The 44,744-nt window shown below is 68.5% G+C and carries 45 protein-coding genes and 1 tRNA gene; 24 read left to right on the forward strand and 22 right to left on the reverse strand.

From position 1 onward, the window contains the following. Positions 1 to 930, reverse strand: a 930-nt coding sequence (locus tag I55_RS11075) for a TonB-dependent receptor plug domain-containing protein (RefSeq protein WP_252181108.1), incomplete at its 3' end; no start/stop codon positions are given. A gap of 200 nt (positions 931 to 1,130) precedes the next feature. On the opposite strand from I55_RS11075, the gene I55_RS11080 reads away from it, so the two are divergent. Both I55_RS11080 and I55_RS11085 read left to right on the forward strand, forming a co-directional pair. Continuing rightward, the gene (locus I55_RS11080; protein WP_083901016.1) at positions 1,131 to 1,748 is read left to right on the forward strand and encodes a winged helix-turn-helix domain-containing protein; all 618 of its coding nucleotides are present in this window, start codon (positions 1,131 to 1,133) and stop codon (positions 1,746 to 1,748) included. A 369-nt stretch (positions 1,749 to 2,117) separates the two neighbouring features. After that, positions 2,118 to 2,744: a winged helix-turn-helix domain-containing protein gene (locus I55_RS11085; protein WP_148293676.1), complete on the forward strand. Its 627-nt coding sequence runs from the start codon at positions 2,118 to 2,120 to the stop codon at positions 2,742 to 2,744. On the opposite strand, the gene I55_RS11090 is transcribed toward I55_RS11085, so the two are convergent. From I55_RS11090 to I55_RS11100, 3 genes are all read right to left on the reverse strand, one after another. Then, complete coding sequence (locus I55_RS11090; RefSeq protein WP_044560612.1) at positions 2,702 to 3,376, reverse strand: response regulator transcription factor; 675 nt, start codon at positions 3,374 to 3,376, stop codon at positions 2,702 to 2,704. The two genes, I55_RS11085 and I55_RS11090, sit on opposite strands and share 43 nt — an antisense overlap. Then, a complete protein-coding gene (locus tag I55_RS32960; protein ID WP_049974024.1) occupies positions 3,363 to 5,384 on the reverse strand; it encodes an ATP-binding protein in 2,022 nt (673 codons plus the stop codon). The genes I55_RS11090 and I55_RS32960 overlap by 14 nt, the downstream gene beginning before the upstream one ends. Positions 5,385 to 5,520: 136 nt before the next feature. Further along, positions 5,521 to 6,075: a thioredoxin family protein gene (locus I55_RS11100; protein WP_044560613.1), complete on the reverse strand. Its 555-nt coding sequence runs from the start codon at positions 6,073 to 6,075 to the stop codon at positions 5,521 to 5,523. 198 nt (positions 6,076 to 6,273) lie between these two features. Here I55_RS11100 and I55_RS11105 point away from each other — a divergent pair, with 198 nt between their 5' ends. Beyond that, positions 6,274 to 7,383: a winged helix DNA-binding domain-containing protein gene (locus tag I55_RS11105; RefSeq protein ID WP_044560614.1), complete on the forward strand. Its 1,110-nt coding sequence runs from the start codon at positions 6,274 to 6,276 to the stop codon at positions 7,381 to 7,383. 4 nt (positions 7,384 to 7,387) lie between these two features. Here the strand turns inward: I55_RS11105 and I55_RS11110 are convergent, their stop codons facing one another. Beyond that, positions 7,388 to 8,665, reverse strand: a complete 1,278-nt coding sequence (locus tag I55_RS11110; protein ID WP_044560615.1) for a serine hydrolase — start codon at positions 8,663 to 8,665, stop codon at positions 7,388 to 7,390. Continuing rightward, positions 8,665 to 9,201, reverse strand: coding sequence for a MarR family winged helix-turn-helix transcriptional regulator (locus I55_RS33855; protein ID WP_064742487.1), 537 nt, complete (start codon positions 9,199 to 9,201; stop codon positions 8,665 to 8,667). Before I55_RS33855 ends, I55_RS11110 begins: the two co-directional genes overlap by 1 nt. Before the next feature lie 449 nt (positions 9,202 to 9,650). On the opposite strand from I55_RS33855, the gene I55_RS32965 reads away from it, so the two are divergent. Further along, a complete protein-coding gene (locus tag I55_RS32965; protein WP_159107164.1) occupies positions 9,651 to 10,424 on the forward strand; it encodes a class I SAM-dependent methyltransferase in 774 nt (257 codons plus the stop codon). Here the strand turns inward: I55_RS32965 and I55_RS37725 are convergent. Both I55_RS37725 and I55_RS37730 read right to left on the reverse strand, forming a co-directional pair. Then, positions 10,399 to 10,734 (reverse strand): YafY family protein, encoded by a 336-nt coding sequence (locus I55_RS37725; RefSeq protein WP_199902551.1) that lies wholly within the window; start codon positions 10,732 to 10,734, stop codon positions 10,399 to 10,401. The two genes, I55_RS32965 and I55_RS37725, sit on opposite strands and share 26 nt — an antisense overlap. Next, positions 10,673 to 11,146, reverse strand: coding sequence for a YafY family protein (locus I55_RS37730; protein ID WP_199902552.1), 474 nt, complete (start codon positions 11,144 to 11,146; stop codon positions 10,673 to 10,675). Before I55_RS37730 ends, I55_RS37725 begins: the two co-directional genes overlap by 62 nt. Positions 11,147 to 11,272: 126 nt before the next feature. Here I55_RS37730 and I55_RS11130 point away from each other — a divergent pair, with 126 nt between their 5' ends. Next, the gene (locus I55_RS11130; RefSeq protein ID WP_044560616.1) at positions 11,273 to 12,031 is read left to right on the forward strand and encodes a glutathione S-transferase family protein; all 759 of its coding nucleotides are present in this window, start codon (positions 11,273 to 11,275) and stop codon (positions 12,029 to 12,031) included. Positions 12,032 to 12,086: 55 nt separating this feature from the next. Here I55_RS11130 and I55_RS11135 read toward each other — a convergent pair whose 3' ends face one another. The 3 genes from I55_RS11135 to I55_RS11145 are packed head-to-tail and all read right to left on the reverse strand — an operon-like array spanning position 12,087 to position 14,072. Then, positions 12,087 to 12,467 carry a glyoxalase gene (locus tag I55_RS11135; RefSeq protein ID WP_044560617.1) on the reverse strand — a complete coding sequence of 127 codons (381 nt, stop codon included), beginning with the start codon at positions 12,465 to 12,467 and terminating at the stop codon, positions 12,087 to 12,089. Between the two features lie 13 nt (positions 12,468 to 12,480). Continuing rightward, positions 12,481 to 13,488, reverse strand: a complete 1,008-nt coding sequence (locus I55_RS11140) for a polysaccharide deacetylase family protein (RefSeq protein WP_044560618.1) — start codon at positions 13,486 to 13,488, stop codon at positions 12,481 to 12,483. Between the two features lie 14 nt (positions 13,489 to 13,502). Continuing rightward, complete coding sequence (locus I55_RS11145; RefSeq protein WP_044560619.1) at positions 13,503 to 14,072, reverse strand: ester cyclase; 570 nt, start codon at positions 14,070 to 14,072, stop codon at positions 13,503 to 13,505. Positions 14,073 to 14,178: 106 nt separating this feature from the next. On the opposite strand from I55_RS11145, the gene I55_RS11150 reads away from it, so the two are divergent. The 3 genes from I55_RS11150 (at position 14,179) to I55_RS11160 (ending at position 17,436) form a co-directional block, all read left to right on the forward strand. Beyond that, entirely contained in the window at positions 14,179 to 15,075 is an 897-nt protein-coding gene (locus I55_RS11150; RefSeq protein ID WP_044560649.1) for a LysR family transcriptional regulator, read from the forward strand. Between the two features lie 137 nt (positions 15,076 to 15,212). Next, positions 15,213 to 15,962, forward strand: a complete 750-nt coding sequence (locus I55_RS11155) for an SDR family oxidoreductase (RefSeq protein WP_044560650.1) — start codon at positions 15,213 to 15,215, stop codon at positions 15,960 to 15,962. Positions 15,963 to 16,167: 205 nt separating this feature from the next. Then, positions 16,168 to 17,436, forward strand: coding sequence for an MFS transporter (locus I55_RS11160; RefSeq protein ID WP_252181109.1), 1,269 nt, complete (start codon positions 16,168 to 16,170; stop codon positions 17,434 to 17,436). Between the two features lie 5 nt (positions 17,437 to 17,441). Here the strand turns inward: I55_RS11160 and I55_RS11165 are convergent, their stop codons facing one another. Then, positions 17,442 to 20,291 carry a winged helix-turn-helix domain-containing protein gene (locus tag I55_RS11165; protein WP_044560621.1) on the reverse strand — a complete coding sequence of 950 codons (2,850 nt, stop codon included), beginning with the start codon at positions 20,289 to 20,291 and terminating at the stop codon, positions 17,442 to 17,444. A 292-nt stretch (positions 20,292 to 20,583) separates the two neighbouring features. Between I55_RS11165 and I55_RS11170 the strand changes: the two genes are divergently transcribed. From I55_RS11170 to I55_RS11190, 5 genes are read left to right on the forward strand one after another with little or no spacing between them, the layout of a single operon-like run. Further along, complete coding sequence (locus tag I55_RS11170) at positions 20,584 to 21,015, forward strand: heme-binding protein (RefSeq protein WP_044560623.1); 432 nt, start codon at positions 20,584 to 20,586, stop codon at positions 21,013 to 21,015. Positions 21,016 to 21,027: 12 nt separating this feature from the next. Continuing rightward, entirely contained in the window at positions 21,028 to 22,083 is a 1,056-nt protein-coding gene (locus I55_RS11175; RefSeq protein ID WP_044560624.1) for an NAD(P)-dependent alcohol dehydrogenase, read from the forward strand. Positions 22,084 to 22,131: 48 nt separating this feature from the next. Next, entirely contained in the window at positions 22,132 to 22,815 is a 684-nt protein-coding gene (locus I55_RS11180) for a type 1 glutamine amidotransferase domain-containing protein (protein ID WP_044560651.1), read from the forward strand. 30 nt (positions 22,816 to 22,845) lie between these two features. Further along, positions 22,846 to 23,145: a putative quinol monooxygenase gene (locus I55_RS11185; protein WP_044560625.1), complete on the forward strand. Its 300-nt coding sequence runs from the start codon at positions 22,846 to 22,848 to the stop codon at positions 23,143 to 23,145. Between the two features lie 24 nt (positions 23,146 to 23,169). Continuing rightward, on the forward strand, positions 23,170 to 24,546 hold the full coding sequence (locus I55_RS11190) for an aldehyde dehydrogenase family protein (protein WP_044560626.1): 1,377 nt from the start codon (positions 23,170 to 23,172) through the stop codon (positions 24,544 to 24,546). A 215-nt stretch (positions 24,547 to 24,761) separates the two neighbouring features. On the opposite strand, the gene I55_RS11195 is transcribed toward I55_RS11190, so the two are convergent. Then, a tRNA-Arg gene (locus tag I55_RS11195) sits at positions 24,762 to 24,838 on the reverse strand. A gap of 234 nt (positions 24,839 to 25,072) precedes the next feature. Here I55_RS11195 and gpt point away from each other — a divergent pair. Beyond that, on the forward strand, positions 25,073 to 25,561 hold the full coding sequence (gpt, locus tag I55_RS11200) for a xanthine phosphoribosyltransferase (RefSeq protein WP_044560627.1): 489 nt from the start codon (positions 25,073 to 25,075) through the stop codon (positions 25,559 to 25,561). A 93-nt stretch (positions 25,562 to 25,654) separates the two neighbouring features. Here the strand turns inward: gpt and I55_RS35375 are convergent, their stop codons facing one another. Together I55_RS35375 and I55_RS11210 are read right to left on the reverse strand one after the other, a co-directional pair. Continuing rightward, positions 25,655 to 26,095, reverse strand: a complete 441-nt coding sequence (locus I55_RS35375) for a hypothetical protein (protein ID WP_044560628.1) — start codon at positions 26,093 to 26,095, stop codon at positions 25,655 to 25,657. Positions 26,096 to 26,272: 177 nt separating this feature from the next. Further along, a complete protein-coding gene (locus I55_RS11210) occupies positions 26,273 to 26,875 on the reverse strand; it encodes a TrmH family RNA methyltransferase (protein WP_307718704.1) in 603 nt (200 codons plus the stop codon). A gap of 100 nt (positions 26,876 to 26,975) precedes the next feature. Between I55_RS11210 and I55_RS11215 the strand changes: the two genes are divergently transcribed. The 3 genes from I55_RS11215 to I55_RS39510 all read left to right on the forward strand — a co-directional run bounded on the left by I55_RS11215 (position 26,976) and on the right by I55_RS39510 (position 28,725). Beyond that, the gene (locus I55_RS11215; RefSeq protein ID WP_083901018.1) at positions 26,976 to 28,091 is read left to right on the forward strand and encodes an asparaginase; all 1,116 of its coding nucleotides are present in this window, start codon (positions 26,976 to 26,978) and stop codon (positions 28,089 to 28,091) included. A gap of 80 nt (positions 28,092 to 28,171) precedes the next feature. After that, positions 28,172 to 28,408 carry a hypothetical protein gene (locus I55_RS35855; protein WP_148293678.1) on the forward strand — a complete coding sequence of 79 codons (237 nt, stop codon included), beginning with the start codon at positions 28,172 to 28,174 and terminating at the stop codon, positions 28,406 to 28,408. Next, positions 28,408 to 28,725 (forward strand): type II toxin-antitoxin system RelE/ParE family toxin, encoded by a 318-nt coding sequence (locus tag I55_RS39510; RefSeq protein WP_083901019.1) that lies wholly within the window; start codon positions 28,408 to 28,410, stop codon positions 28,723 to 28,725. The genes I55_RS35855 and I55_RS39510 overlap by 1 nt, the downstream gene beginning before the upstream one ends. A gap of 68 nt (positions 28,726 to 28,793) precedes the next feature. On the opposite strand, the gene I55_RS11220 is transcribed toward I55_RS39510, so the two are convergent. Together I55_RS11220 and I55_RS11225 are read right to left on the reverse strand one after the other, a co-directional pair. Next, a complete protein-coding gene (locus I55_RS11220; protein WP_044560629.1) occupies positions 28,794 to 30,206 on the reverse strand; it encodes an ammonium transporter in 1,413 nt (470 codons plus the stop codon). Positions 30,207 to 30,677: 471 nt separating this feature from the next. Beyond that, entirely contained in the window at positions 30,678 to 30,917 is a 240-nt protein-coding gene (locus I55_RS11225; protein ID WP_040843696.1) for a hypothetical protein, read from the reverse strand. Positions 30,918 to 31,074: 157 nt separating this feature from the next. Here I55_RS11225 and I55_RS11230 point away from each other — a divergent pair, with 157 nt between their 5' ends. The 3 genes from I55_RS11230 to I55_RS11240 all read left to right on the forward strand — a co-directional run bounded on the left by I55_RS11230 (position 31,075) and on the right by I55_RS11240 (position 33,264). Beyond that, positions 31,075 to 31,554 (forward strand): thioesterase family protein, encoded by a 480-nt coding sequence (locus I55_RS11230; protein ID WP_252181110.1) that lies wholly within the window; start codon positions 31,075 to 31,077, stop codon positions 31,552 to 31,554. Next, positions 31,551 to 32,936, forward strand: coding sequence for a class I SAM-dependent RNA methyltransferase (locus I55_RS11235; RefSeq protein WP_083901020.1), 1,386 nt, complete (start codon positions 31,551 to 31,553; stop codon positions 32,934 to 32,936). The genes I55_RS11230 and I55_RS11235 overlap by 4 nt, the downstream gene beginning before the upstream one ends. Before the next feature lie 136 nt (positions 32,937 to 33,072). Then, positions 33,073 to 33,264 (forward strand): hypothetical protein, encoded by a 192-nt coding sequence (locus I55_RS11240; protein WP_044560632.1) that lies wholly within the window; start codon positions 33,073 to 33,075, stop codon positions 33,262 to 33,264. A 209-nt stretch (positions 33,265 to 33,473) separates the two neighbouring features. On the opposite strand, the gene I55_RS11245 is transcribed toward I55_RS11240, so the two are convergent. Further along, positions 33,474 to 34,559: a hypothetical protein gene (locus I55_RS11245; RefSeq protein ID WP_049974026.1), complete on the reverse strand. Its 1,086-nt coding sequence runs from the start codon at positions 34,557 to 34,559 to the stop codon at positions 33,474 to 33,476. 265 nt (positions 34,560 to 34,824) lie between these two features. On the opposite strand from I55_RS11245, the gene I55_RS11250 reads away from it, so the two are divergent. Next, complete coding sequence (locus I55_RS11250) at positions 34,825 to 39,684, forward strand: NAD-glutamate dehydrogenase (RefSeq protein ID WP_044560633.1); 4,860 nt, start codon at positions 34,825 to 34,827, stop codon at positions 39,682 to 39,684. 183 nt (positions 39,685 to 39,867) lie between these two features. Here I55_RS11250 and I55_RS11255 read toward each other — a convergent pair whose 3' ends face one another. Together I55_RS11255 and I55_RS11260 are read right to left on the reverse strand one after the other, a co-directional pair. After that, complete coding sequence (locus tag I55_RS11255) at positions 39,868 to 40,767, reverse strand: DMT family transporter (protein WP_044560634.1); 900 nt, start codon at positions 40,765 to 40,767, stop codon at positions 39,868 to 39,870. A gap of 77 nt (positions 40,768 to 40,844) precedes the next feature. Continuing rightward, positions 40,845 to 41,777, reverse strand: a complete 933-nt coding sequence (locus I55_RS11260; protein WP_252181111.1) for a LysR family transcriptional regulator — start codon at positions 41,775 to 41,777, stop codon at positions 40,845 to 40,847. 127 nt (positions 41,778 to 41,904) lie between these two features. On the opposite strand from I55_RS11260, the gene I55_RS11265 reads away from it, so the two are divergent. From I55_RS11265 to I55_RS11275, 3 genes are all read left to right on the forward strand, one after another. Then, complete coding sequence (locus I55_RS11265; RefSeq protein WP_044560637.1) at positions 41,905 to 42,660, forward strand: SDR family oxidoreductase; 756 nt, start codon at positions 41,905 to 41,907, stop codon at positions 42,658 to 42,660. A gap of 137 nt (positions 42,661 to 42,797) precedes the next feature. Further along, complete coding sequence (locus tag I55_RS11270; protein WP_044560638.1) at positions 42,798 to 43,217, forward strand: CopD family protein; 420 nt, start codon at positions 42,798 to 42,800, stop codon at positions 43,215 to 43,217. 152 nt (positions 43,218 to 43,369) lie between these two features. Then, positions 43,370 to 44,371: a transporter gene (locus I55_RS11275; RefSeq protein WP_044560640.1), complete on the forward strand. Its 1,002-nt coding sequence runs from the start codon at positions 43,370 to 43,372 to the stop codon at positions 44,369 to 44,371. Here the strand turns inward: I55_RS11275 and I55_RS11280 are convergent. Further along, positions 44,368 to 44,634, reverse strand: coding sequence for a hypothetical protein (locus I55_RS11280; RefSeq protein ID WP_044560641.1), 267 nt, complete (start codon positions 44,632 to 44,634; stop codon positions 44,368 to 44,370). The genes I55_RS11275 and I55_RS11280 overlap by 4 nt on opposite strands. Continuing rightward, the gene (locus I55_RS39300) at positions 44,621 to 44,713 is read right to left on the reverse strand and encodes a DUF6726 family protein (RefSeq protein ID WP_307718705.1); all 93 of its coding nucleotides are present in this window, start codon (positions 44,711 to 44,713) and stop codon (positions 44,621 to 44,623) included. Before I55_RS39300 ends, I55_RS11280 begins: the two co-directional genes overlap by 14 nt. Positions 44,714 to 44,744: the final 31 nt, after the last annotated feature.

A 44,744-nucleotide genomic window follows, 5' to 3' on the forward strand; every position in this document is an offset into this window, starting at 1 on the left:
CCGGATGTATTCGAAGTCTGAGCTGTAGCGGCTGGGCTGGTACTTGTAATAGGACTGCAGCTTCGGATTGTTCCCCAGGCCATAATTGTCGCCGTACTTGGCGATGTCGGCCAGGGTGGCGCCCTGCGTCGTGTATTCGAAGGAATGGTTCTTGCTGGCCGCCAGCGTCACCACCGTCTTCTCGCCGATGTCCAGCTGGTCCTGNAAGAAGTAGTTGGTGCGCTCTTCCGACGCGTGGGTCAGATAGCCGTCGGAGGTGGTGCGCTGCACGTCGAAGAACATGCGGCCCAGCACGGTGCGGCCGGCGTCCAGCTCCCCGCCCACGCCCTTGGTGTTCCAACTGCCGTAGGTGCCGTAGGCGGTGACGCCGGGGTCTTCCGACGGGGTCTTGGAACGGAAGCCCAAGGTGCCGCCGAAGGTGGCCTTGCCGATGGTGGAGGCCGTGCCTGGGCCGCGGTCCACTTCCGCCTGGCCCATGTCATGGGCGACGAACAGGGCGGAGCTGGTGTGGTGCAGGTCGGTGGCGTCGCCGAAGGGAATGCCGTCGAAGGTGATGTTGAACTGGCTGTCCTGGAAGCCGCGCAGGCTCAGCGTTTCCGCCTTGCCCAGGCCGGGGCCGTTGGGGCTTTGGGCGTAGACGCTGGGCTGGAACTTCACCATGTCGTCGAAGCTGGACAGCGGGACGATGTTGTCGCGTAGGAAGCCTTCCGGAACGATGGAGGTGGGCTCCAGCGCGTCCAGCGGCACGTTGGACGGCGACACGCGCATGACCTGGGCGACCACGTCGATCTCGGTGATGGCGTCGGCATCGGTGGCGGGCGCATCCGCGGCGCGGGCCGCGTGGGCGCCCAGGGCCAGGGCGGTGGCGGCCGCTCCCACCATCAGCCATGTCGGTGTCGGATGGGCTTGGCCCGGCTTCCTCTTCATCATGTCCCCCTTCGTGATCGTCGCGGGCGCCTTGGACGGCGCTTTGCAATGGTGCGTGCCGCGCTGGTACAGTCGGGGTGGGATGCGGATCTTGACGGCAGCCTGACGGGAATTTCAGGTATCGCCGATCACGGCGGCGGCATAAGGCCTTATGCGGCGTCATTTTTCTTGTGAATTTCATTTGACCTTTACATGACGGGACGATGACAGGCCGCCTTGCCTTGACCGCGCCGGACGGGACTACCGGCGACCTGATACGGGAGCTGGCGGCCCAGGGGTGGGAGGTCACGACGGCCGCCCCGCCCGACGCGCATCTGCCCGACGCGCATCTGCTGGTCACCCCGGATGCCGCCGCCCTGGTGGTGACTGGCGGGATCCCCACCCTTTGCCTGACCGATGTGGACCCGGCGGGAGAGCGCGCCCTGCTGCGCGCCGGCGCCCACATGGTGCTGCCCCTGCATACGGGCGCGGAGGCGGTGGCCGCCGCCCTGTCGGCCCTGGCGCGCCTGGCGGCGCCAACGGACCGGGCCGTGCGGGTGGGCGACCTGGCCCTGCATGTCGGCCAGCGGGTGGCGCTGTGCCGGGGCCGGCCGCTTGCCCTGGCGCCCCTGGACTTCGACCTGCTGCTGCTGTTGGCCGAACGGGCGGGCCAGGTGGTGCCGGCGGCGGAGCTGCGCGCCCAGCTGTGGCCGGGGGCGGCCCCGGAGGATCCTGGTGTGGCCGACCGCCTGACGGCCCACATCCACAGCCTGCGCCGGGCCCTGGGCGCCGCCGTGCCGCTGCACACCCGGGGGCGGCGGGGCTATGTGCTCGGGGGGTGACCAAGGGCATGAGTTGTTGGCTCATGCCGTTGTAGGACGCGACCGCGTCCGCCGGAAGTTTTCGGGGAACGCAGTGGACTGAAAACTGAGGAAGCCTAGCCGCCGGATGGCGGCGCCCGGCGATTGAGGGGGCCTTAGAGCGGGATGCGATCACGTGTGATCGCATCCCGCTCGTAACCTGTTCATGATAGAGCGGATCTACACGATCAGGTGATTCCACCTGATCGCGTTCCGCTCTAAAGGCCACGTGCGTTAGGTATTAAACCGGATACCGGCGCTGGCGGATGGTGCCTAGGGTGGCCACCATGGTTCTTCCACCCGGGTGATCCCCATGCTCGCGTTTCTCATCGGCTAGGCCCGCCTGGTATCGTGCGGCTGTCTCGGCTGTTGCGGGAACGCGGCTGGCAGGTCGATTCCCTGGCGGCGCTGCCGGGCACGCCCCGCATGGCCGACGTGGTGGTGCTGCCCGATGACGCGCGCCAGGTGCGCGACCGTGTCGCCCGGGCGCGCCAGGGTTTCCCCGGCGCGCTGGTGGTGACCCTGGCGGCCGGGACGGGGGACCGGACGGGCGCCCTGGCCCTGGGCGCCGACGACCAGGTGGACGCCGGCCTGCCCGGCGACCTGGTGGTGGACCGCCTGCTGGCCCTGCTGCGGCTGAAGCGCCAGGGGCCGCGCCTGGCCTATGCCCTGGACGACCTGGCGGTGGACCTGCGCCAGCGCCGCGTGCGCCGCGCCGGCCGCGACATCCTGCTGTCGTCGCGCGAATTCCAGCTGCTGGTCCTGCTGCTGCAGGCGGAGGGGGCGGTGGTGCCGCGCAGCGCCATCCTGGACCGGCTGTGGGCCGGTGACCTGGACGTGGCCGACAACGCCGTGGACGCCCTGGCCTCCCGCCTGCGCCGCCGCCTGGACGGGGCGGGCCAGCCCCGCCTGCTGCACACCCTGCGCGGGGTGGGCTATTGCCTGCTGTCGGCCGCGCCGGAAACCCTTGCAGCCTGAGAGACGGCCTGAGGGGCTGCCAGGGACAGGTGGATCAGGGCGGGGACGTTGGCGCAGCCGGTCTTCTCCATGATCCGGGCACGGTGGTTCTCCACCGTGCGGGCGCTGATGCCCAGCTTCCAGGCGATGACCTTGTTGGGATGGCCGGCCACCAGCAGATCCATGACCTCCCGCTCGCGTGTGCTCAAGCTGTTCAGCCGGCCTTGCGCCGCCTGGGATTCGGCCCGGTGGCGCAGGGTGTGGCCGCTGCGGTCCATGGCCGTTTCCACCGCGTGCACCAGGGCGTCGACGGCGAAGGGCTTCTCGATGAAGTCCACCGCCCCGGCCTTCAGCGCCGTCACCGCCTTGGGCACGTCGCCCTGGCCAGTCAGGATGATCATGGGCAGGGGACAGCCCCGGCGCGCCAGTTCCGCCTGCAACTCCAGCCCGGTCATGCCCGGCATGTTGATGTCGGCGATGACGCAGCCGGGCACGCCGTCGCCGCCGGCGTCCAGGAAGCCGATGGCGGAAGCGTATGTGGCCACCGGATAGCCCTCGGCCTGGAACAGGGCGCTCAACGCGTCGCGCACCGCCTCGTCGTCATCGACGATGGCCACCGTCAATCCGGGGGGCGTCAGCTCAGGCCGCTTCATTCGGCGTCTCCTGCGACGATGGGGATGTTCCGGCGGCCAGGGGAAGGGTAAAGGAGAAGGCGGCGCCACCCAGGGCGCCGTCGCCGGCCCGCAGGCGACCGCCGTGGGCCTCGACGATGCCGCGGCTGATGCTGAGGCCCAGGCCCATGCCGGTGCGCCGGGTGGTGGTGAAGGGGGCGAAAAGGCGGGGCGCCACCTCCGCCGCGATGCCGGGGCCGGTGTCGGCCACGCGGATTTCGGCCCGGGTCCCGTCGTCGGCGGCCCGCATCTCGATCAGGATACGGCGCTCCCCGGCCGCGCCCGCCAGGGCGTCCAGGGCGTTGCGCACCAGGTTGATCAGCACCTGCTCCACCTGCACCCGGTCGATGGTCAGCACCAGGCCGTCGTCCACCGCCTGGTCCAGCCGGGCGCCCGCGTTGGCCACCTCATCCGCCAGCAGGCGGGCGACCCCGGCCACCAGCTCCTCCGCCCGGACGGGGGCGCTGGCCACCAGGCCGGTGCGATAGAATTCCCGCAGGTGGCGGATGATGGCGCCCGCCCGCTCGGCCTGCGCCGCCGCCTTGCCCATCAGCTCCAGGGCGCGGGCGTTGCCCTCATTTTCCAGGATGCGGCGACAGGCGCCGGTGTAGCTGACGATGGCCGACAGCGGCTGGTTCAGCTCATGCGCCAGGGCCGCCGCCAGCTCTTCCGTCAGATGGCTGCGGCTGGCCTGTTCGGCGGCGGCGCGGTGCTGGCCCAGGGCGGCGGCGGCCTGCTTGCGGGCGGAGATGTCGCGTATGGTCAGCACGCCCAGGGGGCCCAGGGGGGGCCCGCCGCCCTCCGCCGCGCCCGCCACCATCGCCCCTTCGACCATGGAAAGGGAGGATTCCACCGGCACCAGCCGGCCGCTACGCCCGACCAGCCATTCCTCACCGCCCTGGCGGCGCAGCAGCTGCGCCAGGGGGCGGCCGCGCAGCGCCTCGGCGCTGTCGCCCGTCAGGTTGGCCACCAGGCGGTTCACCTGGTCCACCCGGCCGTCGGCGGCCAGGATGATGATGCCGTCCGGCGCCAGCTCGATCAGGGTCTTCAGCCGCGCCTCCCCTTGGGCGGCGGCGGCCCGCACCCGCTCGCGCTCGGAAATGACGGCGCCCAGCAGCAAGCCGGTCATGGCCAGCGACAGCATCAGGATTTGCAGTTTCAGGGCCTGGTAGGGCTGGATGTCGCACAGAGCGATGCCCAGGCTGAGGCCCGTTTCCAGGGCGGCCAGCGCCAGCACCGCGCCGGGCAGGCCGCTGCCGGCCGCCACCCATACCAGCGGGATGAACACGGGGTAGAAGCGCGACCCCACCACCCGGGGGAAGATCACCGCCACCGACAGGCAGATGCCGGCCACCTGGCCCAGGATCTGGGGACGCCACAGCAGGCGGCCATCCAGGCGGCGCCACAGGCGTGGCGCCATCAGGGCCAACGGGGCCGCCACGGCCACACCCGCCATGTCGCCCACCCAGTGCTGCAGGGCCACGGTCAGCGGGTCGGCCAGCATGGCGCGCCCGTCCCATCCGGTCAGCGTCCACCCCGCCAGCGGCCAGGCCGGCAGCCCCCGGGCCAGGGCCAGCAACAGCAGGCTCTGCCCTAGCGCCCCACCCATGGCCAGGACCAGCAGCCGCATGACGCCGTCTGCGTCCTCCAGCACATATCCCTCTCCATCGCGGCGCAGGTGGCGGGCCAGCAGCAGGGCCGGCACGGCGAAGATCAGCGGCTCCGCCAGGGTGGGGATCAGGGTCTGGGGGGTAAACGGGTGTCCGCCCAAGGCCGCGCGCAGGGCCAGGCCGGCGGCGGCCGCCAGCAAAAGCCAGGGCAGGCGCCGCCCACCCCATAGCATGACCAGCGCCAAGCCGACGCCGGCGCGCACGTTCCACGGCGCCCAGCCGGGCGCGGCCGAGACCAGCAGCGGGTCCAGCAGGCCCGCCAGCGGGTACAGCGCCAGCAGCACCCAAGGCCAGCGGCTAAAGGGAAGGGTGGACAGCAAAAGGCCCCATCACGGGTGGTACGAAGGCGGCTCCTTCATCCCCTGTGATAGGGCCCTTGCGTTACGGTCTTGTGACGGCGCCCAGCGCGTCGGCGCCAAGGCAGCCTTTACTTGGACGCCGTCTTCGCCGTCATCCTTACCGAGACGCCGTCTTCGCCGGCTTGGCCCACTTGGCCAGCCAGTCGACCACGGCCTGCGGCTCCATGTGGCGGGCGTCGGTCAGGTCGAAGCTGGCGTCGCCGTTCACCAGGGTTCCGTCGCCCTCCACCACCAGCACGGTGGGGACGCCCTTGAACTTGGGCACGCCGAACCGGGCGGGCACGTCCATGTTCTTGGTGTAGCGGCCCACATCCACCGTCACCATGACGAAGTTCTTGTCCAGGAAGCTGTGCACCTCCGGCAGTTCGACCAGGCCGGCCAGCACGCGGCAGTCGCCGCACCAGTTGCCGCCGAAGTCCAACAGCACACGCTTGTGCTCCTTCTTCGCCTTGGCCAGGGCGGCGTCCACCTGGGCGTTCACGGCGGCGTTGTCGATCTGCTCATCATAGGGGTAGGGCAGGGGCTGCTTCAGCTCCACATTGCCCACCTGCGGGGCGGTCACCTGGGCCAGAACCGGGGTGGCGGCCAGGGCGGCGGGCAGGGCCATCAGGGCGGCGACGCCCAGGGCGGAGAAGGTGGCGCGGAAGGTCATCGCAGGCTCCTGGGCATATCGGATGGTCGCGTTTTTCCAAGCATGTACTGGACGCGCATGTACTGGACGCGGATTGGGATCATTATGCCTGATATGGGGCTTGGGGAAAGCCCCGCCAGGGACCTATTCCCATCATTCGCCGCATGACGGATCGGCATTTACAGAATAATGAATGACGCGGCCGGGAGAATTACCACAATGACCAATGTAGATAACAAGGTCATGAGCCGCGCGGCCCTGAACCGCGCCCTGCTGGCCCGGCAGATGCTGCTGTCACGCCATGCCGCCGGCGTGGTGGCGGCGGTGGAGGCGCTGGCCGGCATGCAGGCCCAGGAACCCCGCCCGCCCTTCATCGGCTTGTGGAGCCGCCTGCTGGGGTTCGGGCGGGAGGAATTGCTGGCCGCCCTGCGCGATCGCCACCTGGTGCGGGCTACCCTGCTGCGCGGGACCCAGCATCTGGTCAGCGCCCGCGACTACACCGCCTGGCGCGGGCTGGTGCAGCCCATGCTGACGGCGGCCTTTTTCGGCCTGGGAGAGCGCACCCGGCACATGGACCCGCTGCCCATCACCGCCGTGGCCCGGCCCTTCATGTCACTGCCGCACACCTTCACCGACCTGCGCGCCCACCTGGCGAAAGCCTTCCCGGACGAGGCGGACGACCGCGCCATGGGCCACGCCGTGCGCTGCCACCTGCCGCTGGTGACGGCGCCGGACGACAGCCCCTGGGGGGTGGCCAACGATCCGGAATATGTGGCGGCGGAGGAATGGCTGGAGGCGCCGGTGGACCTGCAGGGTGACCTGCAGGACCTGGCGCGCCGCTACCTGGCCGCCTTCGGCCCCGCCACCGCCGCCGACATGCAGGCCTGGTGCGGGCTGAAGGGCCTGAAGCCGGTGCTCGACTCCATGGCGCCGGAACTGGTGGTGTTGCGGGATGAGGGCGGCAAGGCGCTGTGGGACCTGCCGGACGCCCCGCGCCCACCGCCGGAAACGCCGGCCCCGGTGCGGTACATCCCCGCCTTCGACAACCTGGTCCTGGCCCACGCCGACCGCACCCGCATCGTGGACGAGGCCTGGCGTCCCCGCATCGTCGCCAAGAACCTGCACGTCGCCGCCACCTTCCTGGTGGACGGCATGGTCGCCGGCATCTGGAAGACGACGCGCAAGGCCAAGCTGGCCACCCTGGCGCTGGAGCCCTTCATCCCCCTGGCCAAGGCGGACGAGGCGGCCCTGCGGGAGGAGGGTGAGGCGCTGCTGCGCTTCCTGGAGCCGGACGCGCCGACGGTGGCGGTCATCTTCGCCGCCTCATAACTCCCTATTTGTCCCACTCGCGGATGACGGCCAGCCACAGGGCCAGGGTTTCGGAATGCGGGCTGGTCAGGGGCACGCCGTCGGCTTTGACGGAGGTCTGGACCATGACCAGCTTGGTCTTGGGATCGACAAAGATGAACTGTCCCCCGGCCCCTTGCAGCGCGAACAGCCGGCGGCCGTCGGGGCTGACCTTGGGCGGCAGGATCCAGACCTGGTAGCCGTAGCCATAGAGGCGGGAGGCGGTGCCCGCCGCCACCTGGGCGTCGGCCGGGTCCAGGGTCGTGGCGGCCAGCAGCCAGTCCTTGGGCAGAAGCTGCTTGCCCTCCCACGCGCCATCGTGGGCCAGCAGGCGGCCCAGCCGGCCATAATCGCGCAGCGTGGCGTTGAAGCCCGAACAGCCGATCTCCTGGCCGCTGGCGTCCACCTCCCACTTGGCCTCGGCCTCCGCCCCCATGGGCTGCCAGACCTTAGCGGCCAGGTAGTCGGACAGGGACTGGCCCGTGGCCCGGCGCACCACGGTGGCCAGTGTCTCGCTGTCACCGCAGGAATATTGGAAATGGCTGCCGGCGGGGGCCGTGCGCTGGGTGTACTTGGCCAGGGCGGTGCCCTCGTCCACGCCGCTGTGGATGTCGTGGAACAGGTCCCCGGGGGCAGCCGCGTCCTCGAACGCCACCCCGGACGACATCTGCAGCAAGGCCTTCAGCGGCGTCTGGCCATAGGGGCTGCCTTTCAGGGTGGGTACGTAGGTTTCCGCCGCGTCGGCGATGCCCTTGACGCGGCCGTCGGCGATGGCGGCGCCCAGCAGCAGGCTGACCAGGGTCTTGGCCATGGACTGGGAGACGAAGCGGTCCTTGTCCGTGCGGCCGTACTGGTAGCGCTCCACCAGGATGGTGTCGTCCTTCAGGATCAGCAGGCCGGTGGCGGGCACCCGTGCCATATAGTCCGCCAGCCCCAGCACCGGCCCCTCCTTCACGTGGGTGATGTCGGGGACGTAGTGGATGGCCGGCTCCGCCGCCGCCCGCTTGAAGGCCCAGGGCCGGGCGGCAGGCGGCAGGGTGTGGGTCTTGACCATGCTGTCGTAGTGGCTGTAGCCCCAGACCATGTGGGGTTTCTCATACCAATTGTCCCAGGTGCCGGCGGGATAGCCCTCCGCCTGGCCATAGGCGGCGGCGTCGGGGCCGCCGGGCTCGAAGATCTGGGCGCCGGCCATGCCCGTCAGCAGGGGGGCCGCCGCCAGCAGCGATGCCACCAGGGTGGCGGCGATGAATCCGGTACGGTGCATCAGGCATCCCCTTCTTTGGGTGGCTGGTCGGGATTGGGACCCAGGTTGGGCGGATCCAGGTTGGAGGGGCCCAAGTTGGACGGGCTCAAGTCGGCGTCGGCCAGTCTGTCCATCAGCCCGGCGGCCAGGCGCAGCAATTCCCGCTCCGTTGGCGTCAGGGTGGCCAGCATGGCGCGGGCCAGGGCCGTGCGGCGGCCGTGCACGTCGCCGAACAGGGCGTGGCGACCGGCGTCGGTGATCTCGATACGCACCTGGCGACGGTCCTGGGCGTCGGGCCCGCGGGTGATGTGGCCGTGTTCTTCCAGGTCGGCCAGCAGGCGGGTCAGCGACTGTGGCTGGACGCGCAGATAGGCGGCCAGCGCCGTGGCGGTGGCCGTCCCCTCGCGGTGCAGCTTGCCCAGCACGCCCAGCTTGGTCGTGCTCATGCCCTCCACCGGCCGCTCGGTCAGCAGGCGCCGGGACAGGGCCGTGGTGCTGCGGTGCAGACGCCGCGCCGTTTCCAGCGCCGCCGTGAAGGTGTCGTCTTGGTCGCTCATATACCAAGCTATGGCTTAGCATCTTGCCAGGGTCAACGCCGGTTTTCGCCGAGATCAGCGATATTTGTGGTAAGGCACCCTTCTCAACTACCGGGATGATCGTCTCCAAACGACGAAAGGCCCTGCCTGGAAGCGGTCAAGTAAAACAAAAGATTGGGATTTGTTGCGGTGCGGCGAATTTTTGGACAAATCGGAGACGGGAAGGGAGTGTCGCCGTGGCAATTGGTCGCGATCGCGCATCGCTGTTGATTGGCCGGGAGAAATATGTCCTTTTGCATACAACATAAGCGCAAGGATGTCGGGTGCGCGGCATCGCATCGCATACCCTGGTATTTTAATCCCAAGACTTAGCTTGGGATTTGCTGCCGGCCATCATCCGGGCCCGTTGTAGGCCTTTCCAATTCAAGATGGCGACCGGCTTTCCTTCTGGCCGCCTGGGAGAAACGACCATGGTGGCCCTTCCCGAAACCGCCAACGGCGCCGCTAGCGGAAGGGTGGCTTCGCAGCCGGTGGAACGTGGGTTGCGCGCCCGGTGGCGCCGCGCCCGCTTCATGGCGCCGGCCGACATCGGCCTGTTCCTGCGCAGCGCCAAGGCGGATGGCGCCATCGGCCGCTGGCGGGGTGAGGTCGGCCAGCGCGCCGCGTTCGAAAACGCCTACGGCACCTTCGACGACCCGTGGGCATCGGGCAGTGGACGCTACCGGTACCAGGGCTGGAAGTATGACCGCATCGTCGACTGTCTGCCTCCGGGCCGCCGGTTCGGCCGCGCGCTGGATCTGGGCTGCGGCCTGGGGTTGCTCAGCACCAGGCTGGCGGCCCGCGCCGACGCCGTGGTCGGGATGGATATCGCCCAGGCGGCGGTGGACCGGGCGGCCGCGCGTGCCGCCGCCCACGCCAACGTCAGTTTCCGCCAGGGCGACGTCCTGGACCTGCCACGCGACCTGGATGGCCGGTTCGACCTGGTGGTGATCGCGGACACGCTCTACTACCTGCCGCCACCCATCACGCCCGCCCTGTTGAAGGGGGTGGCGGCGCGGGTGGCTGACTTGCTGGCGCCCGGGGGTGTTTGCCTGCTGGCCAACCATTACTTCTTCGCCGCCGATCCGGAGTCGCGGCTGTCGCGGCGCATCCATGAGGCCTTCGCCTGGTCCCCGCGCTTCCACCTGGTGCGGGAAAGCCGCCGCCCCTTCTATCTGGTCAGCCTGCTGGACCATCAGCCCTGAGCGGTGGTCCGGCGGCACCTTCGGCCTGCCGCCGCTGGATGTGGGCCTCCATTCCCCGCAGCCAACGGTCACGCAGGATGGCGGGACGGTCGGGATAGCGCTCATCCAGGAAGTCGGCCGCCGTCACCCGGTCGGCGCGGAAATGGCGGAAGTCCTGGCGCAACTCGCACCAGGCCACCAGCAGTCGCACGGTCTGGAAATAGGCGATGGTGACGGGCCAGACGATGCGGTCGCTGGGGCCGGCCAGCTCATCGGCATAACTCAGGCGGATCTTGCGGCCGGTGTGAATCCAGGCGCCGGTGCGGGCCATGTTCAGGCCCGTCCGCGTGGCGGCCGGCAAACGGGGGCGCATGCGCGTCGCCGGCTCCAGCACATAGGGGCCCAGGCGTCGGGCCACGCGGCGGCGATTTTGGCGACCAGATCCTGGGCGGCACGCGCCAGGGTGGGTCCCCCTGAGTGCTGACCCATTGCGCGCCCAGCACGGCGGCCTCGATCTCATCCGGGGTCAGCATCAGGGGTGGCAGGTCGTACCCCTCATCCAGCACATAACCGATGCCGGCCTCCCCCCGGATGGGCACCCGCTGGGCCATCAGGTCGGCGATGTCGCGATAGACGGTACGCCTGGACGTCTCCAGCTCCGCCGCGATGGCGTCGGCCGTCAGGGGACGGCGCGTGCGGCGCAGGATCTGGATGATCTGGAACAGGCGGTCGGCGCGTCTCACGGGGGCATCCTGGGTTCACGCTGCTGACAGCATGTTGGCAGCAGGATGGCAGTAGAACGGGGCCATCGACAAGCCGTCACCCCCCAGGCCATCACCCCCAGGCCGCCGCCCCCGAGGAAAACCGCCATGACCGCCACCCAGAGCAACCCCAGCCAGCCCATCACCCTCTACACCGGCGGCGCCCTGTTCGGCCTGCCCGACGCCAGTCCCTTCTGCATCAAGGCGGAGGTGCAGCTGAAGATGGCCGGCGTGCCCTATGTGAAGGCGCAGGGCATGCCCGACCAGGGCCCCAAGGGGCAGATCCCGTATATCGAGGATGACGGCACCCGCCTGGGCGACAGCACCTTCATCCGCAGCCATATCGAGAAGACCTACGGCGTGGACCTGGACGCCGGCCTCACGCCCCAGCAGCGGGCCCTGTCCTGGACCATCGAGCGCCTGCTGGAAAACCAGCTGTACTGGACCGTGGTCTACAGCCGCTGGCTGATCCCGGAGAATTTCGCCAAGGGCCCCGCCCAGTTCTTCGAGCGGGTGCCGGAAGCGATGCGGGACACCCTGCGCCAGCAGGTGCTGGAACGGGTGACCAACAATGTGCGCGCCGCCGGCCCCGGGCGTCATTCGGATGCGGAGATCGCGGATCTCTGCGACCGCTCCCTGTCCGCCCTGTCCCTGCTGCTGGGTGACCAGCCCTATCTCATGGGGAACAAGGCCACGGCGGTGGACGCCACGGCGCTGGGCGTTCTGGCCAGCCTGCTGACGCCCCACTTCGATACGGAGGTGCGCCGGCGGGTGCTGAAGTATCCCAACCTGCTGGCCTACACCGCCCGACTGATGGCGCAGTTCTATCCGGACTTCGCGTGGGCGCCGGCGGTCGCGGCGGCGTGAGGATGACGGAAACGGGCGCCCCCCAATTTGAGGGGAAGGGGCGCCCGCCGTTCGCCTATCCTTCCCGGAACACCAGTTCCAGGAGGATGGCGCCGCCGCCCGCGCTGGGGGGCGTGCGCACGAACAGCCGCCGCTCACCCAGGTCGGGCAGGTCCATGGTGGAGTAGGCGATGGCCATCCGCTCCAGCCTGGCCCGCATGGCGGCATGGTCCGACAGGCGGAAGGCGACGTGGTCCAGCACCTCTCCCGCCCGGTCCAACGCCGCGCCCGATCCGGGGATCAGGTGGACGATGGGCCCCTCCTCCGCATACAGCCAATAGCCGGGGAAGCCGAAGGGCGGGCGGTAACCGGGTTTCAGGTCCAGCACCGCTTCCAGGAAGGCGCGCGTGCCCTCCAGGTCGGCGGTGCGCAGGGTGGCGTGGTCCAGCCGGGTCATGGCGGCGCCCCCCTCAGATGGTCTCGGCTTCGCGCACGGTCAGCGGGCTGCTGGCGGCGAAACGGGCGATCTCATCCTTGCGCATGAAGGTCACGCCGGGATGGCTCCTGGCGTAGGTCAGGAATTTGTCCCACGCCCGTACCATCTGCGGCGTGCCGCTGATGCGGTCGTGGGCGCTGATGGACATCATGCGGCGGCGGTGGCCCGCCTCCTCATACAGCTGGTCGAAATCCAGGGTGACCTGTTCCAGGAACTGGGTCGGGGTGTAATTGCGGCCCTCGATCAGCACGATGTCGTTGTTGCGCAGGGTGTAGGGCACGACCACGAAGTCATGGCCGTTCACCTGTTCGATGAAGGGCTCATCCCGGCTGAGGTCGTCGATGTGGTAGAGGTAGCCCAGCTCCTGCAGCAGCGGCAGGGTGTTGGGTCCCCGGCGCAGCCAGTTGGCGTTGTAGCCGACGGGCGGCTGGCCCGTGACCTCCGCCACCATGCTGCGGGCGTCCGTCAGGAACCGCCGTTCCTCCTCCTGGCTCATGGCGTACTGGGAACTCCAGCGCGGCCCGTGGCCAGCGGCCTCATGGCCACGCTTCACGATCTCCCGCGCCAATTCCGGGTTCTTGCGCGCCGCCTCGCCGATCATGTGCGAGGTGACCTTGACGCCGTGCTTGTCCCACAGGTCCAGCATGCGGGGAATGCCCTCGCGGTAGCCATAGGCGAACCAGGTGTTGGTGGTGACGTCACTGGGCACGCTGTCGGGAAAGTCCACCTTGGGGAAGGGGCTGTCCGTGCCCTTCGGCGGCTGGCCCCCGGCCTCGAACTGCATGGAGACGCTGATGACCAGGCGGGTGTCGCCGGGCCAGAAGCCACCCTTTGTCGGCTGGGGGACCGGGGCTTGGGTCTGGGTGGCGGGGGCGGCGCTGGCGGCGGTCCCGCCCAAGGCCATGCTGGCGGCCAGCAGACCGGCGCCAGCGCCGGCATGAGTCAGGAAGCCGCGGCGGCTGGCGGCGATTTCGATGGTCATGACAGGTCGCTCCTTCACGGGGCCACCACGCCCAACTGGCGCAGCAGGGTCAGGTTGTCTTCGATGTGCCAGTTCTCGGCGATGCGGCCGTCCTGGACGCGGTAGAGGTCGGTGGCGATGAAATCGACCGTCTGGCCCTTGCCCGGCACCTCACCGAAATGGCCGGTGAAATGGCCCTGGAAGCGCAGGTGCACGGTCACCCTGTCCCCCGCCACCACCAGTTGTTCGATGCTGGCGGTCAGGTCGGGGATGGCGGCCCGCACGAAGGCGGAGGCCGCCAGCGGCCCCGGCAGCCCCTGGGCGCGGCCCGGCGGCAGGGTGCGGTCGTGGAAGTCCGGTGCCAGGGCGGCGCGGGCCAGGCCTTCCTCACCCGTGGACCAGAATGTGGCATAGCGGCGGGCGGCCAGGATTTCAGCGTCGGCCCGCGCCCTGGGCAGGCTGGCGTCGACGGTGATGTGCCCAGGGTCCACCAAAGGGGGCTGGGCCAGGGTGGACCGGGCCAGGGTGTCGGCGGATGCCATCGGGGCGGCTGTGGACAGCGCCAGGGCGAGGATGGTGCCGGGGACCAGGGAGGAGGACAACATTTGCGCGCTCCATCAGGGGTGGATTCGATGACCTGACGGTATGCGCTTTATATATCCGCAAGAATGGTTCTTATTCGGCAAGGTATATTGTGATATTCACAAGAATATGGCCGACACCTTTTCCGATATGGCGACCTTTGTCCGTGTGGTGGAGGCGGGCAGCCTGTCCGCCGCGGCGCGCGACCTGCGGCAGTCGCTAGCCGTGGTCAGCCGCCGCATCAGCGGGCTGGAGGAGCGGCTGGGCGTGCGCCTGCTGAACCGCACCACCCGCACCCTGGCTCTGACGGAGGAGGGGGCCGCCTTTCACGCCCGCTGCGTCCGCATCCTGGCGGAGGTGGAGGAGGCGGAGATGGAGGCGACCAAGGGCCGGCACACCGCCAGCGGCCTGCTGCGCCTGACCGCCACCGTGGCCTTCAGCCGCCACCTGGCGCCGCTGCTGCGGGAATTCCAGGCGCTGCATCCGGGCCTGCAGGTCCACCTGCACGCCGCCGACACCCTGTTCAATATCATCGACAACGGCTTCGACCTGGCCATCCGCTTCGGCGCCCTGGCGGACAGCAGCCTGATCGCCCGCCAACTGGCGCCCAACGTCCGCGTCATCTGTGGCGCCCCCGCCTACCTGGACCGTCGGGGGCGGCCGCGGGTGATGGAGGATCTGCTGGGCCACGACTGCCTGCTGTACGGCGACCCGCCACCCGACCAGTGGACCTTCGCCGACGGGCGCGGCGTGCGGGTGCGCGGGCCCCTCAGCAGCAATGACGGTGACCAGGCCCATGCCTGGGCGCGCGCCGGCGCGGGCCTGGTGCTGAAGTCCATCTGGGATGTGCACGCGGATATCGAGGCGGGCGTGCTGGAGGTGGTCCTGCCGCACCTGCCGCTGCCGGCGGCCCCCTTGCACGCTGTCTACCCGCACAGCCGTCACGCCGCGGCCAAGGTGCGGCTGTGCGTGGATTTCCTGGCCGACCGGCTGCGCCGGCTGACGCCACCTTTGGCCCGGGCATGATCATTCATGAAAGCGGAATGATATTGCCAGTTCATGGCCATTTCTGCGGCAATACCTGAAGCGTATTCCTAAGGGCATCGGGACCGGCGATGACGCTCAGAAGTCCCTGTCGACCCCTCAGAACAAGGATGCGTATCATGACCCGTCTCGCGAACAAGACCGCCCTGATCACCGGCGGCACCAGCGGCATCGGCCTGGAAACGGCCCGCCAGTTCATCTATGAGGGTGCGCGCGTCGCCCTCACCGGCAGCAGTGCCGCCAGTGTGGCCCAGGCCCGTGATCTGCTGGGGCCCCAGGCCCTGGTCATCCAGGCGGACGCCGGCGACGTGGCCGGCCAGAAGGCGATCGCTGACCAGGTGCGCCAGGCCTTCGGCACCTTGGACGCCGTCTTCATCAACGCCGGCGTGGCCGATTTCCGCCCGGTGGAGGCGTGGGACGAGGCCGGTTTCGACCGGTCGTTCGCGGTGAACGTGAAGGGCCCCTACTTCCTGATCCAGGCCCTGCTGCCCCTGCTGGCCAATCCGGCGTCCATCATCCTGAACACCTCGATCAACGCCCACATCGGCATGCCCAACTCCAGCGTCTATGCCGCCACCAAGGCGGCGCTGATCTCCCTGGCCCGCACGCTGTCGGGTGAGCTGATCGGCCGGGGCGTGCGGGTGAACGCCGTCAGCCCCGGCCCCATCTCCACCCCGCTGTATGGCAAGCTGGGCCTGGCCGAGGCCGACCTGAAGGCCATGGCCGCCGGCATCCTGGCGCAGATCCCCGCCGGCCGCTTCGGCGAGCCGTCGGAAGTCGCCAAGTACGTGGTGTTCCTGGCGTCGGACGAGTCGCGCTTTACCGTGGGCAGTGAGTTGGTCATCGATGGCGGCATGAGCACGCTGTGAGGCTTATGGCCTGAAACGGCAGCGGCGGCGTCCCAGGGGCGCCGCCGTTTCGTGCCGCGCGCACGGGCGTCAGCGGATGTTTTATCCGTGTCGCCGGCTTTGATAGGCTGATCCGTGCGACGACCATCGTTGGAACGAGGGGCGGATGGGGAACCGGCTGAACGATCTCGACCTATCGGTGCCGAGCCGGGAGGAATCCGGTCCCATGCTGGGAAGCTACACGGTCGCCGTCCTATGCCTGACCCTGATACTGTCGTTCATCGATCGCTTCGTGATCAACCTGGTCGTAGATCCCATACGTGCTGAGCTGGGGCTTAGCGATGTGGAGGTCAGCTTGCTTCAGGGCGCTGGTTTCGCCCTGATATTCGCGGTGGCGGCCCTGCCCGCCGGAAGGCTTGCGGACCGGCTGAATCGACCAAGGCTGATCGCCGCCGGCGTCATCGTCTGGTCCTTCGGCACGATAGCCTGTGGAATTTCCGAAGGTTTCCGGGGCTTTTTCGTCGCGCGGGTATTCCTGGGCTTCGGCGAAGCGGCCCTGATACCGGCGGCGTCCTCACTCATCATCGACGGCTTCTCAGCGGCGCGGCGCGGCACCGCCCTCGGAATATTCTCGCTCGGCTCGACCAGCGGAAGCGGCATCGCATTGATCGTGGGTGGTGCGGTGCTTGGCTATCTGCAGACCAGCACCGCCGCCTTGCCGGTCATCGCCTCGCTGGCACCCTGGCGCCAGTTGATGATCCTCATGGGGATCCCTGGCTTCTTCTTTGTGCCCCTGTTGCTGCTCATCAGGGAACCGGCTCACGGTCACAGGCCCGCCCCGCCCGCCCTGCCCCTGTTCCTGCGCAATCTGCGGGCCGAGCGCTGCCTGGTGCCGCGCCTTTGCCTTGCGAAAGGGGTGATGAGCCTGGGCGACTATGGCATGGCGGCATGGCTGCCGACCCTGCTGATGCGGCATTACGCTGCGACACCTGCCGCGGCGGGTGCCACGATCGGTATCGCGACCGCGCTGCCTGGCGTGATCGGTTCGATCGCCGGCGGGATGCTGGTCGATTGGAGCGCGCGGCGCCACGGCGTCTCGACACGCGCGAATCTGATCCTGGGAAGTTATGGGGTCGCGCTCTGTGGCGCCGTCCTGATCGGCCTTGGTTCTTCAAGCCTCCAGATAGGCCTGGCGTTCGCGATATGGGTTGCCGGGTCGGTGAGCGGCTCCGTCGTGGGCCGTGTCACGATGCAGGAACATGTTCCAGGCAACATGCGGGCGACGACGGTGGCGTTGTCGATCACGACCACGGCGCTCATCGGCATAGCGGTGGGGCCGACCCTGGTGCCTGGCGTCGCCGGGCTGATGTCCGGCGCCGGCCATGCCCTTCAGTATGCGCTGGTGGCGGTCGGGGTCGTTTCCGTGGTGCCGGCCTTGCTCCTGATAGCGGCGCGGTCGGCTTCGCCCGCTTCGGCGTCCGTGGCGGAAAGTTGAGTTGTTCATATCGTCCGGGTCTGGACTGACATGAGTGCCGCATGCGCGGCGGCGATATCCGCGCTGCCACCGCTGTCGCAGCGATCGCAGATGTCCTTCAGTTCCGCCAGGGGCCGCGCGGGGTCGCCGATCTCCGTCGCAAGCCTGACGCGGCTCGTCGCCGCGCGCAGCGCGAAGCCGAGGGCGCCCCTCTCACGACCCAGGTCCACGGCTTCCTCAAGGTGCCGCATCGCGCCGTCCGCATCCCCGTCCCGCCAGCGCATCAAGCCTTGAAGATGCAGGAATTCGGCGTCGCACCACCGGTCTCCGCGCTGCCGGCAGTAGGTCAGGCCGTCATCGATGCTCTCCCGGGCGACCGCGACCTGGTCGTGCGAAAGCGCCGCGTGGGCGAGCATCACATACCGCAGGGGCAAATGGATAAGGTGGTTGCATTCGCGAATGGTGGCGATCGCGTCCCTCAACCGCTGGACCGCCGCCCCATCCCCGCGCGCGGCGTCGATCGCCGCCTGGTGAAAGCGGGCGAAAGGCCGCCAGGTTTCAATCTGGCGCGTCTTCAGGCGCTCGAACAGCATGGTCGCCCTCGCCTGCGCCAAATCAACCCGGCCGCATAGCAGCGCTATGGGCGTGGCGGCGAGGGCCAGCGAATGCGCACAGGACAGGTCATGGTCCAAAGCCAGCGCGGCGTTGAGCGCCTCCTCCGCGACGTCAAGCGACCTCCGATGCTGGCCCACGACCCAGGTGGACAATGAAAGGTGATTTCTGAAATTGACGAACCTGTCGATCTGGAACCGTGAGGTCTGGCCTCGATTGCCGAACGTCGCATGCTCGCGCGCCAAACGCTCAAGACCCGCGTGCCCCGATGTGATGTTCCCCTGGTAGAATTCGCACATGAGCATTTGCCGGTCGGCATTGGGGGCTGCGGAATAATCGTTCACGGCCGCCATGAAGCGGCGAAGGTCGGCTATCGTCTCCACCGCCCTTTGATGAAAGCCCATGGCGCACTGGACATTCGCCAGGCCGACCTTGGTGCGGAGGCAGTGCTCCACGCTTCCCGCTTCCAAGGCGAACTCGTAGCCCCTGATCCAGGTCGCTTCGAGTTTCTCATCGAAAGGATAGCGGTAGCAGAGATTCCAGCCGTGCGCCGCCACCAGCTTCATACGCAGCAGCAGATGGTCACCGGACAGTCCGTCCAGCACGGACAGCGCCGTTTCAACGCGCGCCCCGCTTTCCATCATCGTGGAGAATTCCACCCAGAACGGCAGGGCGGCGACGGTCAGCCTCACCCCAAGTTCGGCTTGCCCTTCCGTGTCGTAGGCCCAGTCGATCATGCGGCGAAGGTCGGCGCTCCACCCGCCATAGAGCGCGGTCCAGTCTTCACGCGGCCGCCATGTCCAGTCCGCCTCCGCCCTTTCGAACAGCGCGAGGATGAAGCGGCCATAGGCGATCATCGCGGCCTGTTGCTCCCCCCGCTCGATCAGCCGTTCGCCGGCGAAGGTTCGGGTGCTGTCAAGCAAGCGGTAACGGCGGCGCCGATCGGCATAGCTGACCGACACCATGGATTTGACCGCCAGGGCTTCCAGCCACGCGATGATGTCGTCGTCGGTCGCCAGGTGACCGAAGGCGTCGATGACATCGTCCAGCGCGAACGTGCCGCCGAAAACGGAAAGATGGCGCAGCAGCCGGGCCTCATTCCCGGAAAGCAGGCCGTAGCTCCAGTTGAGCGTCGCCGTCAGCGTCCTGTGCCGGGACGCGCCATCCCCAGGCGAGGCCAGCGCTTCGAAGTCACACTCCAGCATGCGCAGCAGTGCTGCCGGGCCATGGGCCGGCAACCGGGGTGCCGCCAGTTCGATCGCCAGCGCGATGCCATCGAGACGGCGGCTGAGCGCGGCAAGCGCGGGGACGTCCGCGTTCTTCAGCCTATAACCGTGCGCCCCGGCGCGTCGAACCAGCAATTCGATCGCCGAATAGGCCATCGCCGACCCCGCGTCCAGAACCGCGTCCTCGGGCGGGCAGCGGAGGGGGGGAAGCCGATGGACCGTCTCGAGCCGGCATCTCAGCGGCTCGCGGCTGGTCGCTATGATACTCAGCCGGTGCAACGCGTGGTTCAGATGGTCCGTTATGCCGGCCACGGTCGCCAGGACATGTTCGCAATTGTCCAGGACCAGAAGCCGGTCCTGGTCGCGCAACGCGTCAACCAGGCCGTCCAGCGCGTCGATCGGCTTGCTGTCGATCCCAAGCGCGCGGGCGATGGCCAGGGTGACAAGCTGTCCGTTCCCGATCGCGGCCAAGTCGACGAAGCACACGGCCTGCCCCCCGGCATCGCCGATGTGCCTTGCCGCCGCGATGGCGATGCTCGTCTTGCCGACGCCGGCGGGGCCGACAATCGTGAGCAGCCGCGTCTGGCGCATCGCCTCGACGATCTCCGCCAGCGCGCCAGCGCGCCCGACCAACGGCTTTGCCGGCGGCAGCGCCCCGTCGATCCCCTTGATCGATGGGGGCAGCACCGGCTCCCGCGGCCCGAGCACCGACAGCGGTGCGACGAAGCGATATCCCCGGCCCGGCACCGTCGCTATGCAGGGGACATCAACGCCGTTGGCCCGCAATGCACGGCGCAGGGCGGCGATGTTGACCTTGAGGTTGCTCTCCACGACGAACAGGTTGGGCCATGCCGCATGGAAGAGCTCATCCTTCTCGACGACCTCTCCTGGCCGGCGCACCAGCGCGTGAAGCAAGTCCATGGCGCGCGACCCGACGCGGACCGGGACATCGCCGCACAGCAGGGACTGCCGGGCTGGTGTGAACCGGCAGGTGCCGAAGCAGTAGGTCGTGGCATCGATCGCTTCAGCCCCCTCCACCGTTCCTCCCTTTCCACGGTCGTAGGTGTGAAGGCGCCGCGATGCGCCGCAGGCGCGCCCTGAAGATGGCGGTGCATCGATCCTATAACGGGGTTTGACTTTTTTTAACCAACCATGTGGGCGCCGCAATGATATCCAAATGACGGGCTGACGAGGCGAAGATGACCCCGCCGGACACGCCCAAGACCACCCACATTGAGCAGATTCACGCCTCCGGTGGCCGTTGCAGGCATGGCTGGTGGCGCCCGGACTCGGATTGATCGGGTAACCATCGGATCGAGGGATACAGGGCATGCCCCGTGCGCTCAGCACACTGACCTTGTCAGACGCCAAGCGGATGCTTGAGGCGGGTGAAGCGAAGGCGGCCAGCCTTGGCATTCCCTACAATATCGCCGTGGTCGATGCGGGCGGCGCGCTGATCGCGTTCGCTCGCCAGGACGGCGCGCTGGAAGGAAGCATCGATCTCGCCATCGGTAAGGCCAAGACGGCGCGGATGTTCGACAAGACGACCGAATATCTCGCCGAACTGGCACAGCCCGGCGCGCCCCTGTTCGGGATAGCGCAAAGCAATGGCGGCCAGGTCGTGATCTTCGGCGGCGGCCTGCCGGTCAAAATTGGTGACCAGATCGTCGGCGCCGTTGGCGCCAGCGCCGGCTCGGTGGCGCAGGACATTGCGGTCGCCGAGGCGGCGGCGGCCGCGATTTCATCAGACCCAGCATCGTGAAGGAGGCCAGAGATGAAGGCAGCGCGCATTCTTGAATACAAGAAGCCCCTCGTCCTCGAGGACATCGCGGTTCCGGACATCCAACCCGACGAGGTGCTGGTGAAGGTCGCGGCCTGTGGCATGTGCCGGTCGGATGTGCTGCTGATCGATGGCTTTTTCCAGGGCTATGGCGATATTCCGCCACCGGTCATCCCCGGGCATGAAATCACCGGCACGATCGCGAAGATCGGCAGCGTGGTGTCCAAGGCCGCGGGGATCGAGGAAGGGGATCATGTCGTCGTCTCGCCAGGCTGGGGCGATGGCGTCTGCAAGCATTGCCAGGTTGGCGACACCCACATCTGCCCCAATGTCCGATGGCCCGGCTTCGGCCCCTATGGCGGCTTCGCCGAATATATCCCGGTGCCCGCCCGCTATGTGATCAAGGTCGCCAAGCACCTGAAGTTCGAACAGCTGGCACCGCTGACCGACGCCGGGCTGACACCCTATCGCGGCCTCAAGAAGATCCGGGACGCCGGGGGGCTCGGCCCCGATCGGGTGATCGGGGTGTTCGGCATCGGCGGCCTCGGCGCCTACGCCGTCCAATACGCCAAGCTGCTGGGTGCCGGCGGTCCCGTCGTCGCCGTCGCCCGCAACGAGGAAAAGCTGCAGGTCGCGAGGAAATATGGCGCCGACCATGTCATCGCGATCGAAGGCAAGACCTCCGAAGACGTGGGCAAGGAGCTGAAGAAGGCGACCGGGCAGGACAAGTTCGACGCGATCATCGACTGCGCCGGCGCGACCGAGATGATGCGGCTCGCCTTCTCGCGGCTGGCGATCGGCGGCCATTATGCCGACGTCGGCTTCATCGGCGACCGGATCGACATCCCGCTGTTCCCGCGCGTGTCCGGTGAACAGACCTTCCACGGATCCTTCTGGGGCAACAATGCCGACCTGACCGAGGTCATGGCGCTCGCCGCGGAGGGCAAGATCCAGCACACGATCAAGACGATCTCGTTCGACGATATCAACGAACATATCGATCTCATGCGGGACAACAAGATTGTCGGGCGGGCGGTCGTCACGTTCTGACAGTATGAATGACGAGAGCGGAATTAAACCCCAGGTTTGGAGAAGATCGTGACCCAGCATGTGCTGTTCATCGTCACCAACGCGGCCGTGATCGGTCCCCACAGCCGCAAGACCGGCTTCTTTTTCGCGGAGGTCGCCCATCCGTTCGAGGTGCTGGACGCCGCCGGCATCGCGGTGGAGTTCGCGTCGCCCGCCGGCGGGTGGACCCCCTATGACGCGTATGACGACAACGACCCCGCCCAGAAGGCGTTCTTCGAGAGCAAGGCCTTCCGGCGGTTGAATCGCAGCCGCAAGCTCTCCGAGGTGGATGCCGCCGACTACGATGCCATTCTCGTGCCCGGCGGCCTCGGGCCCATGGTCGACATTCAGCGCAATGCGGAGGTCCAGCGGGCGATCGTGCGCGCCTGGACGACCGGCAAGCTCGTGACCGCCGTTTGCCACGGACCTTGCGCGCTGCTCGGTGTCGACCTTGGGGACGGCACGCCGTTCGTACACGGCAAGAAGCTCACCTCCTTCTCGAAGAAGGAAGAATATGACTATGCGCGTGAGGACGTGCCCTACGAACTCGAGGATGCCCTGAGGGCCGAGGGTGCCGAATATTCCTCCGCCGCGAATTGGCAACCGCATGTCGTCGTCGATGGACGCCTCATCACCGGCCAGAATCCCGCCTCGGCGGGTGAACTTGGAAAGAAGCTGCTTGCCGCCCTGCGGGACGGTGCCACGTCGGCGTGAGGCGGGGCGACGTCGAACGGGAGAACCGCCGTGTCGCAAGCAACAGTGAAAATCACGGCCAGCCTGACGGCCCGTCCCGGCAAGGCGGAGGAGCTGCGGGCGCTTCTGCTCGGCATGGCGCCGTGTTGCCGGGCGGAGCCGGGTAATCTGCGCTGGGATGTCTGGCGGGATACCGCCCTGCCTGAACGCTACGTCCTCGACGAGCTTTACCGGGATGCCGAGGCGGCCGAGGCGCATCGCCGGACGCCCCACTATCAGGACTATCTCGCGAGGGTTCCGTCACTGGCGGACCGCTCGGCGCTCGTCCTTGAGGCGGTGGCGGTCGCCTGACGGACAGCCAATTCGGAGGGTCTCATGCTTCAGGTCGTGCAAGCTTTTGATCGCGAACATATCGCCGAGTTGCCGACGGACGACGCGGCGGCGCTCGACCACAAGCTGACCGTCGCCCGCGCGCGCTTTGAGGATCGGGGCGGTTGGCTGAAGGCGCATCAGCGCATGGCCGTGCTGCATCGGCTCGCGGACCTGGTCGCGCGGCAGCGGGAGACGTTCGCGATGCTCATCGCGCGCGAAGGGGGCAAGCCCTACACCGATGCCCTGGTCGAGACCGACCGCGCCATCGATGGAATCCGCGCGGCCGCCGACCTGCTTCGCACCCGTGGCGGCACGGAGATACCGATGGGGCTGACCCCCGCCAGCGAGGGGCGGCGCGCCTGGACGATCCTGGAACCGATCGGCGTGGTTGCCGCGATCTCGGCGTTCAACCATCCCCTCAACCTCATCGTGCACCAGGTCACCCCGGCGATCGCCACGGGCTGTCCGGTCATCGTCAAGCCCGCGGCGGCGACACCGCTTTGCTGTGTCGAGCTGGTCAGGCTGGTCCAGGAAGCCGGCATGCCGGACGGTTGGGTGCAGACGCTGCTTCCCGAAAGCCGCGATCTGTCGGGCGCCTTCGCCAGCGATTCGCGGGTCGCTTTCCTGAGTTTCATCGGGTCGGGCGCGGTGGGCTGGCGCCTCCGCGCCAATCTGGCCCCGGGAACGCGTTGCGCGCTCGAGCATGGCGGGGTGGCGCCGGTGATCGTCGACCGCACCGCTGACATCGACGCGATCATCGAGCCGCTCGCCAAGGGCGGCTACTATCACGCGGGCCAGGTTTGCGTTTCGGTCCAGCGGATCTACGTGCATGAAACGCTCAAGGACATCTTCGTCGAGCGGTTCGCCGAGCGTATCGGGCGGCTGCGCGTCGGTGATCCGCGGCTGGCCGAAACCGAGGTGGGCCCGCTGATTCAGCCGGCCGAGGCCGATCGGGTTGCCCGCTGGGTCGAGGAAGCCGTGACGGGTGGCGCCCGTCTGATCGGCGGCGGGCGGCTGAGCGACACGACGCTGGCACCGGCGATTCTCGTCGATCCGCCGAAACAGGCGACGGTGTCGCGGGAGGAGGTGTTTGGCCCGGTCACCTGCGTGTTCGGGTTCGGTGACCTTGACGATGCCATCCGTGAGGCCAATGCGCTGCCGGTCACGTTCCAGAGCAGCATCTTCACGCGCGACCTCGCCGTGGCGCTCGACGCGGCCGAGCGTCTCGACGCCTCCGCGGTCATGGTCAATGACCACACCGCCTTCCGCACCGACTGGATGCCGTTCGCCGGCCGGCGGGCGTCCGGCTATGGGGTCGGTGGCATTCCCAATACCGCCCGTGAGATGACGGCGGAGAAAATGATCGTCTTCAGGTCGTGAAGGGCTTACGGGCGGGTGGATTTGGGGCGCTTCTTCATCACGCCGTCAGGCACTACCCGCCCCAGCATCATGCCGCCGCCTGCCACGGCCAGCAGCCAAGCGGCACGCCAGCGCAGAAGGCCCAAACCCGATCGATGATGAATTTATCTGGTAAGTAGCGGAGACCGGATGACTCAACGGTCTCAGCTGTCTATTCGCCTGCACTTTGAAGCGAATGGCGCGCCCGGAAGGACTCGAACCTCCAACCCCCAGATTCGTAGTCTGGTGCTCTATCCAATTGAGCTACGGGCGCTTTTTCGTCTCGCCGGTGTCGGCCGGTGAGGTGGGTGCTTGTAGAGGATGATCGGGGGGGATGCAACAGCTTTTTTTGCCGCCCTCGCGATTTCTTTCCGGCCGCCCGTCCGGCCCCGCGACGCGGGCGCAACGGCGCTGCATCGCCATGCATTGTCCAGGCGCGGGGGATGGGCTATCTACCCAATCTTCCATCTTCTCGAAATTTTTTGACCGTCCGCGGAGCGCCGCCCCCATGTCGTCCAAACACGCCGATACCGCCAAGAACTTCCCCGTCACCTGGGAAGAACTGCACCGTCATGCCAAGGCGCTGGCCTGGCGCATCAGCGACAAGGGGCCGTGGAAGGGCATCGTCGCCATCACCCGCGGCGGCCTGGTGCCGGCCGCCATCCTGGCGCGGGAACTGAACATCCGCCTGATCGACACCATCTGCATCAGCAGCTACGACCACCAGAACCAGCGCACCGCCCAGAACCTGAAGGCGCCGGTGGCGGTGGAAGGCGAGGGTGAGGGTTGGCTGATCGTCGATGACCTGGTGGACACGGGCAAGACCGCCGCCATCGTGCGCAACATGATGCCCAAGGCGCACTTCGCCACCATTTACGCCAAGCCGGCCGGGCGCCCCCTGGTGGACACCTTCATCACCGAGGTGTCGCAGGACACCTGGATCCACTTCCCCTGGGATTTGAACCCCATCGCCTACATGCAGATCCGCAACGACTGATCCGCATTGGTCTCCGCCACGACGAACGGCCCCGCCTGGCATCCCGGCGGGGCCGTTCGCGTTTCCACCGAAACTCAAGCGCCCGCCAGGCACCTACTTGGATTCAGGTGACACCACCTGGCTCAGATGCGGGGTGTCGGGGTCGGCGATGATGGCGCGCAGGGCGGAACGATCCTGCGGCAGCTTGCCCAGGGGCACATCCATCAGGGTGTCGGCCCGGGTGTTCAGGGGCACCGGCTTGCCGTAGATGGCGTTCAGCCGCTCGTACTCCGCCCGGTGGAAGGCGTCGTCCTCCTCGGGGTTGGGGTAGATGCGGGGGGTGATGATGATGTCTTCCTGCTGGGTGGCGCCAGTGGCGCGGCGGGGTCCCGGCGCGGGGACTGACACCGACTGGGTGGTGGCCGTGGGCTGTGCGGTGGTGGTTTGTTGCGCGTCGGCGGGCAGGGCCAACAAAGCCGCGCCCAGCAGCGCCGCCGATACGGTGGCCGATACGGTGGCCGATACGGTGAAGGAGAGGGAAAGGCGGGTCGGCATGGCGTCGGTCTCCTCTGATGCCGGCCCAGGGGGGGCCGAACGGGTAAGGAATCCGCGACCGCGAACAAAAGCCCCCCGGAACCCGCGACCGGGGTTGCGGGGAGGCGGCGGCGGGTAAGCCACTTGAGACCGATAATATAGGCGAGACCGGCGCTTATTCCCAGACGGCCAGGGCGCTTATTCCCAACCGCCTAGCAGGGGGCGCATGCGCTTGCTGTCCACATTGCGCACCTTCTGGCGGCCGTGGACATGGGCCGGGGCGGGCGCGATGGGGCCGCCGGCCCGCACCGGGCGCTCGGCGAAGCGGCCCAGCGAGATCATGCGGTCGTACATGACGATGGCGGCGGCCACGGCCACGTTGACGCAGAATTTGATGGGAATCTTGATGATGTGCTCGCAGCGCGCCTGCATGGCCGGCGACAAACTGCCGCGCTCCGGCCCCAGGACATAGGCCGCCCGCAGCGGGTGGCGGAAGCTGGGCAGGTCCACCGCGTCATCCGTCAGTTCCACGCCAACCAGGGTGCAGCCCTCGGGCAGGGCCATGGCCGCGACGCTGGGATAGGTGTAGAGCGGGACGTGGTCCTGGCCGCCGGACGTGTCCACCCGGTTCACCTCATCCAGGTCCAGGGCCGCGTTCACGGTGAACACGAAACTCGCCCCGAACGCATGTCCGGAGCGCATGATGGTCCCGATGTTGCCCGACTTGCTGATCCCCTCGGCGCCCAGGGCGAAATATCCGCGCATGCCGCGCACCTTGCACAAGGCAAGCCGCTTGGGCAAGGTTCCAGCCCCTCGGGAAACAGGATTGCAGTCATGCCCCGCCCGGGGGGAGAACGCGCATCCAGACCCATCAGGCAACCCCTCAGGCGGACGGCCGGCCATGCACGACCACGACGATCACGATCATCACCACGGTGACGGCTGCGGCCATGACCATCAGCTGGCCAAGGACCAGACGGCGGTGCGCCAGATCTCCATCCCCGACCGGTCCGACGCGCCCATCCTGGTGGAGGTGACGCGGGGGGCCATGGTGGAATCCCGCCATCGCGGCCGGGTGGTGGTGGTGGACGCCGACGCCCGCGTGGTGGCCCACTGGGGGGACGTGGACGGGTTGGTCTATCCCCGCTCCTCCAACAAGGCCTTGCAGGCCATCCCCCTGATCGAAAGCGGGGCGGCCGACGCCTACGCTGTCACGGATGAGGAACTGGCCCTGGCCTGCGCCTCCCACCAGGGGGAGACCATGCACACCCAGCGCGTGGCCGCCTGGCTGGACCGGCTGGACCTGTCGGTGGACCACCTGGAATGCGGCGCCCATCTGCCGACGCATGAGCCGACGGCGGCCGCCTTGCTGGCGGCGGGCGGGCGGCCCACGGCCCTGCACAACAACTGCTCCGGCAAGCACACCGGCTTCCTGGCGGTGGCCAAGCACAAGGGGGAGAAGCTGGCCGGCTACGTCCGGTATCAGCACCCGGTGCAGCAGCGCATCCTGGGCGTCATCGAACAGGTGACGGGGCAGGACCTCAGCCGCGCCCCCTGGGGCGTGGACGGCTGTTCCATCCCCACCATCGGCCTGCCCCTGGGCGCCCTGGCCCTGGGCATGGCCCGCCTGGCCGATCCCGACAGCCTGCCCGACCGGCGGGCGGAGGCGGTGACGCGCCTGCGCCGCGCCTGGGGGGCCCATCCCGAACTGGTGGGCGGCACCGGCAACTTCGACACCGAGGTCATGCGCGCCGCCAATTCCGCCGTGCTGCTGAAGTCGGGGGCGGAGGGCGTGTGCTGCGCCGTGCTGCCGGAACACGGCTTGGGCATCGCCCTGAAGATCGAGGACGGGGCGCCCCGGGCCGCCGGCCCCGCCATGGCGGCGGTGCTGAAGCGCCTGGGCGTGCTGCCCGACACGGTGTGGGACGGCGTCGCCCACCTGGCCGTCGCCCCCGTCACCAGCCGCCGGGGCGACACCGTCGGCGAAATCCGCCCCACCGCGGCGGCGGCGGGGTGAGCCGGATATGAGGGGGCGGTCGATCATTGGGCCCATGCCCAAATGATGGTACCATCGTCTCATCAGGAAGGTTTTCCGCGATGAACCATAGTCCGCCTCGCCGCTCCGTCCCGCTTCCACATGGGGAAGATGAGGAATTTCATCGCCAAGCCAAGGAATTGGTAGCCTCGCTTGAGGCTGCGCAGGCCGAGCTTGATCGCGACGGGCCGGTTTCCCGTGATGAACTGGCCTCCATGCTACGGGAACTGGGGCGAGAGTGGGGACTGGACGATGATGTGGATGAGGCGGCGAAAAAAGGGCCTGTGCCAAATCCGTGATGCGTCTATCGGATCTGCTGGCTGATCCGCCTGAGAATCTATCCGCCGCCGCTGCCCGGGATCTTTTGCGGATCTTGAGGGAGAGTTGGCAGGAATGGGGTAGCCATACCGCCTTCCAGACACGGAATCGCCTCTTCAAACGCTGCCATTCGGTAGCCGATGGCGTGGCGCATGGCCACAGCCGCCCGGACATCGCGCACAGCCATCCATGGCTTTTCCTGAACGAGGCGCCTTTTGTGATCGTGTACCACCCCGGTACGCGGCGGGTGGTCCGTATCCTTCACGGGGCCAGGGACTTTCCTCGGATTCTCCGATGACCGGGCAGTAAAAAGCCCGCCGGTGTCCGTCAGGATCACCGGCGGGTTCTGGGGCTGCCCCGCCCTTTTTAGTGGATGGACTCGCCGTGCAGGGCGATGTCCAGGCCGTCGCGCTCGATATCCTCATCCACGCGCAGGCCGATCACCAGATCGATGATCTTCAGCAGGACGAAGGTGATGACGCCGCACCACACGACGGTGAAGGCGACACCTTCCAGCTGGGTGATGACCTGGGCGGCGTTGCCCTCGATCAAACCCAGCTTCGTGTCCGGCGCGTCCTTCAGCGCGGCGGCGAAGGCCCCCTCGCTGTTGGCGATGGAGATTTTGGCGAAGACGCCGGTCAGGATGGCACCCACGATGCCGCCGATGCCGTGCACGCCGAAGGCGTCCAGGCTGTCGTCATAGCCCAGGGCCCGCTTCAGGGAGGTGGCGGTGAAGAAGCAGATGACGCCGGCGGCGATGCCGATGGCGAAGGCGCCCACCGTGTCGACGAAGCCGGCGGCCGGGGTGATGGCCACCAGGCCGGCGACGGCGCCGGAGATGATGCCCAGGACCGAGGGCTTGCCCTTCAGCGCCCACTCGACGAACACCCAGGCCAGCGCCGCCGCACCCGTGGCCACCTGGGTCACGGTCATGGCCATGCCGGCGCGCGGACCGGCGGTCAGGGCCGAACCGGCGTTGAAGCCGAACCAGCCCACCCACAGCAGCGAGGCGCCGATGAGGCTGAGCACCAGGTTGTGCGGGCTGAAGTCGGCGTTCGGGTAGCCCTTGCGCTTGCCGATCACCAGGCAGGCCACCAGGCCGGCGATGCCGGCGTTGATGTGCACCACGGTGCCGCCGGCGAAGTCCAGCACGCCCAGCTTGGCCAGATAGCCGTTGGGGTGCCACACCGTGTGGGCGATGGGGGCGTAGACCAGCAGTGACCACAGCGTGATGAAGATCAGCATGGCCGAGAACTTCATGCGATCGGCGAAGGCGCCGGTGATCAGCGCCGGCGTGATGATCGCGAAGGTCATCTGGTACATCATGAACACCGGCTCCGGGATCGTCGGGGCCAGGGCGTGCGTGCCGGCCGGGTCCATGCCCGCCAGCAGGATGCGGCTGAAGCCGCCGATGAATTCCTTGGCGTCCGTCGCGTCGCTGGCGGCGGTGAAGGACAGGCTGTAGCCCACCAGCGCCCACAGGACGGTGATCAGACAGGTGATGGCGAAGCTTTGCATCACCATGGCCAGCACGTTGAACTTGCGGACCATGCCGCCGTAGAACAGCGCCAGGCCGGGGATGGTCATCATCAGCACCAGGGCGGTGGACATCAGCATCCACGCCGTGTCGCCGCCGCTGATGGCGGGGGCGGCCGGTGCCGCGGCCGCGGCGGCTTCAGCGGCGGGGGCCGCCGCGTCCTGCGCGAAGGCCAGCGCGGGCAGGGCCGCCGCCAGCGCCATCGCGCCCAGTCCAACTACACGCTTTCCCACCACGCTCATCCCGCACCCCATTCCCAGTCGTTACCAGCCAAGTCGTTACAGCCAACCCGCGCCCACCAAAGGGCGCCGCCCCCTCGTTCAAAAAAGGACGCCGCCCTTCTTTCAAACTTCGTGCCGCGCCGCACCCAGACAGTACCTGGGCTTTTCATGGGCGGAGCGTGACTGATTTATGGGCGGGCCGGCGCCTGCGGCTTAAGGGAATGCGGAGTGGATGCCTATAATATGGGCGGGATTTCATCTAAAATGGCGGGTGTATCGCAGATTTATCAACGCTCTAGCTTCGTAAGCGGTCAAATATCGGCGCCTTTGGCGGCAGATGAAAACACAATTGCCCATTCAGTGGGCAAAATCCGGCCAATGAGAAGAGCCGCCCCAAAAACGGCAACGCCGGCACCACCCCTTTTCATGAGCGAAAAGGGGGCGGTGCCGGCGGCTTCGAAAACGCGCGAAGGAGATCGCGGGGATGCGCGATTACTCTTCTTCCTCGTCGGCGTCCTGCTCGATCTGGTTGGCCAGGTCGTGCAGCATGTCGACCACGTCCTGGTGGGTGGTCTCTTCCACCGCCTGGTTCACGGCCACTTCGATCATGGCGACCGCGACATAGGCGGCCAGGGGGCCGGCCTCCTTGAGCGCCGCCTCAAGATGCTTTTCCGCGACGCTCAGCGCCTTCTCGAACAGGGCTTCCGCGGTGGAGTTGTTGGTGTCGCTCATGGCAGACCTTCACTGTGATAATAGGGGTGTATGGGTCGGTTGCCGGGCAGCTATAGCACCGTTCCCAAGGGCCGTCACGCCACCCCGCTTGCCAAAGGCCGTCCCCCACCCCTAATCCCTGGGGCTGATCCCGCCCCGTCACAGGAACTTAACGCCCGTGTCCGTCCCGAACCCGCTTCCGCCAGGCCCCGCCGGTGTCCCCACTGGGGCCGACGATCCGTCTTTCGACTTGGCCGACGCTGCCAGTTACCGTTTCTGGACGGATGAACATGTGCGCTTCAACGACCTGGACCCGGTGGGCCATGTCAACAACAACGCCTTCGGCGTCTATTTCGAATCGGGCCGCGTGGCGCTGCACCAGTCGTTGCGCACGGCGGGGGATTTCAGGCGCCATGCCATCGTGATGCGCAAGATCACCATCGACTACCTGGCGGAGATCACCTACCCCAACGCCGTGCGCGTCGGCACCCGCCTGGTGCGGCTGGGCCGCACCTCATGGACCACGGGCTGCGCCCTGTTCGTTGACGGCCGCTGCCACGCCACCGCCCTGTCGGTTTCGGTCCTGGTGGACGCTGGCAGCCACCGACCCACCCCCATTCCTGATGATCTGCGCCCCGCGCTGGAGGGTTTCCTGTGAACCGCCGTCCTCCCCCCCAAGGCCGTGGCGGCAAGCCTTCCGGCAACCGTCACCAGACCCGCCGCCCGCCGGCCCGCCCGGTCGTGGAACCGCCTACCACCGGCCCCATTGAGATCACGGTGGAAAGCGTGGGGGCGCTGGGCGACGGCGTCGCCCGCTGGCAGGAACCCTATGGGCCGGAGCACCGGCTGTTCGTGCCCCAGACCCTGGTGGGCGACCGGCTGATGGTGCGCTTCGCCCAGCAGCGCGGCGAAGGCTGGCTGGTGGAGCCGGTGTCCCTGCTGGGCGAGGGGCCGGGCCGGGCCGAACCCGCCTGCCGCCATTTCGGCACCTGCGGTGGCTGTACCCTGCAGCACATGGACGCCGACACCTACGGCGCCTGGAAAGTGGACCAGCTGCGCCACGCCCTGGCGCGTGCCGGTATCACCGACGTGCCGCTGGCGCCGCTGGCGCGCACGCCGCCCCAGGCCCGCCGCCGCGCCGTGCTGGCCGGCGCCCGCCGGGGCCGACGCCTATGGCTGGGATTCAACGAGCGCGCCAGCCACCGCCTGGTGGATGTGGAGGAGTGCGCGGTGCTGGCGCCGCGCCTGATGGCCCTGGTCGCGCCCTTGCGCGCCCTGCTGCTGGAGCTGCTGCCGGACGAGCATACGCTGGACGTGGCGCTGACCCTGCTGGACGACGGTCCCGACGTGGTGCTGATGGGCCTGCCGCAGCCTGATCTGACCGCGCTGGAGAAGCTGGGCGCCTTCGCCCAGGCCAACGACCTGGCCCGCCTCACTTGGTCCAGACGGCCGGGCGCGCCGGTGGAGCCCATCGCGCTGCGCCGCACCGGCGTCGTGCGCTTCGGCCCGGTGGCCGTGTCGCCCGCCCCCGGGTCCTTCCTGCAGGCCAGCGCCGAGGGCGAGGCCGCCCTGGTGGCGGAGGCGCTGGCCGGCGCCAAGGGGGCGGCCCGGGTCGCCGACCTGTTCGCCGGCAGCGGCACCCTGACTTTCCCGCTGTCCACCCTGGCCCCCGTGCACGCGGTGGAAGGCGATGGCGTGGCCGTCACGGCGCTGGAGGCGGCGGCCCGCACCGGCAACGGCGGCCATCCCGTGACGGTGGAACGCCGTGACCTGTTCAAGGAGCCGCTGTCGCCGGCGGAGCTGTCAGCCTACCAGGCGGTGGTGTTCGACCCGCCGCGCGCCGGCGCCGCGTCCCAGGCGGCGGCGCTGGCGGCCTCATCCGTGCCGGTGGTGGTCGCCATCTCCTGCAACCCGGTCAGCTTCGCCCGCGACGCGGCCCTGCTGCTGGGCGGGGGATATGTGCTGGAGCGGCTGGTGCCGGTGGACCAGTTCCTGTGGTCCCCCCACCTGGAGGTGGCGGCGCGCTTCCGTCGGCCCTGAGGCGCACGCCTGAGGCTCTGGCGCCACGGTGGCGTTAAAGGTGATGCCGGGGCGCCCTGCGGCGGTGCGGGGGCGGCGGGGGCGTGCTATAACCCCACCCCCGTTGGCGCAATCCAGAAGCGAGTCCGGCAGTCCCATGAGCAAGGCGCTTGAGATCCTTAAGTCCTACGCCCCGGCCACGGTGGCGGAAGAGAACGTGCTGAACGACATCCTGGACCGGCTGGGCCGCCGCTCCCTGGACGCCGACACCGCCATCGAACAGATCATCGACCGTCTGGACTGGCCGCTGGACCGGGCCGCCGCCGAGGTAGATGCCTATTTAGAGTAATTCCTCAGGCGCCGGTTTTTGAGTGTTCCTCAATCGCCGGCGTCCCCGTCCGGGGACTTGGCTTCCTCGCTCCGCCCTGCGGTGCTCGCTGCGGCGGCCACGGTCGTGGCCTAGTCGCTACGCTCCGTTGTGCCTTATGCTGAAACAGATGCTGACGGAACGAAGCGACAAGCCCGCCACCGCCGGCGCCTGGGGCGAACGAACACGCATCACTCGGTAATGCGTATGGTGGGAAGCCCCACCCCCGCGGCGGCGCGTTCGCGCAGGATTTCGCGGCGGAAGCGGTAAAGTTCCGCCGGCCGGCCGCCGGTGCGCACTTCCAGGGCGCCCGTCGCCTCCACCAGGCCGCCGGCGATCAGCAGGCGGCGGAAGTTCTGCTTGTGCAGGCGCACGCCCGACAGGGCCTCCACCAGGCGCTGCAGCTGGAACAAGGTGAACTGCGGCGGCAGCAGGTCGAACACCACCGGCCGGTATTTCAGCTTGCCGCGCACCCGGCCCAGGGCCGCCGCCAGGATGCGGCGGTTGTCCTGCGCCATGGGGATGCCGGTGGCGGCCAGGGCGTCGGGCTGCACCGGGCCGGACCACAGGCCCGCCACGTCGGCCGGCAGCTTGCCATTCTGCGCCAGGCGGGCCAGCACGGCGCGGTCGCGCGGCGCCTCCGCCACCAGGCCCGCCTCGTACAGCAGCTCATACCGTTCCAGAACCCGCTCGTAATCCCAGGCGTCGTCGTCGCGGCTGAAGGTGGTGTGCACCCGGTCGCGGCGAGCCGCCGCCAGGTCCGGGTCATGCGCGGCCCAGCGGTCCAGTGCCGGCAGCAGCGTGCGGGCGATCATGGCCGGCCGGCCGTCACGCCAGTCCTCCCACGGGAAATAGCTGTACCAGTCGTGCCATTCGGCGGCACCGGAGCCCGACAGGGGCGCCTCGCGCGTCAGGGCGATGTAGCCGACGGAAACAACGCGGGCGTCGCCGTCCACCTCCCGCAGGTCGCGGTAGCGGTCGCCGAAGGTGTACAGCTGTTCCACATAGCCCAGCGGCAGGCCGGTCAGCTCCGTCACCCAGCGGCGCAGGCCCTGTTCCAGGGTGCGGTGGCGTTCGGGCGCGAAGGGGCCGAAGGGCAGGGCGTCCCAGTCGCCGCTGGCCTGCTGCTGCGGTGTGGCCAGGTCGTGGGTCAGGCGGCGCACCACCAGCACGCGCGGCACCTCCCGCGTCACGGCCACGATCACGGCGGTCAGGCCGATGGACGCCCGCTCGGCTGAAGGGGGCGCGTAGGCTTGGGGTTGCCGGTCGCTGGTCACGAGTCTCCCGCCAAATCTGTTTTCCGGGCACTGTTTTCCCGCCGGGGGCGGAGGGCCGTCCCGGCGCGCGACAGAATGTGTTGTCCGAGACGCTTTTGACAGCAAGAGAAAGTTCACGGGCACCTGTTAAAAGACGACAATCTTCTTATTTCCCAACGGGGCGGTATGCCGCTTCGTTTCCCCACCGCGTTTTGCCTATGGTGGGCCCCGCGAATTAACGGGCCGCCCGGATCCGAGAGACGGCCCGACTTCGGGAGAGAGACCCATGGCGCTCAAAGCTGAACAGCGCAAATCCGAACTGACCGAACAGATCGCCGCCAAGGTGCGGGATCGTCTAAGCCGGGAAAAGGCCGCTCCGGCCGAACGCTTCGTCCGGCAGTTCTACGCCAACGTGCCCCCGGACGACATCCTGCGCAGCAGCAGCGACGAATTGTACGGCGCCGCCATCGCCATGTGGCAGTTCGGGGCCATGCGCAAGGCCGGCGCCGCCCAGGTGCGCGTCTGCAATCCCAAGGTGGAGCAGGACGGCTGGCACGCCCCCCACACCGTGGTCCAGATCGTCAACGACGACATGCCCTTCCTGGTGGACAGCGTCTCGGCGGAACTGAACCGCCACGGCCTGACCGTGCACCTGGTGATCCACCCGGTGGTGAAGGTGAAGCGCGATGCCGACGGCCGCCTGGTCGAGCTGTATGAGCCGCACGCCGCCCCGGCCGATGCCAAGGCCGAAAGCTTCATGCATGTGGAGGTCGACCAGCAGACCGCCCCCGATTTGCTGGAAAAGGTCCGCGCCGGCTTGGTGCACGTCCTCTCCGACGTGCGCGCCGCGGTGGACGATTTCCACGCCATGCGCCAGCGCGTGACCGAGACCATCGCCGAATCGCGGAAGGCCAGCCAGTCCCTGGACGCCGCCGAGGTGGCGGAGGGCGTGGACTTCCTGCGCTGGGTCGACGACGACCACTTCATCTTCCTCGGTGTGCGCGAGTACCGCTTCGGGCATGAGGACGGCCAGGACACGCTGGACATCCTGCCCGGCGCCGGCCTGGGCATCCTGCGCGACGACGAGGTCTCGGTCTTCGACGGCCTGCGCTACTTCGCCCAGCTGCCGCCGGACGTGCGCGCCTTCGTCCGCCAGCCGCGCGCCATCATGGTGACCAAGGCCAACAAGGACAGCACCGTCCACCGCCCGGCGCCGCTGGACGCCGTGATGGTGAAGCTGTTCGACGACAGCGGCGTGGAGATCGGGGAGCGGCTGTTCGTCGGCCTCTTCACCTCCGTCGCCTATAACCGCGCGGTGCGGGAAATCCCCTACCTGCGCCAGAAGGTGAACCGGGCGCTGGAGCGGGCGGGCTTCGACAAGTCCAGCCACGACGGCAAGGCCCTGCTGCACATTCTGGAGACCTATCCCCGGGATGACCTGTTCCAGATCAGCGATGATGAACTGTTCGACATCGCCATGGGCGTGCTGCACCTGCAGGATCGCCAGCGCGTGGCCATGTTCGTGCGCAAGGATCCGTTCGAACGCTTCGTCAGCGTGCTGATCTACGTGCCCCGCGACCGCTACGACACCGACCTGCGCCTGAAGCTGCAGGGCATCCTGGAGTCGGCGTTCGAGGGCAAGACGACGCAGAGCCACGTCATGCTGTCGGAAAGCGTGCTGGCCCGCGCCCACATCATCATTCAGACCACGCCCGGCAAGGTCCCGGACTACGACGTCCGCGACATCGAGGAGATGCTGATCGAGGCGGCGCGCGGCTGGGGCGAGCGCCTGCAACAGGCCCTGGTGGACGCCAAGGGTGAGGAGGTTGGCCTGCGCCTGGCCCGCCGCTATCGCCGCGGCACCCTGGCCGAAGGCTATCGCGAGACCTACAGCCCCGAAGCCGCCGTGATGGACATCGAGCGGCTGGAGGCGGTGGCGGCCACGGGCCAAATCGCCCTGAACCTGCACCGCCCGGTGGAGGCCGAGCCGCACGAGCTGTTCTTCAAGGTCTACCATGACGGCACGCCGGTGCAGCTGTCGCAGGCCCTGCCCATGCTGGAGGATCTGGGCCTGAGGATCCTGGCCGAAGGCGGCCCCCACGAGGTGCGCATCCCCGGTCGCGAGAAGTCCATCTGGATCCAGGACTTCGAGATGAAGATGGCCAACGGCCAGGCCGTCGAGCTGGACACCGTGAAGGACGCGTTCGAGGACGCCTTCATGCGCGTCTGGACCGGCGAGGCCCAGACCGACGGCTTCAACAAGCTGGTGCTGGGGGCCGGTTTGGCCTGGCGTGACGTTACCATGGTGCGCGCTTACGCCAAGTATCTGCGCCAGGCCCGCTTCGACTTCTCCCAGTCCTATATCGAGGACACGCTGGCGGCCCATGTGGGCATCACCAAGCTGCTGGTGCGCCTGTTCCACCTGGCCCATGACCCGGCCACCGTCGAAAAGCTGGGCCGGGATGAGGTGGACAGCCGGCGCATGGGCCTGGTGGTGGAGATCGACCACGCCCTGGACCAGGTCACCAACCTGGATGAGGACCGCATCCTGCGCCGGATGCTGAACCTGATCCGCGCGACCCTGCGCACCAACTTCTTCCAGAAGGGCGCCGACGGCCAGCCCAAGCCCTACCTGTCGTTCAAGCTGGACAGCCGCTCCATCGACGATCTGCCGCTGCCCCGGCCCATGGTGGAAATCTGGGTCTACAGCCCCCGGGTGGAGGCGGTGCACCTGCGCGGCGGCAAGGTGGCGCGCGGCGGCATCCGCTGGTCCGACCGCAAGGAGGATTTCCGCACGGAAATCCTGGGTCTGATCAAGGCGCAGATGGTGAAGAACGCCGTCATCGTTCCCATGGGCTCCAAGGGCGGATTCGTGGTGAAGAACCCGCCGCCGGCCTCCGCCGGGCGCGAGGCGGCGCTGGCCGAAGGCATCGAGTGCTACAAGACCATGATGCGCGGCCTGCTGGACATCACCGACAACCTGGTGAAGGGCCAGGTGGTGCATCCCAAGGACGTCGTGCGCCTGGACGGGGACGACCCCTACCTGGTGGTGGCGGCGGACAAGGGCACGGCGACATTCTCCGACATCGCCAACGGTGTCAGCCGCGACTACGGATTCTGGCTGGACGACGCCTTCGCCTCCGGCGGGTCCGCCGGCTATGACCACAAGAAGATGGGCATCACCGCCCGTGGCGCGTGGGAGGCGGTGAAGCGCCATTTCCGCGAACTGGGCCGGGACTGCCAGACCCAGGACTTCACCGTGGTCGGCGTGGGCGACATGTCGGGTGACGTGTTCGGCAACGGCATGCTGCTGTCGAAGCACATCCGCCTGGTGGCGGCCTTCGACCACCGCCATATCTTCCTGGACCCCAACCCGGACGCGGCCGCCAGCTGGGAAGAGCGCAAGCGCGTCTTCGACCTGCCGCGCTCCTCTTGGATGGACTATGACCAGTCCAAGCTGTCCCAGGGCGGCGGCATCTTCGAGCGCGGGGCCAAGTCCGTGCCCCTGTCGCCGGAGGTGCGCCAGGTCCTGGGCGTCACGGCCGAACGCCTGACCCCGGCCGAACTGATGCAGACCATCCTGAAGGCGGAGGTGGACCTGCTGTGGCTGGGCGGCATCGGCACCTATGTGAAGGCCGGGGCTGAGAGCAACGCCGAGGTGGGCGACAAGGCCAACGACGCGCTGCGCATCGATGGCCGCCAGGTCCGCGCCAAGGTGGTGGGCGAGGGCGCCAACCTGGGCTTCACCCAGCGCGGCCGGATCGAGGCGGCGCAGGCCGGCGTGCGCCTCAACACCGACGCCATCGACAACTCCGCCGGCGTCGACACGTCCGACCATGAGGTGAACATCAAGATCCTGCTGCGCGACGTGATGGACCGGGGCAGCATGACGCTGCCCCAGCGCGACGTGCTGCTGGCCACCATGACCGACGACGTGGCGGACCTGGTGCTGGCCGACAACTACCAGCAGACCCAGGCCCTCTCCATTGATGAGGCGGTGGCCCCGGACACGCTGGACGATTTGGCGCGCTTCATCCGCCTGATGGAAAAGGCGGGCAAGCTGAACCGCGCCATCGAGTTCCTGCCGACGGACGAGGAAGTGGCCCTGCGCGCCCAGGCCCGCAAGGGCCTGACCCGGCCGGAGACGGCGGTGTTGCTGGCCTATGCCAAGATCGACCTGTACGACAAGCTGTTGAATTCCGACCTGCCGGACGATGCCAAGATGGCGGCGGACCTGGTGGATTATTTCCCCGCCAGCCTGCAGCAGCAGTACCCCCAGGCGGTCTCCGGCCACCAGCTGCGGCGGGAGATCATCGCCACCGTGGCCACCAACAGCATGGTCAACCGCGTCGGTCCCAGCTTCGTGGCCGAGATGGTGGAACAGACCGGCCTGGGCGAGGCCGACGTGGCCCGCGCCTATCACATCGTGCGCGACGCCTATGGCCTGCCCGCGGTGTGGAAGGCCATCGACGCCCTGGACAACCAGGTGCCGGCGGCGACGCAGACGGCCATGGGCCTGGCCACCCGCCTGCTGTTGCGGCGGGCCGTGCCCTGGACCCTGCTGAACAACCCCCACCCGCTTGATATGGCGGCCGGCATCGCCCGGCTGGCCCCGGCGGTGAAGGTGCTGTCCCGGGCGCTGGCCGACATCCTGTCGCCCGACGCCGCCGCCGACCTGGCCGCCAGGAAGGATGAGCTGGAAAAGGCCGGCGTGCCGGCCGACCTGGCCCATCACCTGGCCGCCCTGCCGGCGCTGGCCGCCGCCACCGACATCAGCCAGATCGCGGTGGAGGCCAACCGGGCGGTGGACAAGGTGGCCGCCGTCCACTTCGCGCTGGGCGAGCGGCTGGGCTTCGACTGGCTGCGCGGCCGGGCCGGGGCGGTGAAGACCACCACCCACTGGCAGCGCCAGGCCCTGGGCGCCATCATCGATGACCTCTACAGCCTGCAGGGCCGCCTGGCCGCCCGCGTGCTGGCGGGCGAGGGCGACGATGTCACGTCCCTGATCGACGCCTGGTTGGCCTCCAAGTCCGGCCCGGTGGACCGTATCCAGTCGCTGCTGTCCGAACTGCGCGGCGTGGCGCACCTGGACGTGGCCATGCTGGCCGTGGCCACCCGCCAGTTGCGTGGCCTGACCGCCGGCTGATTTGGTCTTATACCGACGGCATTTGATCGTGACCGCTTAAATGCCCCTCAAGTGCCGGGCGCCGGCATCCGCCGGCTTGGCTATCCTCACGTTTCTGTCCGCTACGCTCCCAGAAACGTTCCGGCGGCCCCAGTCGGGGCCTACAGCGGCATGAACCACAGTTCATGCCGCTGGGGTGAGGCTTTACCCCTGGACGGAGGCTGCCGCCGGGGCCTTGGCCGGGCGCTGGGTCAGCACGATGCCCAGCACCACCAGGCCGCCGCCCACCAGGTGATAGGGATGCAGCACCTCGTCCAGCAGCAGGGCCGCCAGCACGGCGGTGGTGATGGGCAGCAGGTTCATGAAGATGGCGGTGCGACCGGGCCCCAGGTGCTTCACCCCCTGCATCCACAGCACTGGCGCCAGGATGGAGGTCGGAATCCCGGCGTAGGCCACCATGGCGATGGTGGCGGGCGTGATCGGTGCCGCTGGCGCCAGCAGATACCCCGGCAACAGGAAGATCAGGCCCGCCGCGATCTGGGCATAGAGCGAGGTCCACACCGGCAAGGGCAGGGGCCAGCGCTTCAGGCAAACCCCATACCCCGCGTAGGCGATGCAGGCCCCCAGCATGTAGGCGTCGCCCCGCCCCACGCCGTGGGACAGCAGGCGGCCATAATCGCCCTGGCCCAGCACGAACAGGATGCCAGCCAGCGACACCAGCCCGCCCGCCAGGGCCAGGGGCCCCTGCCTCTGCCGCAGCCACGCGGCGCCGATCGCCAGGGTCAGCAGCGGGACCAGCGCCACGAAGATGCCGATGTTGGTGGCGCTGGTGCTGGCGGCGGCGTAGTAGGCCAGGCCCTGGTACAGCGCCATGCCCAGCAGGCCCAGGATGGTGATCTGGGCCAGGTGCCGGCGGATGACCGCCCGCGACACCCAGGCCCTGCGCAGGCAGAAGGGCGTCAGCAGCACGAAGGCCAGCAGCCAGCGGTCGAAGGCGATGACGCTGGGCGGGATGGCGCCGGCCGAGGCCTTGGTCACCAGGTTGTTGCCGGTCCAGATCAGCACGGCCAGCAGGGGAAAGGTCAGGTACAGGCGGGGTGTCATGGGTCTCGATCCTACTTGGGACGCGACCCTAATGCCGGACGGGTCCGGCCTGTAGAGCGACTTTGCGACGGCAGCCATCAGCGCGGCGGCGACCGCCAGGTGGGACGGGACCAAGCGGGCTGAGACAGGGTCTCGATGAAGAAGTCGGCCAGCGCCTCCACCTTGGCGGGGCGGGCGCGGGTCGTGGGGGTCACCAGGTACAGGCCGCCCAGGGGCAGCGACCAGCCCTCCAGCAGATCCACCAGCCGGCCGTCGGCCAGGTATTCCGCCGCCAGGAACTCCGGCAACTCGGCGATGGCCAGACCCTCCAGCACGGTGGGCAGCAGCGCTTCCCCATTGGTGACGCGCAGGGGGCCGGTGGGCGTCACGGCCACCTCCACCCCTTCGGCGTTGATCAAGCGCCAGACGTCCTGGCGGGCGCGGTAGGCGTAACCCAGACAGTGATGGGCCGCCAGTTCACCCGGATGCCGTGGCCGGCCATAGCGCGCGATGTAGGACGGGGCGGCCACGATGTGACGCGCGATGGGGCATAGGCGGCGTGCCACCAGCGAACTATCGGTCAACACGGCGATGCGCAGGGCGGCGTCGAACCCGTCGCCGATCAAATCCACCACGGCGTCGCTCAGGTGCAGGTCGACGGTGATCTCAGGATACATCCGCAGGAAGGCGGGGAGCAGCGGCGCCACCCAGCGCACGCCGAAGCTCATGGGCACGGCCAGGCGGACGGTGCCGCGTGGGCGGGTGGACAGTTCCCGCGCCGCGTCCTCCACCGCCTCCGCCTCGGCATACAGTTGCGAGGCGCGGGCGGCCAGGGCGGCGCCCACGTCGGTCAGGGCCAACCGGCGCGAGGTGCGGTTGAACAGGCGGGCGCCCAGCCTGTCCTCCAGCCGGCTGACGCCGCGCGACACAGTGGCCACCGACACCCCCATGGCCCGGGCGGCGGCGGCGTACGACCGCTCCTCCGCCACCTTGGCGAACATGGCCAACCCTTCGAAATCCGGCGCGCGCATCACACCAATCCTGCAACGATAGTTTTCAGTCATTTCTATTTTGAAAAATCGGTTTTGGCGACATCTTTCCCTCATCAGCCGCCCGCCACTGGGCGGAACAACACAAAATACTGAAAGGAAAGACGAAATGGCTCGCAAGCTTGAAGGTAAGGTCGCGGTCGTTACCGGGGGCACCAGCGGCATCGGCCTGGCCACCGCCAAGGCCTTCGCGGCGGAGGGCGCCCGCGTCTTCATCACCGGCCGGCGCGCGCCGGAACTGCAGGCGGCGGTGGCGACCATCGGCCCCAACGCCACCGGCATCCAGGCCGACAGTGCCAAGGCGGAGGATCTGAACCGTCTGTACGAACAGGTGAAGGCCCAGGCCGGCCGCATCGACGTGCTGTTCGCCAACGCCGGCGGCGGCACCATGCTGCCCCTGGGCCAGATCACGGAGGAACACTACGACGACATCTTCGGCCGCAATGTGAAGGCGGTGCTGTTCACGGTGCAGAAGGCCCTGCCCCTGCTGGTGGACGGCGCCTCCGTTATCCTCACCGGCTCGACCGCCGGCGCCACCGGCACGGCGGCCTTCAGCGTCTACAGCGCCAGCAAGGCGGCGGTGCGCAACTTCGCCCGCAGCTGGACCCTGGACCTGAAGGAACGCGGCATCCGCGTCAACGTCCTGAGCCCCGGCCCCATCCGCACGCCCGGCCTGGTGGAACTGGCCGGTCCGGACGCGGCGCAGCAGCAGGGCCTGCTGGACTACATGGCCAGCCAGGTGCCCCTGGGCCGCGTGGGCGAGGTGGAGGAGATCGCCAAGGCCGCCCTGTTCCTGGCCTCCGCCGACAGCAGCTTCGTCGTCGGCGCCGAGCTGTTCGCCGACGGCGGCCTCGCGCAGGTTTAAGACGGCGCGCGCATGATGTGAGTGGCGGCCCTGGAGTGATCCGGGGCCGTTTCGCTTGGGGCGAATTGGCTCCACCGCGGCGGCGCCGGTATGGTGTATCAAGGGGCCTCGACCGATCAGCGGAAGGGTGTCCCCCCATGCCTTACCTTTGGCTGGAATCATTGCATGCCGCCGCCGCCGTCACCTTCGTGGCGGGCCTGCTGGCGGCCGCCCTGCTGCTGGCCTTCGTGCCCAGTGCCGACGCCCTGTCGCCCGCCTTCTGGCGCGCGGCGCGGGCCTGGCACCGCTGGGTGACGGGACCGGCCATCCTGCTGGTCTGGGGCCTGGGCCTCACCCTCGCGCTGAAGGGCGGCTGGCTGCCCTCATCCGGCTGGTTGTGGGCCAAGCTGGCGCTGGTCACGGCCCTGTCCGGCCTGCACGGCGCGCAGGCGGGGGCCTTGCGCCGGCTGACCAATGGTCAACCACGGCCGCGCGCCGCCATCGTCCGCTTCCTGCCGGCGTTGATCGTGCTGGCCGTGGTCGGCATCCTGTTCCTGGTGATCGCCAAGCCGTTCTGAGGCGCGGCAAAGGGGCGCAAGGCATCCGGTCGCAGGCCGCCAATCGCGGCTGTCACGAAGCGGTAAGATATCAGGGCATTGACGGTGGCCGCCCTTGCCCGGCATCACAGGGAAGGGGTGGCGGCGGGGCCGCCCTGGATTGCGGAGGGGCCATGGGCACGACGCGGGCGGCGGCGGACATCAGCGAGGAACATGGGCTGATCTGCGGATTCCTGATCCGTGGCGGGGCGGTGACGCCCGTCCCCTGGCCCGGCATAGCCGACGCCATGGCCCAGCCCGACGGTTTGGTCTGGCTGCATTTCAACCTGGTGGACGTGCGGGCGCGGCAGTGGATCGAGGCCATGCCCACCCTGCCCCGGGGCGCCCGCCAGGCATTGCTGGGCCAGGACAGTCATTTCCGCCTGGAACCGGCGGGGGAAGGGTTGACCGGTGTGCTGGCCGACCTGCACCACCGTTTTGACGATCCCGCCGGCGGCCTGGGCCAGCTGCGCATCTACATGGAGGCGCGCCTGGTCATCACCGCCCGGCGCCAGCCGCTGATGGCGGTGGATCAGCTGCGCCGCTCCATCTCGCAAGGCCTGGCCCCCACCGGTGCTGTCGACCTGGTCGCCCACCTGATGTTCCACCTCACCGACACCGTGGCGGCGGAGGTCAGCGAGCTGGCGGACGACGTCGACGATGTGGAGGATTCGCTGCTGGCCGACCGGCTGGAGGACGAGGGGGAGAAGCTGGGGCGCATCCGCCGCACCTCCGCCCGCTTGCGTCGGCACCTGGGGCCGCAGCGCACGGCCCTGAACGTGGCGCTCAGCCGCATGCCCGGCTGGTGCGGGACCGAGGACCGGTCGCGCCTGCGCCAGGCTATCGACCGGCTGGAGGGGGTCAGCCAGGATCTGGACCTGGTGCAGGAACGGGCCCGGCTGCTGCAGGACGAGCTGTCCAACCGTTTCAGCGAGGCCACCAACCGCAACCTCTACGTCCTGTCCATCGTCACCACCATCCTGCTGCCGGTGAACCTGATCACCGGCATCTTCGGCATGAACGTGGGCGGCCTGCCGTGGAGCGGACACGACGCCGGCTTCCTATGGGTTTGCGGCGTCATGCTGGTCACCATCCTGGTCTCCCTGGTGGTGCTGCACTGGCGCCGGCTGTTCTAGCGCTGGCGCCATGCCGTGACCAGGGCATCCCGAACCGGTGCCTTTGGGCTGAGTGGCTGGACGGACACATCGGTCAGGGTGAAGGTCGCGGCCGTCACCAGCAGGGCGAAGCCCGCCGCCAGCGCGGTGAGCAGGGCGGCATCGGCCAACGGCCGGCGGGCCAGGGCCGCCTCGCAGGATGGGCATCTGCGCCCACCCCCTTTCAGCAGCACGCCGCAGCCGTCGCACAGGCCCTTGGCCGGCGCGGTGTCAGTCGATGGCATCGGCGGCGGCGTCCAAGGGGGCGGCGGCCACATGGCCCGCCACGGGCACAACCTTGACCACGGCGCTGGGCGTACCCACGGGCAGGGCGATCAGGCCGCTGCACCCGCTG

The sequence above is a fragment of the Azospirillum sp. B4 genome, assembly GCF_000333275.1.
In the GTDB taxonomy this organism is placed as follows: Bacteria; Pseudomonadota; Alphaproteobacteria; order Azospirillales; family Azospirillaceae; genus Nitrospirillum.

Excerpts from the sequence above, each read along its gene's own strand:
- I55_RS11100 (WP_044560613.1), bottom strand. The coding sequence starts at position 6,075 with ATGACCTTCCGCGCCACCTTCTCCGCCCTGGGCGTCGCCGCCCTGATG.
- I55_RS11255 (WP_044560634.1), bottom strand. The coding sequence starts at position 40,767 with ATGACACCCCGCCTGTACCTGACCTTTCCCCTGCTGGCCGTGCTGATC.
- I55_RS11135 (WP_044560617.1), bottom strand. The coding sequence starts at position 12,467 with ATGACCCGGCTGGACCACGCCACCCTGCGCACCGCCGACCTGGAGGGC.
- I55_RS11175 (WP_044560624.1), top strand. The coding sequence starts at position 21,028 with ATGAAGGCAGCGCGCATTCTTGAATACAAGAAGCCCCTCGTCCTCGAG.
- I55_RS11105 (WP_044560614.1), top strand. The coding sequence starts at position 6,274 with ATGACCAATGTAGATAACAAGGTCATGAGCCGCGCGGCCCTGAACCGC.
- I55_RS11130 (WP_044560616.1), top strand. The coding sequence starts at position 11,273 with ATGACCGCCACCCAGAGCAACCCCAGCCAGCCCATCACCCTCTACACC.
- I55_RS11250 (WP_044560633.1), top strand. The coding sequence starts at position 34,825 with ATGGCGCTCAAAGCTGAACAGCGCAAATCCGAACTGACCGAACAGATC.
- I55_RS11090 (WP_044560612.1), bottom strand. The coding sequence starts at position 3,376 with ATGAAGCGGCCTGAGCTGACGCCCCCCGGATTGACGGTGGCCATCGTC.
- I55_RS11150 (WP_044560649.1), top strand. The coding sequence starts at position 14,179 with ATGGCCGACACCTTTTCCGATATGGCGACCTTTGTCCGTGTGGTGGAG.
- gpt (WP_044560627.1), top strand. The coding sequence starts at position 25,073 with ATGTCGTCCAAACACGCCGATACCGCCAAGAACTTCCCCGTCACCTGG.
- I55_RS11160 (WP_252181109.1), top strand. The coding sequence starts at position 16,168 with ATGCTGGGAAGCTACACGGTCGCCGTCCTATGCCTGACCCTGATACTG.
- I55_RS11270 (WP_044560638.1), top strand. The coding sequence starts at position 42,798 with ATGCCTTACCTTTGGCTGGAATCATTGCATGCCGCCGCCGCCGTCACC.
- I55_RS11225 (WP_040843696.1), bottom strand. The coding sequence starts at position 30,917 with ATGAGCGACACCAACAACTCCACCGCGGAAGCCCTGTTCGAGAAGGCG.
- I55_RS35375 (WP_044560628.1), bottom strand. The coding sequence starts at position 26,095 with ATGCCGACCCGCCTTTCCCTCTCCTTCACCGTATCGGCCACCGTATCG.
- I55_RS11220 (WP_044560629.1), bottom strand. The coding sequence starts at position 30,206 with ATGAGCGTGGTGGGAAAGCGTGTAGTTGGACTGGGCGCGATGGCGCTG.
- I55_RS11215 (WP_083901018.1), top strand. The coding sequence starts at position 26,976 with ATGCACGACCACGACGATCACGATCATCACCACGGTGACGGCTGCGGC.
- I55_RS11275 (WP_044560640.1), top strand. The coding sequence starts at position 43,370 with ATGGGCACGACGCGGGCGGCGGCGGACATCAGCGAGGAACATGGGCTG.
- I55_RS32965 (WP_159107164.1), top strand. The coding sequence starts at position 9,651 with ATGGTGGCCCTTCCCGAAACCGCCAACGGCGCCGCTAGCGGAAGGGTG.
- I55_RS11110 (WP_044560615.1), bottom strand. The coding sequence starts at position 8,665 with ATGCACCGTACCGGATTCATCGCCGCCACCCTGGTGGCATCGCTGCTG.
- I55_RS11280 (WP_044560641.1), bottom strand. The coding sequence starts at position 44,634 with ATGCCATCGACTGACACCGCGCCGGCCAAGGGCCTGTGCGACGGCTGC.
- I55_RS37725 (WP_199902551.1), bottom strand. The coding sequence starts at position 10,734 with ATGGCCCGCACCGGCGCCTGGATTCACACCGGCCGCAAGATCCGCCTG.
- I55_RS11155 (WP_044560650.1), top strand. The coding sequence starts at position 15,213 with ATGACCCGTCTCGCGAACAAGACCGCCCTGATCACCGGCGGCACCAGC.
- I55_RS11080 (WP_083901016.1), top strand. The coding sequence starts at position 1,131 with ATGACAGGCCGCCTTGCCTTGACCGCGCCGGACGGGACTACCGGCGAC.
- I55_RS39510 (WP_083901019.1), top strand. The coding sequence starts at position 28,408 with ATGCGTCTATCGGATCTGCTGGCTGATCCGCCTGAGAATCTATCCGCC.
- I55_RS11190 (WP_044560626.1), top strand. The coding sequence starts at position 23,170 with ATGCTTCAGGTCGTGCAAGCTTTTGATCGCGAACATATCGCCGAGTTG.
- I55_RS11260 (WP_252181111.1), bottom strand. The coding sequence starts at position 41,777 with ATGCGCGCGCCGGATTTCGAAGGGTTGGCCATGTTCGCCAAGGTGGCG.
- I55_RS11170 (WP_044560623.1), top strand. The coding sequence starts at position 20,584 with ATGCCCCGTGCGCTCAGCACACTGACCTTGTCAGACGCCAAGCGGATG.
- I55_RS11140 (WP_044560618.1), bottom strand. The coding sequence starts at position 13,488 with ATGACCATCGAAATCGCCGCCAGCCGCCGCGGCTTCCTGACTCATGCC.
- I55_RS35855 (WP_148293678.1), top strand. The coding sequence starts at position 28,172 with ATGAACCATAGTCCGCCTCGCCGCTCCGTCCCGCTTCCACATGGGGAA.
- I55_RS11145 (WP_044560619.1), bottom strand. The coding sequence starts at position 14,072 with ATGTTGTCCTCCTCCCTGGTCCCCGGCACCATCCTCGCCCTGGCGCTG.
- I55_RS11265 (WP_044560637.1), top strand. The coding sequence starts at position 41,905 with ATGGCTCGCAAGCTTGAAGGTAAGGTCGCGGTCGTTACCGGGGGCACC.
- I55_RS11240 (WP_044560632.1), top strand. The coding sequence starts at position 33,073 with ATGAGCAAGGCGCTTGAGATCCTTAAGTCCTACGCCCCGGCCACGGTG.
- I55_RS33855 (WP_064742487.1), bottom strand. The coding sequence starts at position 9,201 with ATGAGCGACCAAGACGACACCTTCACGGCGGCGCTGGAAACGGCGCGG.